Raw genomic sequence first — 56150 nt, 5'->3', positions numbered from 1 at the left:
ATGCGGGGCGTGACCGGCGGCGGACGTCTTGAAGACGCCCGCGCCTTTGGCCGCGGCGGGCCTTAGCCGGCCGCGACTTCGCGCAGCACGGTGCGGCGCTTCTGATGCAGCAGATCTTCGTACGAATTGAGATAGTTCTGCGCCATCACCTTCGACGAGAAGCGGTCTTCGAACGCCTTGCGCACGGTTGCGCGCGGCAGCGAGGACAGGCGCTTGACGGCGGCCACGGCGCTGATTTCGTCTTCGACGACAAAGCCCGACACACCGTTTTCGATCACTTCCGGCACCGAGCCGCGTTTGAACGCGATCACGGGCGTGCCGCAGGCCATTGCTTCGATCATCACGAGACCGAACGGCTCCGGCCAGTCGATCGGGAACAAGAGCGCGTGCGCGTTGCCGAGGAATTCGGTCTTCTCGGCTTCGCTGATTTCACCGATGTACTCGACGTGCGGCAGCGACATCAGCGGCTTGATCACTTCTTCGTAGTAGGCGCGGTCGGCGCGGTCGAGCTTCGCGGCGACCTTGAGCGGCATGCCGGCTTGCTCGGCGATGCGGATTGCCGTGTCGAGACGCTTTTCCGGCGAAATGCGGCCGAGGAACGCGAGGTAGCTCGGCTTCACGTCCGGAATCGGCTTGAGCAGATTTTCCGGCAGGCCGTGGTAGACGGTCGACAGCCAGTTCGCTTGCGGCAGCGGGTTGCGCTGGTTGTCGGAGATCGACACCACCGGCACGTCGTCGAACGTATTGAAGATCGGCTGCAGCTCGGGCAAGTCGAGACGGCCGTGCAGCGTCGTCAGATACGGCACCGGCTGGCGCGAGAACAGCGAGAACGGGTAGTAGTCGATGTGGAAGTGCAGGACGTCGAACTCGTCCGCGCGGCGGCGCACTTCTTCGAGCAGCAGCATGTGCGGAGCCATCGTGTCGCGAATCGTCGGGTCGAGGCGCAGTGCCTGCGGCCAGACCGCTTCGAGCTTCGCCGACGTTTGCGAATCGCCGCTCGCAAAGAGCGTCACGTCGTGCCCCATCTCGACCAATGCTTCGGTCAGGTACGACACCACCCGCTCAGTGCCGCCGTACAGCTTCGGGGGAACCGCTTCGTGCAAAGGAGCGATTTGAGCGATCCGCATAGATGAACTCCTATTAAAAATTCAGGCAAAAATGACTGCTGTCTGTTAAAAGCGAATCGCCTGCTCCGGTGTCAAGCGGCTGGCATCTCGACAACGAGCCGGCCTGTCCTGCATTCGGTTCCATGAGCTTGCGGTGGATCGCTTGGGCAAGTGATGCCCGAACGATGTGAGTTGCACCTACGGCAGGCATGGCCGTATAACGCATTTTTTTCACAATCGTTGACCGGATCAGCACAAATTTCCGGGGGCTAACCCTGAGGCAATTATCGGGGCAGCCAGAAGGTTGCGCCGCACATCATTTCAAAGTCTTTACGTTGTTACAAACGCGAAACACTTTGCAAACCATTGTTTTTTAAGAAAGTTCTAAATTAAACCCGTGCCGGCACCGTGTTCCGGGAACCGTCTCCCCACTCGCGAACGCGGCTCCATCCGATAGACGGACCCCTCGGCCCTGAATGGAATTCGTAATTCTATCTCAGAAAAAATTGGGAACCCTGGGCGCTTGACTTGGCTTTGCCCGGGTCGCGCCACCCACGCAGCGCTTACGCGCGCCCGCCGCCCCGCAAGCCGGCGCCCAGTGAGAGTGCGCTTACAACACCGCGCTCCCGCACCGGCTGTGCATGTTTACAATGTCGCCGTGTAGCGGCTGTTATCTTGATATTGGCTCGCGACGCGTCACCCGCAGACTATTCTTTTCATGACTCAATCCGTTTCGCGTCGATCGCACGAAGAATTGGAACATCTCACCGTCGCCCAGCGTAACGCCCGCAATGCGAAGCTTTCGAGCTATGCGCATCGGCCGCTTGCGTTTCTGCTGATCTATATCCGGAGCCACCCCATCGCCCACGCGATCGTGCTTGCCAGCGTGTTCGCGGCGGTCGGCTGCGCGCTCGGGTCGCAGTACGCGATCAAGCACCTGATCGACGTGCTCGGCGCAGGGCGCCATCACCCGGCGCCGCTGTGGAGCGCGTTTGGGATCCTGGTCGGCCTGATCGCCGCCGATAACCTGCTGTGGCGGATCGGCGGCTGGGTCGCCGCGCACGCGTTCGTCAACGTGACCGGCGACCTGCGGCGCGACCTGTTCCAGTACCTCTCCGGACACTCCCCCACCTATTACGCCGAGAAGCAGCCCGGCATGCTCGCGAGCCGGATCACGGCGACGTCGAATGCCGTCTACACGTCCGAGAACACGATGGCGTGGAACGTACTGCCGCCGTGCATCGCGGTGCTCGGCGCGATCGTGATGATCACCATGGTGAATCCGATCATGGCGGCCGGCCTCCTCTCCTGCTCGGCCGTGCTCGCGATCGTGCTGTTCCGCCTCGCCAAGCGCGGCTCGTCGCGGCACCATCAGTTCGCGACGAAAGCGGCGTCCGTCGACGGCGAGCTCGTCGACGTGATCAGCAACATGAGCCTCGTGCGCGCGTTCGGCATGACGTTTCGCGAGCAGAAGCGCTTCGGCGCGACGGTCAAGGCCGAAATGGACGCGCGTCAGCGCAGCCTGCTGTATCTCGAGAAGCTGCGCCTTCTGCACGCCGTGATCACGGCGATGCTCTCGGCCGGGCTGCTCGGCTGGGCGCTGTGGCTGTGGGACCAGGGCAAGGCGACGTCCGGCGACATCGTCCTCGTCAGCTCGCTCGGCTTCACGATCCTGCACGGCACGCGCGACCTGGCGGTCGCGCTCGTCGACGTGACGCAGCACATCGCGCGCCTCGCCGAAGCCGTCCAGACGCTGCTCGAACCGCACAGCATGCCTGACCGCTCGGACGCGACCGAGCTGAAGGCGCAAGGCGGCCGCGTCGATTTCGAAGGCGTCACGTTCGCGTATCCGCGCCGCCGCGCGATCCTCGATCACTTCGATCTGCACATCGAGCCGGGCCAGCGCGTGGGTTTCGTCGGCAAGTCAGGCGCCGGCAAGTCGACGGTGCTCGCGCTCCTGCAGCGCTTCTACGACGCGCAAGGCGGCTCGATCAAGGTCGACGGGCAGGACATCGCGTCGATCACACAGGACAGCCTGCGCCAGTCGATCGCGCTCGTGCCGCAGGACATCTCGCTCTTTCACCGCACCGTCTACGAGAACATCGCGTACGGCCGGCCCGATGCGAGCCGAGAGGAAGTGCTCGCCGCCGCGCGCGAGGCGCGCTGCACCGACTTCATCGAGGCGATGCCGGAGGGCTTCGATACGATCGTCGGCGACCGCGGCGTGAAGCTGTCGGGCGGCCAGCGCCAGCGCATCGCGATTGCGCGCGCGATCTTGAAGGACGCGCCGATCCTGCTGCTCGACGAAGCGACGTCGGCGCTCGACAGCGCATCCGAGGAAGCGATCCAGAAGGCGCTCGACCGGCTGATGGTGGGCCGCACCGTGATCGCGATCGCGCACCGTCTGTCGACGCTGCAGAACTTCGACCGCATCATCGTGATGAGCGCGGGCAAGGTCATCGACGACGGCTCACCCGAGGAACTGCGCGGCCGGCCGGGCATGTATCGCGATCTGCTCGCGAAGCAATACGGCAAGGGCCCGCAGTTGCATCTGGGCGGCAAGAAGGTCGACGAGCACATTGCCTGATGCCTGCCTGCCATCCAGCGCGTATATGAAAAAACCGCTTCAACCCGAAGCGGCTTTTTCTTTTGTGGTTTCGTCCACGCGGTGAGCCGCGTTCGACGTTCGGCGCGCGGCGCTCAATGCGTCATTCGACAGTCGCCTTCTTGCGCGCGGTTTTGGTCCGCACCGCAGCATGCCTTTCACCGCTGCCCTCGAGATCGCGCAGAAAGTTGTCGCGCCACACCGACACGTTGTTCTCGCGCAACTGCCCGATCATGTCGCGATAGCGCGCGCGGCGCTCCGCCGCCGGCATCGCGAGCGCGGCGGCCAGCGCCTCCGCCATGCCGTCGATATCGATCGGATTCACGATCAACGCGCCCGACAGCTCCTGCGCGGCGCCGGCAAACCGCGACAGCACGAGCACGCCGGGATCGTCGGGGTCCTGCGCCGATACGTATTCCTTCGCGACCAGATTCATCCCGTCGCGCAACGGCGTCACGTAGCCGACCTGCGACTCGCGAAACAGCGCCGCGAGCACCTGACGTTCGTACTGCCGGTGGATATAGCGGATCGGCGTCCAGTCGAGTTCGGCGAAACGCCCGTTGATGCGGCCGGACTCGCCCTCGAGCTGCAGACGGATGTCCTGGTAAGGGTGCATGTCGGCGCGCGTCGGCGGCGCGATCTGCACGAACGACACGTTGTTGCGATATGCGGGCGCCTGGTCCAGCAAGCGCTCGAACGCCCGGAAACGTTCGACGAGCCCCTTCGAGTAGTCGAGGCGATCGACGCTCATGATGAGCTTGCGCCCATGCAGCGTCGCCTTCATCGTGCGCACCGGCTTGCCTCGCGCGCCGGCCTTCGCGAGTTGTGCGATTTCGTCGGGATAGACGCCGATCGGATAGGCCGCCGCGCGCAGCGTGCGGCCGAATGCGCGAATCGTCGAAGGTCCCTTCGCCGGGCGCTCGCATTCGCCGGCCGCTTCGTGCACGACGTAGTCGCCAAACGCGCGCAAATCGGGCTCGGTCTGAAAGCCGAGCAAATCGAACGAACACAGGGCCTCGACAAGCGGTCGATGCGGCGGCACCGCGAGCAGCACTTGCGCGGCCGGAAACGGAATATGCAGGAAGAAGCCGATGCGGTTCTTCACGCCTGCCGCGCGCAGTGCCTGCGCGAACGGGATCAGATGGTAGTCATGGACCCAGATCACGTCGTCGTCACGCAAGAGCGGCACGAGCTGCTGCGCGAGCCACGCGTTGACGCGCGTGTAGCCTTCGAAATCGTGGCGGTCGTACTGGATCAGGTCTGCGCGATAGTGAAACGCGGGCCACAGCGTGGCGTTCGAAAAGCCGCGGTAATACTGATCGTAATCGCGGCGCACGAGCCCGATGGTCGCGAACGTCACCGGTCCGCGCTCTTCGAGCTGGATCTGCGGCTGCCCCGACGACAGCACCTCGCCGCTCCAGCCGAACCACATCCCGCCGGTTTCCTTCAGCGCATCGTAGACGCCGACCGCCAGGCCGCCCGCCGCGGGACCGCCTTCGGAAATCGGCGCGACGCGATTCGAAACGATGATGAGGCGGCTCATGGCGCGCGGGACGCCGCGGCAACGATCGACGACAGCCACTCATACAGCGCACCGACCGATTCGACGCGCGAACGCGCCGCCGTATCCCCCGCGCCGACCTTGATCGACAGCCCGCCCCGCTCGTTGGCGACCGCGAAGCCCTTCTCGTCGGTCAGATCGTCGCCGGCGAAGAGCGGCGTGCGGCCGGCGAACGGCGGCTCGTCGAGGAACGCGCGCAGCGCGCGGCCCTTGTCGACGTCCTTCGGTTTGATCTCGTAGACCATCTTCCCCGGCTGCAGCACATATGCGCCCGGGTAGTCGGCGACGAGCCGCTGCGTCGCTTCGCGCGCAGCCGGCTCGCGCTCCGGCGCGTTCCGGTAATGCAGCGCGAGCGCCGCGCCCTTGATTTCGAGCAGCATGCCGGGGTTCGTCCGCACGACCTCTTCGAGCACGCGCTCCATGCGCAGCAGACGCTGGTCGTTAAAGCCGACGCGCTGCGTATCGCCGTTCGCGTCGCGCCGTTCGGCGCCGTGCAAGCCGGCGATCGGCAGATCGGGCATGCCGAGAAAGGAATCGATGCTTTCGATGCCGCGGCCCGACACGATCGCCACCGCGCCGTTCGTCAGGCGCCGCAGCTCGCCGATCAGGTCGATGACGGCGGGCGGCACGTAGATGCCGTCGGGCGTCGGCGCCAGTTCGACGAGCGTGCCGTCGAAATCGAAGAAAAACGCGGTCTCGTGAAAAGACAGGAATGCCGGTAGTGATCGCATCGGAGTGGTTGCCTTGCGGCGCGGTGCGGCCTGTTGCGGCCGTTCGTGCCGGAAAAGTTTGGGCATCTTACCGCGCGAGCGCCGTTTTTTCGAGAAAGCCATTCACGGCGGCAAACGAACCGCAAAAACAGGGCTTGTATTCAAATCGGAAACGATTACATTACAAATTTCTTTCAATCGCTGCGACATATTGACTCTGCTATGGGTGCATCTTGGCCGCGCGACAGCGGCCAATCGCAAATTGCGCTACATTCGCAGCCGCTGCACACGAAACGGGCGCTTCCGCGGCCGGCCGTGCGCGCCCTTGTCCTGCATTGAATTGAGTTCCGGATGCCGCCTTTCTTCCAAGCTGTCCGTGCGCCGCGCGGCGTGCCGGACCAGCCCGCGCAACGAAACACCACGATGCGCCGGCGCCTTCGCCTTTCGGCGCTTGCCGCCATCGCCTCCTGCTCCGTGCTGCTCGCCGCGTGCTCGCACCAAGAGCTGCCGTGGCAACTGACGAACGTCTCGGGCCACCTGCCCGATCTCGCGTTCTCGCTCACGGGCGACGACGGCAAGCCCGTCGACGCGTCGGCCTTCAAAGGCGACACCACTCTCGTCTATTTCGGCTACACGAATTGCCCGGACGTCTGCCCGGAAACGATGGCGCGGCTGATGCAAGTGCTCGCAAAGCTCGGGCCCGACGCGAAGCAGGTGCGCATCTTGTTCATCACGGTCGATCCCGCGCGGGATACGCCGAAAGCGCTGCACGACTACGTCGGCGCGTTCGACGCCGAGCACGCGCGCGGCCTCACCGGCACAGACAGCCAGATCGAATCGCTCGCGAAGCGCTACCGGGTCGCCTACCAGATGGAAAAACGCGACCCGAGCGGCAACTATGAAGTGACGCACAGCTCGGCCGTCTACGTCTTCGACACCGAAGGCCACGCACGCCTGCTCGCCACCGGCAGCGACTCGCCGGACACGATCGCGCAGGATCTGCGCAGGCTGATCGAGACCGCCTCTTAATACTTCCACCTAGAACCTGGAATTCAGCATGTCCGTGAAATTCAAAGCCGTAACCGTTGCCCTTGCGTCCAGCTTCGTCGTTGCGTTCGGCACCGGCGCGCAGGCCGCCGATGCGCAAGCGATCAGCGTCCAGAACGCCTGGGTCCGCTGGCTGCCGAACAATCTGCCCGCGGCCGGCTACGTGACGCTCACGAATTCGAGCGACAAGCCGATCGATCTCGTCGGCGCGACGAGCCCCGACTACGGCGGCGCGATGCTGCACGAGACGGTGTCGAACGGGTCCACGCAACAGATGGTGCATGTCGACAAGGCGACCGTGCCCGCACACGGCCAACTGACGATCTCGCCGGGCGGCTACCACTTCATGCTGATGGACGCGAAACGCAAGATCGCGCCGGGCGACACCGTGCACCTGCAGCTTAAGTTCTCCGACGGCGAAACCGTCGACGCACCATTTGCCGTCAAACCGCCTTCGCAAACCAACTAAGCCGTCACTTGAACTCCCCTTGGGGGATTGGGGGACGGGAGGCATCATGAATCTGCTGTATTGGCTAGAACCATGGGAACCATCGCCGACGGTCGTCGTCTGCGTGCTCGTCGCCGCCGTGCTGTTCGCACGCGGCGCGCCCAAGGTGCGAATGTCGTTGCGCCGGCAACTGTCGTTCTGGTTCGGGCTCGTTGCGCTCTACATCGCGCTGCATACGCGGCTCGATTACTACTTCGAGCATGAGTTCTTCATGCACCGCGCGCAGCATCTCGTGCTGCATCACCTCGGGCCGTTCTTCATCGCGTGGTCGTATCCGGGCGCGGCGCTGCGCGCGGGGATTCCGTTCAGCTGGCGGCAACGTTTCATGCGTCCCGCGCTGCAAGCCAAGCCGGTGCGTATCGTGCTCGACGTGCTGTTCCATCCGGTGGTCGCCGTGGTGCTGTTCGTCGGGCTCATCTACTTCTGGCTGCTGTCGCCGATTCACTTCAAGGCGATGCTCGACTGGCGGCTCTATCGCGTGATGAACTGGAGCATGGTCGTCGACGGGCTGATGTTCTGGTGGCTCGTGCTCGACCCGCGGCCCGCGCCTCCCGCGCGGCTCGCACCGGGGCGGCGCATCATGATCGTGGTCGCGGCCATTCCGCCGCAAATCGTGCTCGGCGCGCTGATCTTCTTCACGCCGCGCGAGCTCTATCCGATCTATTCGATCTGCGGACGCGCATTCACGTGGATCAGTCCGATTCGCGATCAGCAGATCGGCGGCTTGCTGCTGTGGATCCCCGGCTCGATGATGAGCGTGTTCGGCGCGCTGATCGCGCTGCGTCACTGGATGCGGCTTTCGGCACGCGAGCGGTTGCGCGACGAGCGTGTGCGCGACAGGCGCAGCAACGCGTATGTAACGCCGCAGCGCCCCTTGCACGCGGGCTGAGCGGCGATAGACAAGGGCGGCTTGCAGGCCGCCCTTGTTGTTTTATACCGACCGCATCCAGACATGCGGGATGCCGTCTTCGTCGTGGACATCGGAGATTGGCTCGAAGCCGAATGCGCCATAGAAAGTCTGCAGATGCGCTTGTGCATGCAGACTGATCGCGGCGTCGGGCCATTGCTTGACGATATGCTTGAGCGCCTGTTCGAGAATCGAGCTGCCCAGGCCGATGCCGCGATACGCAGCCGTAGTCAGCACCCGCCCGATGCGAATGTCGGTTTCTATTTCATCGGGCAGCAGCACGCGCAGATAGCCGGCAAGCTGCTTGTCCTGACCGCTGCCGCCATAGGCGAACAGGTGCCACGCATTCGAATCCTGCCCGTCGATGTCGCCGTAGACGCAGTTTTGCTCGACGACGAAGACCGCGCTGCGCGCGGCGAGCATGTCGTAGACCTCGGTGGGGTTGAGTTCGGAGAACGGCTTCCAGCGCCATTCGATTTCGACAGGCGGAGTGGGTTTCGATTCGGTCATGGGATGGGATTGCACGCGATGCACTTACGGAAACGCCAAGTGCGAAGATTATGCCGCTTAGCGGCCGCAAAGGCGACGACGGCAAAGTCCGAGCGTTGACGAATACCGTGGAAACAACGGAGTGCGAAGCGAGCGCGATAATAGAAAGGCGAAGTTGTTTGCGGACAGGTTCACGCAACCGGATCAATGCGGTGCATCGACAAACAAAAAGCCCCGACAAGTCGGGGCTTTTTTTAATCTGGAGGCGCGAGCCGGAGTCGAACCGGCCTACACGGCTTTGCAGGCCGCTGCATAACCGCTTTGCTATCGCGCCGTAAGCGGACTGCCTAACCGTCGCTATCCATCACGCGTTGCAACGATTCGCAGATTGATACGTTTGGCCGACTAGCCAGCCAAACAAAAAGGGAAGCGCTGCTTCCCCGTATGTCTGGAGCGGGAGACGAGTCTCGAACTCGCGACCTCAACCTTGGCAAGGTTGCGCTCTACCAACTGAGCTACTCCCGCATGGCCCTGCATGCGCCACGCATTGTCTTGTTCACATCGGCAACACTTCAACAAAACACTGCGTCAAATCTGGAGCGGGAGACGAGTCTCGAACTCGCGACCTCAACCTTGGCAAGGTTGCGCTCTACCAACTGAGCTACTCCCGCGTTTTGCTGCTTATTTTGCCGCTCACCGATCACTAGCTGCTCGCATCGGAGAAACGAGATTATGTATAAGCCACTGAAACGTGTCAACCCCTTCTAGCGAACAATTTACGGCAATCGCGTTACAAGATGCCGCCGCGGTCGCGGATCTGCGGCCACGCGAGCTTCATGTAGTACAGCATCGACCAGATCGTCAGCACCGTTGCGAGATAGATGAGCCACAGGCCCCACACGCGCGTATCCATCACGAACGCGCCCAGCGGCAGCGGCCCGTAGTAGAGCAGCATCGGGATCGCGACCATCTGGCACGCCGTCTTGAACTTGCCCAACTGGTTCACGGCGACGCTCTTGGACGCGCCGATCTGCGCCATCCATTCACGCAGCGCCGAGATCGCAATTTCGCGGCCGACGATCACGAGCGCGATCGCCGATTCGATCCGCGCCAGCTGCACGAGGATGAGAAGCGCCGCCGTCACCATCAGTTTGTCGGCGACCGGATCGAGGAACGCGCCGAACGCCGACGTCTGATTCCACTTGCGCGCGAGATGGCCATCGAACCAGTCAGTCAGCGCAGCGAGCACGAAGATCGTCGTCGCGGCGATATTGCGGTGCATGGGGCTCATCATGATGTCCGGCAGATAAAACACGCCGACGATGAGCGGGATCAGCACGATTCGCAGCCACGTCAGAAAAATCGGAATGTTGAACGGCATGGGCAAACGCTGCGCAAAAATGGGGGGCAAGGAGATGTCATTGTGCCGTGTCGCCTCAAGCGCCACAAGCCAAGCGGCTCGCGGCCCGGGGCGGATCGGCAGACGGTTTATACACGGCTTCAGTGAAGCTGCCGATAGATCTGTTCGGCAAGCGAGCGTGAAATGCCCTCGACGCTCGCCAGATCGTCGATGCTCGCCGCCACGACGCCGCGCAACCCGCCGAAGCGCGCAAGCAGCCGTTGACGCCGTTTCGCGCCGACGCCCTCGAGCTCTTCGAGACGCGACGTCTGCCGCGTCTTCGCGCGCTTCGCCCGCATCCCGGTGATCGCGAAGCGGTGCGCTTCGTCGCGGATTTGCGCGACGAGCATCAGCGCAGCGCTTTCCTTGCCGAGTTCGAGCGGCGCGCGGCCATCGGCGAAAATCAACGTCTCCAGGCCGACCTTGCGGCCCTCCCCCTTCGCGACGCCGACCAGCATGCCGCAATCGAGACCCAGCTCGGTGAAGACCTGGCGCGCGATTTCGACTTGCCCTTTGCCACCGTCGATCAGCACGATGTTCGGCAGGAGACCGCCGGCCGCGCCGGGCTCGGCGGCTTCAGCGGCCGCGTTCGGGTCGGCGGCGGCGTCCGGTTGCAGCGCTGCCGCTTCGTCGGCCGCATTCTGCGCGGCCTGCGCGACCCTCTTTTCGTAGCGGCGCGTGAGGACTTGGCGCATTGCCGCGTAGTCGTCGCCGGGCGTGATGCCGGTGATGTTGTAGCGGCGGTATTCGCCCGACTGCATCTTGTGATGGTGGTAGACGACGCACGACGCCTGCGTGGCTTCACCCATCGTGTGGCTGATGTCGAAGCACTCGACGCGCAAATGCGCGAGATCTTCGCCTTCGAGTCCGAGCGTATCGGCGAGCGCGCGCGTGCGCGCCTGTTGCGAGCCTTGCTCGGAGAGCAGGCGCGCGAGCGCGAGCCGCGCGTTCTGCTCCGCCATGCCGAGCCACACGCGCTTTTGCCCCTGCGGCTGGCGCAGCACCGTGACCTTGTGCCCCGCCTGCTCCGTAAGCAATTCGACCAGCTCGCGATTCGCGGGCGCGTGGCTCACGACCAGCACCGGCGGCACGCGGTTGCCGAGATAGTGCTGCGCGATGAATGCGTCGAGCACTTCGCTTTCGATGCCGACCTCGCGCGAGCGCGCGGCGGGCTCCGTGCCGCCGTCATCGTCTTCGGAAGGCATCTCTTGCGCAACGGCGAGCGGGTCCGGCACTTCATTCGGATCGCGAGTCGGGTCCGGCGCAGCCGCACGCGTTTCAGCTTTCGCGGCATCGCTTGCAATCGCGGCGGCATCATCCGTCGACGCCGCAATGCCCCCCTCCGCTTCGCCGAGCCCGCCTTCATCAGCGGTCAGCGCGCTCTCGACATGCGCCGGGAAATACGCCTTGTCGCCGAGATGGCGGCCGCCGCGCACCATCGCGAGATTCACGCACACGCGCCCGCCTAGCGCGACGACCGCGAGGATATCGGCATCGCTGTCGCCGCCCACTTCGATCGCCTGCTGATGCAGCACCGTCGACAGCGAACTCATCTGATTGCGCACGGCCGCCGCCTGCTCGAACTTGAGCTCGGCCGCGAACGCGTGCATCTTCTCTTCGAGCTCCTTCATCACTTCGGTCTGCCGCCCCAGCAGAAAACGCGACGCGTTCGATACGTCGCGCGCGTAATCCTCTTCATTGATCGCGCCGACGCACGGTGCCGTGCAGCGGCCGATCTGATGCAGCAGGCACGGCCGCGTGCGATTGTTGAACACGGAGTCTTCGCAGGTGCGCAACTGGAACACGCGCTGCAGGATCTGAATGCTCTCGCGCACGGCCCATGCGCTCGGGAACGGCCCGAAGTACTGGTTCTTCTTGTCGACGCCGCCGCGGTAATAGGCCATGCGAGGAAACGTGTGCGCGGTCAGCTTCAGATACGGATACGACTTGTCGTCGCGAAACAGGATGTTGTAGCGCGGCGTCAGCGCCTTGATCAGGTTGTTCTCGAGCAGCAGCGCCTCGGCTTCGGAACGCGTGACGGTCGTCTCGATGCGCGCAATGCGCGTCACCATCATCGCGATGCGCGGCGACAGTTGCGTCTTCGTGAAATAGCTCGACACGCGCTTTTTCAGGTCGCGTGCCTTGCCGACGTACAGCACGGTGCCTTGCGCGTCGTAGTAGCGGTAAACGCCCGGCATATGCGGCAACTGCGCGAGGAATTGCTTCGGGTCGAAGGCGGGTTCGAGGGCGTCGGTATCGGTCATGCAGAATTCGGACAGTGCGTCGCGTAGGAGAGCGTCATGGGAGATTCGCGAGAGCCCCGCAAGCGCAGAATCGCCGCGCGTATGCTTTAGAATCGCCAGTTTAGAACATTCCGCATGCGACCGAACCGCGCACGCCCGGACGCAATCGCCATGCCCCCTCATCCCCGTTCCTCCCATCCCCGACGCGAGTCCGCGCGCGCTGCGGCGACAGCCGAAGACAGCATCGCGTGCGACATCTTCTGCGCGGTTGTCGACAATTTCGGCGATATCGGCGTGTGCTGGCGTCTCGCGCGACAGCTCGCGGCCGAACATGGCTGGCAGGTGCGCGTGTTCGTCGACGATCTGCATGCCTTCCAGCGGCTGTGCCGCACGATCGACATCGGACTTGCGCGGCAAACCGTAGAGGGCATCGCGATCGAGCATTGGCACGAGCCGGCGCACGCCGGCGATACGCTCGAAGTGGCGGATGTCGTCATCGAGGCGTTCGCCTGCGAACTGCCGCCCGCCTACATCGCCGCAATGGCGCGGCGCGAGCGCGCCCCGATCTGGATCAACCTGGAGTATCTGAGCGGGGAGGACTGGGTCGCGGATTTCCATCTGCGCCCGTCGCCACACCCGCGCTATCCGCTGACCAAGACGTTCTTTTTCCCCGGCCTCGGCAAAGGCACGGGCGGCGTGTCGAAGGAGCGCGGCCTGGATGCGGCGCGGCAGGCGTTCGAATCCTCGCGGGATGCGCGCGACACCTGGTGGCGAAACGCGACGGGTGGTCCGGGACCGGAAGCCGAGGCGACGGTCGTTTCGCTCTTTGCGTACGAAAATCCGGCCGTCGAAGCGCTGCTCGAACAGTGGCGCGACCAGGCAGAATCGACCGTTCTGCTCGTGCCGGAAGGCCGGATCTCCAGCGCGGTCGCGCGTTTCTTCGGCTTGCCGTCGTTCGGCGCGGGCGCTCACGCGGAACGCGGCAGCCTGCGCGCGTACGCGCTCACGTTCACCGAACAGCCAGCGTACGACGCCCTCCTCTGGGCGAGCCACGTCAACTTCGTGCGCGGCGAGGATTCATTCGTGCGCGCGCAATGGGCAGAGCGCCCGTTCGTCTGGCAGATCTATCCGCAAGCGGACAACATACACCTGCAGAAACTGGACGCCGCCGTCGCCCATTGCACCGCCTCGCTCCCCGCAGCCGCGCGCGCCTCGATGGAGCGCTTCTGGCACGCGTGGAACGGCGGCGGCCAGCCGGATTGGTCCGATTATTGGCGGCATCGTGTCGAATTCGAGACGCGGGCGGCCGCATGGGCCCACGAACTGGCTGCCGTAGGCGATCTTGCCGGGAATCTGGCTAAATTCGCAAAAACTCAGTTAAAATAAGCGGTTATGCAACGGCCCGCAGGTCCCGCCTGCAGATCACACTTGCAACTTGCGCGCCCTGCGCATTGATGCCGTTGAGCAACGTTGACTTTAAATTCGCACAGGACAGTTTTATGAAGATCGCTCAGGAACTCCGCACCGGCAACGTCGTGATGATCGGCAACGACGCAATGGTCGTGCAGAAGGCTGAATACAACAAATCGGGCCGTAACTCCGCCGTCGTCAAGATGAAGTTCAAGAACCTGCTGACCGGCGCCGGCATGGAAACGGTGTACAAGGCCGACGACAAGTTCGACGTCGTCGTGCTCGATCGCAAGGAAGTGTCCTACTCGTACTTCGCCGACCCGATGTACGTGTTCATGGACGCCGACTACAACCAATTCGAAGTTGAAAGCGAGATGATGGGCGACGCGCTCCACTATCTCGAAGAAGGCATGGCTTGCGAAGTCGTGTTCTACAACGAGAAGGCAATCTCGGTCGAGCTGCCCACCACGCTCGTGCGCGAAATCATCTACACCGAGCCGGCGGTCAAGGGCGATACGTCGTCGGGCAAGGTGCTCAAGAACGCGAAGATCAACACCGGCTTCGAACTGCAAGTGCCGCTTTTCTGCAACATCGGCGACAAGATCGAAATCGACACGCGCACGCACGAATATCGCAGCCGCGCCTAAGCCGGGCGGTCTATTACAAGCAGTCCGGCCGCGCCTCAAGCGGCCAGTACGAAAAGCGCCCCCGCGAGGGCGCTTTTTCTTTTTAGTGCGAGTCGTGTATGTTCTAAGAAAACTTTACCGGGCCGCGTTCTCAAAATTCCCCATCCGATCGCGTCGAGAGCGTAAGATTCTGACGCAAATCATTGTTCTATATAGTTATATTCTTATGGCACGCTCTATGCTGATGTAAGTTTCGTCGCCCCATTCGTCTCAAAAATAGACGGCCGGCCGCGTTCGCATGCGCCGCACGGCCCTACATGACTCCCGCGAGACGCAACCGGCCGAGGGCCGCGAGCGGGTTTTCGACCATTTGATTGATTGCGCCAGCCATGCCACACGCCCTGATTGTCGAAGACGATCCCAATAGCCTGTCAGGCCTCTCCGCGATCGTTGCCGCCGACGGCTTTTCCGTCGACACCGCAACGTCGCTCGCCGAAGCCAGGGCTGCTTTGACGCGCTTCATTCCCGACGTCGTGCTCGTCGACCTGAATCTGCCCGATGGCGGCGGTCTGGACCTGCTGCAGAACCTGCCATCGCAGCCGCCGGACGGCACCCTGCCCGTCATCGTCATGACAGGTAACGCGACGGTCGAAAGCGCGATCGAGGGCCTGCGCCACGGGATCTGGGACTATTTGCTGAAGCCGGTCAACATTCCGCGCCTGCGCAGCCTGCTCGCGCGCATCCCGCGCCCGTATGAACTGACCGAGGAAGTGCAGACGCTGCGCGCGACGCTGCGCCGGCTCGGCCACTTCGGGCCGATGATCGGGCGCAGCGACGCGATCCAGCACGTCTACGACAGGATCGAGCACACGGCGCCGACCGAGAGCGCCGTGCTGATCTATGGGGAAGCGGGCACGGGCAAGGAAATCGCGGCGCGCACGTTGCATGAGATGAGCCGCCGCCGCAAGGGTCCGTTCGTTTCGTTCGACTGCCGCTCGTTCGCGCACGATGTGAACGGCAGCCGCTCGGCGGACAGCGTGCTGTTCGGCCACGAGCACGGCGCGTTCGCCGGTGCCGAGCGCCGCGAAGCCGGCCTCTTCGAGCAGGCAGGCGGCGGCACCCTCTTCCTCGACGAGATCACCGAGCTGCCGCTCGCGCAGCAAGAAGCGCTGTTGCGCGCACTCGATTCGCAAACGTTCATGCGCGTCGGCGGCACGAATCAGGTGGTGACGGATTTCCGGCTCATCGCGGCAACCCGCCGGCCGGTGCGCGAAGCGGTGGCCGACGGAACGCTGCGCGAGGACCTCTGGCTGCGGCTCGACGCGTCGTCGATTGCACTGCCGCCGCTGCGCGAGCGCGGCGAGGATGCCGTGCTATTCGCCGAAGTCCTTGTCGACGACTTGAATCGCGAGGTCAACTCGAGTGGCTTTGCGACGGTGAACAAGCACATCGGACCGAACCTGATTCGCGAGTGTCTTTCGTATGACTGGCCCGGCAACGTCCGCGAGCTGCACGAGCGCGTGCGTCGTGCGTACAACGCATCGGGCGAGGTGATTGAAACGCTGCGGGCCGACGAGGCCAGCGCCGCGGGCGGCCGCCGCTTGAACGGCGGCAGCGTGCAGGTGACGGTGGGCACGCCGCTCGCGGATGTCGAAGACCTGCTGATTCGCGCGACGCTCGACGCCGTCGGCGGCACACGGCATCGCGCGGCGACGCTGCTCGGGATCAGCCCGAAGACGCTCTACAACAAGCTGCAGCGGATGAAGCTGTCTTGACGCAGAACGCCGGGCCACGCCGCCTGTGCCCCGAGCTGTCCAAACACAGACGTCGCCTCGAAAGGGCGGCGCCCTCGTTTGTGAGCGTCAGGCGAACGACGCGTTACGCAACAGCGCCTGCGCCTGCAGATACTCGGGCTGCGCGACGAGCTTGTCCCAGCTCGCCGCCTTGCCGCGCGGCCGCATGCGTTTCAGGCGACGCAGCGACTCCTTCGACGGCGTGTAACGCAATTCGTTGAGCACCTGCTCTGCCGCGTTCGGCTGATTGCAGACGAGCACCATGTCGCAGCCGGCCGCGAGCGCCGCCGTTGCCGCCTCGGTCAGCGTGCCGCCTTCGCGCGCGGCTTCCATCGATAGATCGTCGCTGAAGATCGCACCCGTGAAGCGCAGCTTGCCGCGCAGGATCTCCTGCAGCCAGACGCGCGAAAAGCCCGCCGGCTTCGCATCGACCTGCGTATAGATCACGTGTGCCGGAATCACCGAGGCGAGCGACATCCCGAGCCAATCGTACGGCGCGACATCGTCGCGCAGGATCGCTTCGAGCGGACGGTCGTCGGTCGGCAGCGCGACGTGCGAATCGGCCGCCGCAAACCCGTGCCCCGGAAAATGCTTGCCGCAATTGGCCATGCCCGCGAGCGCGAGCCCGTGATTCAAGCTCTTCGCCAGCATCGTGACGACGCGCGAATCGCGATGAAACGCCCGGTCGCCGATCACTTTCGAATGACCGTGGTTCAAATCGAGTACCGGCGTGAAGCTCATGTCGATGCCGCACGCGCGCAGTTCCGACGCGAGGATGTAGCCCACGGCTGTCGCCACTTTCGTCGCGTAGAGCACGTCCTTGTCCCACAGCTCGCCGAGCTTGCCCATCGCGGGCAGCACCGTGAATCCGCCCGTGCGGAAGCGTTGGACGCGTCCGCCTTCGTGATCGACGGCGATCAGGATGTCGTCGCGCACGTCGCGAATCGCGTCGGTCAGCGCGACGAGCTGTGCGCGATTCTCGTAGTGGCGCGAAAACAGGATGACGCCGCCCGTCATCGGATGCGCGATGCGCCGCATGTCGTCTGCTGTGAGGCTCGTGCCGAGCACGTCGAGCATCACCGCTCCGAGGGTGTTTTTCATGGGATCAACCTAGGAACAAGAGGAACGGCCCGCGCCGCCGTGGCGCCGACGGCCAAACACAGGGAGAACGCCGAAGGCGTCATTCGGCCGCGGGATCGGTCTGGGCCATTGGATCGGCCTCGGCCATTGGATCGCCCGGGGCCATCTCGGCCGTTTCGGCGATCACGAAGGACACCGCGTAATCGCGCTCGTCGCTGACCGTCACGCGCGCGGTGATGCGGCGCCCGGCGAGCCAGTCCGCCAACTCGCCCGACGCCACGACGACCGGCTTGCCGCTCGGCTCGTTCAGCGTTTGCAACGCGCGCCACGTCATCGGCCAGCGCATGCCGAGGCCGATCGCCTTCGAAAACGCTTCCTTCGCGGAAAAGCGCGTCGCGAGAAACGCGAGGCCGCGCACTTCCGAGCGCGCATTGCGGGCGTGATAGACACGCAATTCGTCGGGGCCGAGCACCTTCTCGGCAAAACGCCCCTGCGTGCGCTTCATCACCGCCGCGACGCGGCTCACCTGGACGACGTCGGTACCGATGCCATAGATCGCCATGTGCACGCCCGTCGTCAGTGCATGGCGGCGAGGCGCGCCGCGACCATGATCGCCTTCATCTCGCGCACCGCGTTGTCCCAGCCCGCGAAGATGGCGTGCGCAACGATCGCGTGACCGATGTTCAGCTCGACGATGCCCTCGATGGCCGCGATCTGCTGCACGTTCGTGTAGTGCAGGCCATGCCCGGCGTTGACCTTGAGCCCTAGCGACGCGCCGAATTCGACGCCGCGCACGATCCGTTCGTATTCGCTCTGCTGCCCGGCCTGGTCGTGTGCTTCGGCGTAGCGGCCCGTATGCAGTTCGATGACAGGTGCGCCCGCTTCATGAGCGGCGCGAATCTGGGCTTCGTCGGGATCGATGAAGAGCGACACACGCGAGCCCGCGTCGGCGAGCTGACGGCAGGCAGCACGCACCGACTCGAAGTGCCCGGCGACATCGAGACCGCCTTCCGTCGTCAGTTCCTGGCGCTTCTCCGGCACTAGGCACACGTCATGCGGACGCACCTCGCACGCGATATCGAGCATCTCCTGCGTGATCGCACACTCGAGGTTCATGCGCGTTTTCAGTTGCGTGCGCAACGACCGCACATCAGCGTCGACGATATGCCGGCGGTCTTCCCGCAGATGCAGCGTGATCGCGTCGGCGCCGGCCTCTTCCGCGAGGAGCGCGGCACGGATCGGATCGGGATACGACGTGCCGCGCGCATTGCGCAGCGTGGCGACGTGATCGATGTTCACGCCGAGGTCGATCACATTGGGCGACGTAAGAAAGAAGCTCATAAGTTCTGCAAGTCGATCAAGATCTGGCGTGTCGCGAGCGGCGTTCCGCCAAGATAGGTGTTGAGCAAAAAGCGCATCAGCGTTTTGCTTTGCGCGACGGTCTGCGCACGATGGTAATCGTCCCGCTCCATGTCGAGCAACGTTTGCCCCGAGATAACCGGCCAATGCGCGGGCCATTGCGACGCCAATTCGCCGGACGCGTCGCGCACGCCGCGCTCCGGGTCGAACACGTACCTCCCGTCGGGATCCACGGCCTTGCGCGCGACCGTGCGATCGAGCGCCATCGCAAAGCCGGTTTCGCGCAAGAGCACGCGCTCGAACGAACGCAGCACCTGCACGGGCGGCTCATCGTGCGCGAGCCGGGTCAGCGTGACGACATAGTGATGGAACAGTTGCGGATGCGGGTCTTCGCGCGCGCAGAATTTGACGAGGAGTTCGTTGACGTAGAAGCCGCACAAGAGCGCATCGCCCGTCAGCGGCAGCATGCCGCCGACCCACTCGGCGCCCGTCAGCGTACGCATCTCCGATTTGCCCGACCACGACATCGCAAGCGGCTGGAACGTCTGCAGCACGCCGCGCAGCGCGGAATGCGGGCGCTTCGCGCCTTTCGCGACGAGCGCGAGCCGGCCGTGATCGCGCGAAAAGACATCGATGATGAGACTCGTCTCGCGATACGGATAGCTGTGCAGCACGAATGCCGGCTGCTCGGAGATGCGGAATTCGGAGGCTCTCGGCGCGCGCTTCGGCTTCGGGCTTGCCGGCTTGGATGGCGCCTCGGCGTCAGTCTCGCCGCCCGTACCGGCCGTACCGTCCGCGTCGTCCGCGTGTTGCGTCATCCACGCGTCATTCGTACCCATAGGCGCGTAGTCCGGCTTCGTTGTCGGCCCAACCGCTCTTCACCTTGATGAAGGTTTCCAGGTACACCGGGCCGTCGAACAGCTTCTCCATGTCGAGACGCGCTTCCGTGCTGATCTGCTTCAGCTTCGCGCCCTTCTGGCCGATGATCATCGCCTTGTGCGTGTCGCGATCGACCAGGATCGTCGCGAACACGCGCCGCAGGCGGCCTTCCTGCTCGAACTTGTCGATCAGCACGGTGCTCGTGTACGGAAGTTCGTCGCCAGTCCAGCGGAATACTTTTTCGCGCAGGATTTCGGCAGCAAGGAAGCGCTCGCTGCGATCGGTCAGGTCGTCCTCGCCGTAGATCGGCTCGCCTTCCGGCAGATACGGCTTGACCGTCTCGAGGAGCCGCTTGATGTCGTCGGGGTTCTTCGCCGACAGCGGCACGATCTCCTTGAATTCCCGCAGCCCGCTCATCTGCTGCATGAAGGGAAAGAGCGTGTCCTTGTCCGACACGCGATCGAGCTTGTTCGCGATCAGGAGCACCGGCGCCGACGGCGGAATCAGGTCGAGCACTTTCTGATCGTCCGGACCGAAGCGGCCCGCTTCGATAACGAAGAGAATCGCGTCGACCGAGGTCAGCGTCGATGTCACCGCACGGTTGAGCGAGCGGTTCAGCGCACCGCTGTGGCGCGTCTGGAAGCCCGGCGTATCGACGAAGATATATTGCGCGTCGTCGAACGTGTGGATGCCGGTGATGCGGTGACGCGTCGTCTGCGCCTTGCGCGACGTGATGCTGACTTTCTGGCCGACGAGCGCGTTCATCAGTGTCGATTTGCCGACGTTCGGGCGGCCGACGATTGCGACCATGCCGCAGCGGAAACGGGTGGAAGAAGATGCGTTCATAGTGAGCTGCGGCAAATTGGGTGAATTGCAGGGCGAGACGGGTGGCCGGCCGATCCGGCAACGGGCGCGCCGGCAGCCGGCGCGGGTCGATTCATGAGTGGCCGGCGTCGGCAGCGCCGGGTTCGACGGCCGCCGCAGCATCGTCTACCAGAGTTTCGCGCGGCTGCGCTGCCTTCTCGGCGGCACCTGCGGCGGGTTCGGCCGCTTCAGGGCCTTTGTCGGTGCCGTTAGCTTGAGCCTTCGGGAGCGCGTCGACGGCGAGCGTATCTATTGGCTTCTCAACGCTTTTCTCGCCGGCCTTTTCAGCGGGCTTGGCGGCGACCTTTTCCAAGGCGGGTTTCTCCGCACGATCGGCCTTGTCGTTTCGATCGACCTTCTCTGCCTTCTCGGCCCGATCCTGAGTGTGCTCGACGTGCGACGCCCGGATCACCGCGACCGGACCGGGCACGGCGCGCTCGAGGGTCTGATCGGGATGAGCTGCCTTCGATTCCGCGCGGGCCGCCCGATCGCGCTTCGGCTCAGGCGAGCGCAAGTCGAGCGCAGTCTGCACGCCGGTCACGCCCGGCACGATTTCCGGCTCCGCATGCTTGGCGGTGCGCGCGCCTTTCGACCGCTTCGGCTTGGCGGTCAAGGCCGGCGCGACGGCCATCACCTCGTCGAGCGCCTTCTTCGCGGCGGCCTGCTCGGCTGCGCGCCGGCTCGCACCCGACCCCGACACCTTGATGTCGAGCTTCGGCACCGTGCATTCGACTTCGAACTGCTGATTGTGCGCCGCACCATGCGTCGCGACGACCGTGTAAGTCGGCAGCGCGATCTTGTGGCCTTGGAGGTATTCCTGGAGCAGCGTCTTGGAATCCTTGCCGAGCGTTCGCGGATCGATATGGTCGAGAATCGGGACATACAGGCGTTTGATCACCGTCTGCGCGGCCTCAAAGCCGCCGTCCAGAAAGATCGCGCCGAGGATTGCCTCGAGCGTATCGGCGAGAATCGACGGGCGCCGGAACCCGCCGCTGCGCAGCTCGCCCTCGCCAAGGCGCAAGCCTTCTGAAATATTCAGGGCCTGAGCAATTTCGTAGAGCGACTGCTGTTTGACCAGATTGGCCCGCACCCGGGACAAATCGCCCTCGTCCAGCTTGCCGAACCGCTGGAACAAAAGGGCGGCCACCGCGCAATTGAGAACGGAATCGCCGAGAAATTCGAGCCGTTCGTTGTGCGTGGCACTGTGACTGCGATGGGTCAAAGCCTGGCGCAACAATTCCGCATTGCGAAATTCGTAGCGCAACCGGCTTTCCAGCGGAGAGAGGGGCATGTGCAAAGTATAACGCGGGCGCCAGACCCGTCGAACTGGTGAGACCGGACACGAAAAAAGTGCGGCGAAACAGTGTTACCGCACTTTCTTAAAGTAGCGTCGCAATCGCGCCGTGCTGAAAATGCGCGGCACGTTTGACATCGAGATCGGCAATCAGTGGAATGAACCGATGCGCTTCAGGTTGCTGAAGTTCATCCAGATGAAGAACGCGCGGCCGACGAGATTCTGATCGGGCACGAAGCCCCAGTAGCGGCTGTCCGCACTGTTGTCTCGGTTGTCGCCCATCATGAAGTAGTTGCCCGGCGGCACTTTGCAGATCACGCCTTCGCTGTTGTATTCGCAATTGTCGCGATAAGGGTAATCGTCGGCGCCGACCACAAACGGCGGCACCGCGGGATTGTTCAGAATGGCGTTCTTGCGGCCGTTGATGTCCTCTTCGAACTGCTTCGCGTAGCCGATGCGCTCTTCATCGAAGTAATCGGGCAGCGGCGTTTCGGGCACTGGCTTGCCGTTGATCGTCAGCTTCTTGTCTTGATACGCGATCACGTCGCCGGGCAAACCGATCACGCGCTTGATGTAGTCGACCGACTCGTCCTTCGGATAGCGGAACACGACGACGTCGCCGCGCTCGAGCGGCCGGCCCTGCGTGATCTTCGTGTTGGTCATCGGCAGACGCAGGCCGTAGTCGAATTTATTGACGAGGATGAAGTCGCCGACGAGCAGCGTCGGCACCATGGAGCCCGACGGAATCTTGAACGGCTCGATGACGAACGAACGCACGGCGAACACCACCAGAATCACCGGAAAGAAGCTCGCCGTGTACTCGAGCCACCACGGCTGGCGCAGCTTGTCGTCGCGGATGCGAGCGCGCGTTTGCGGCGCATTTTCGTCGGCGAAGCGCTCACCGACACGCTGCTGCTGCCGCTCGAACTCGGCAACCGCGGCGTCCGCTGCGCGCCGCCGTTGCGGCTGAAAAACGAGTTTGTCTGCTACCCACGCGATGCCGGTCAAAATGACGAGCACAAAAAGAATCAGCGCAAAATTCATGTTGTTAGAGAGATCCTGTTATTTGTCTTCGACGCGCAAGATTGCGAGGAAAGCCTCCTGCGGGATCTCGACGGACCCGACTTGCTTCATTCGCTTCTTGCCTTCTTTTTGTTTTTCCAACAGCTTCTTTTTCCGCGTGATGTCGCCGCCGTAGCACTTCGCAAGCACGTTCTTGCGCAGCGCCTTGATGTTCTCGCGCGCGATGATGTGCGCGCCGATCGTCGCCTGAATCGCCACGTCGTACATCTGGCGCGGGATGATCTCGCGCATCTTCGACGCGACTTCGCGGCCGCGATACTGCGACTGCGAGCGGTGCACGATCACCGACAGCGCATCGACCTTGTCGCCGTTGATCAGCATGTCGACCTTGACGACGTCCGACGCACGATATTCCTTGAACTCGTAGTCCATCGACGCATAGCCGCGCGACACCGATTTCAATCGGTCGAAGAAGTCGAGCACAATTTCCGCCATCGGGATTTCGTACGTCAACTGCACCTGGCGGCCGTGGTACTGCATGTTGATCTGCGAGCCGCGCTTTTGCGTGCACAGCGTGATGACCGAGCCGACGTAATCCTGCGGCATGTACAGGTTCACGGTGACGATCGGCTCGCGGATTTCCTCGGTCTTCGACGGGTCGGGCATCTTCGCCGGATTTTCGACCATGATGATCGAGCCGTCGCGCTGCACGACTTCGTAGACCACCGTCGGCGCGGTGGTGATGAGGTCCATGTCGAACTCGCGTTCGAGCCGCTCCTGCACGATTTCCATATGCAAGAGACCCAGGAAGCCGCAACGGAAACCGAAGCCGAGGGCCTGCGACACTTCCGGCTCGTACTGCAGCGACGCATCGTTCAGCTTCAGCTTTTCGAGCGATTCGCGCAGCGCGTCGTACTGGTTCGCTTCGACCGGGTAAAGCCCCGCGAACACCTGCGGCTTCACTTCCTTGAAGCCCGGCAGCGGCGCCGGCGCCGGCTTGTTGGCGAGCGTGACCGTATCGCCGACCTTCGCCGCCGTCAACTCCTTGATGCCCGCGATGATGAAGCCCACCTGCCCTGCCGACAGCTCATCGAGATCCCTCGATTTGGGCGTGAACACCCCGACATGCTCGACCGGGTATTGCGCTTCGGTCGCCATCATCTTGATCTTGTCCTTCGGGCGCAGCGTGCCGTTGACGATGCGCACGAGCATCACGACGCCGACGTAGTTGTCGAACCACGAATCGATGATGAGCGCCTGCAGCGGGCCATCGGGATCGCCCTTCGGCGGCGGAACCTTCGCAATCAGCGCTTCGAGCACATCTTCGACGCCCTGCCCGGTCTTCGCGCTGCAGTGCGTGGCGTCGCCCGCATCGATGCCGATCACGTCTTCGATTTCGGCGATCGCGTTGGCCGGATTGGCCGCGGGCAAATCGATCTTGTTGAGGACCGGCACCACTTCGACGCCAAGCTCGATGGCCGTATAGCAGTTCGCGACGGTCTGCGCCTCGACGCCCTGGCTCGCATCGACGACGAGCAGCGCGCCTTCGCACGCCGACAGCGAGCGGCTGACTTCATATGAGAAATCGACGTGTCCCGGGGTGTCGATCAGGTTCAGGTTGTAGACCTTGCCATCGCGTGCGCGATACGACAGCGCTGCCGTCTGCGCCTTGATCGTGATGCCGCGCTCGCGTTCGAGATCCATCGAATCGAGCACCTGCGATTCCATTTCGCGGTCGGACAAGCCGCCGCAAATCTGGATGATGCGATCGGCGAGCGTCGACTTGCCATGGTCGATGTGCGCAATGATCGAAAAGTTACGAATATGATTCATTCAGTGCCGATCAAGCGAAAAAGGCGCGCTCGGACGACCGCGGAGCACGCCTTGTAAGTAAATGAAAAACTTATCTATTTTAGCCGAAAAGGCTTTCCGAGGGCGGATTTTACCGGCCTTGGCGCATAGCCGCTCAAATCCGCGCGGCCCGGATCGCGAGCGCCGCACGCACGCGCGCCGCGTCTAGCCGGTAGTGGCACAACTCGACGCCGTCGCACACCAGCACCGGAACCCGCTCGTTATAGAGCGCCTCGAGCACTGGATCGGAATCGACGTCGACTACGGTCACCTGCGCGCCGAACTCCGCCAGAAGCGGCTCGAGCTCGGCCCGCATGTCATCGCACAGATGGCACCACGCACGCCCGTACAACGTCAGCCGTGGCGCGCGCAATGCATCCATTATTTCTGCGCCGGAGCCCGAGGCCGGATCGGCACGAACTGCGTGTTATCGCCGCGCCGCACGAGCACGGCGACCATCTTTTGCGGATCCAGATGCGCGGTGACATCGTCGAATTGCTTCGCGCTCAAGATGTCGGTATCGCCGACGCGCAGGATGATGTCGCCCTTCTGCAGCCCGACGCGGGCCGCCGGCCCGTCCACGACGTCGACCTGCACGCCGCCGTTGCGCAGCTTCAGCGCCTTCTGCTGATCAGTCGGAATGTCGACCACAGCGATGCCGAGCACGTTGCTCGCGCGCTGCTTCGGTGACGGCGACTTGTTGCGCTGGTCCGCCTTCGCGACCTTGTCCGTCTGCATCTCGGTGACCGTGATCGGGAGATCCCGCACCTGGCCCTTGCGCCACACCGTGATTGTCGCCTTCGAACCGGGTTTCGTATCGCCGACCATGCGCGGCAAGTCGGTGGCCGTATCGACCGGCTGTCCGTTGAACTTGAGAATGATGTCGCCTGGCTGCACGCCGGCCTTGTCCGCCGGGCCGCCCGGCTCGACACTGGAGACAAGCGCGCCCTGCGACTTCGGCAGGCCGAGCGAATCGGCGACGTCCTTCGTCACTTCGCCAATCGCGACCGCAATCCGCCCGCGCGTAACCTTGCCGCTAGCCTTCAACTGGTCAGCAACGCGCATCGCTTCGTCGATCGGAATCGCGAACGAAATGCCCATGAAGCCGCCAGTACGGCTGTAGATCTGCGAGTTGATGCCGATCACTTCGCCCTGCATGTTGATCAGCGGACCGCCCGAGTTGCCGGGGTTCACGGCAACGTCCGTCTGAATGAACGGCAGGTAATCACCGGTATCGCGGCCCTTCGCGCTGACGATGCCCGCCGTCACCGTGTTGTCGAGCCCGAACGGCGAGCCGATCGCGACGACCCATTCGCCGACGCGCACTTTGTTCGAATCGCCGATCGTGACGGTCGGCAGGTTGTTGGCGGTGATCTTGACGACCGCGACGTCCGTCCGGTCGTCGACGCCGATCAGCCTCGCCTTGAATTCGCGCTTGTCGGTCAGCGTGACGTAGATGTTATCGGCATCGTCGATCACGTGGGCGTTCGTCATCACGTAGCCGTCGGCGGACAGGATGAATCCCGAACCCACGCCGCTGTTTTGCTCGGCATCGGAGTTGTCCGGCGAATCCGAACCGCCGCTGCCGCCGTTATTGCCGTTTCCACCGCCATTACCGCCATTACCGCCACCCCGGGGCGTACCCGGCTGCGGCAGCGGAATGCCGAAGAAACGGCGGAAGAACTCCGACATGTCGCCGTCGTCCATGCCCGGCGGAAGCGCACGCGAACTGTTGTTGTCGCTTGTCACGCGCGTCGTCGTGCGGATGTTGACGACGGCCGGCCCTACCTTGTCGACGAGATCGGTGAAATCGGGCAGATTGGCTGCCGGCATCGCCGACGCCGAATGGGGCAGGAGCGGCAGACAGACGGCCACGACCGCGGCCGCGAGGAGTTTGCGCACCGAGAGATTCGTCATAGGGAGGAAAACCGAAGAATTACTTGGGAGCCTTGTATTCTATGGCAGACGCAAACTGCTGCAAGGTTGTTTGCGGAACTTCGCCAAGCAGCGTGATCCAGAAGTCGCCGTACCGCTTGACGAGGACATGCGTGGCGCCGCTGTTGCCGGTCCCTTCTTTGCGTGAGTTCTTTTCGGCGGGCTCGATGAAGATGGAGATTGCCGAGAGGCCGTCGGAGAACACGGCCTGATCGACCGGAATCGGCGGATCGCCGGCGTCGCGCGCGGCCATCGGCCTGCGCAATTCGCGGATCTTTCGGAAGCCCGGCACGTTGGGCGTCATCTGCCAGCCTTGCGCTTCCATGTCGACCGGCTCCACCGGCGGCCGCACAACGGTCCAGCCCGCGGTGTTGCGGATGCCGGCGACAATCGACGCCTTCTCCGCAGGGCCGCCGATGCGCAGTTCCGTAAACGAAATCTGCTCGAGCACCTGCCCGGCCGAATCGAGTGTCTGCGCGCGCAGCAGCAGGCCGGTCTTGGCATCCGCCCAGAGCTTGTAGGCGAAGCGGTAGCTATCCTTGGGATCGAGCTCCATGACGGTGGCATCGATCCCCGCCACGCGGTCGGCGCCGAGCAGCTTCGGATCGTACACGGTCAGGACCTGCTCGGCGTTCGTGCCGAGCAACGCCGGAAACGAATCCTTGTTCTGGCGCTTTTCGACTACGCACAGACGCCGCTCCGGAATGAAGGTGTAAAGCTCATCGTTATGACGCAGCAGCTTGCGCGGCTTGCCGTCGAGGCTTTCGAGCTGCTCGAATTCGCCGTCGTTGCGTGTTGCGTAATGCGAGATGCGTGACGACTGCACGAACGTACCGCGCTGATAGACGAACGTACCTTCGTAATTCTCCTGCTGCGCGGCCTGATGGATTCGATCGAGCCACTCCGCGGCGCTCTTGCGAGCGGCCAGCGCATCGCTGGCTTGCGCGAATACCCGCGGCGTGATGGACAACAATGCGGCAGCACAGAACAGGAATACCGGCAGCCGCCCCCAAGCAATGGTCTTGTTCAACCGCAGGTTTCGCATCAGTCTATTGGCCTTGCGAAGTGACGGCAGCCGCGCGGATCAGCGGCATCGAGCCCGGTACGACCGGCTGCTGAGCAAACTGCTGATGCGCTTCGAGATATTGATCAAGGCTCGCGTCGCGGATGATATTCATCTCCTGCGCCGGACGCGTCGGCCCCGTCGGCGCGGACGCCATCGCGACTCGCTGCACGCTATCCGACCCGACCGACGCCGTTTGCACGCCGCCGGACGCACCGTCCACACGCTGCAATTGCGGCACGACGATCCAGGTCAGCGTTGCGGCCGCGGCGGCGACGGCAAACACCGGCACGACGCGGCGGCGCAGCGCCGACAGCGGTTTCGAAGCCGGCACCGCGGCAGGCGCGAGCACATGCGGCTCGGCTTCCAGGCGCGCGGCGAAGCCCGCGAGAAACGCGCTGCTGGTTGCCGAACTCACCGCCAAGTCATCGGAACGCAGCGCGTCGCCGATCAGGTGGTAGCTCGACCACGCGGCGCGATCCTCGCCGTTCAATTCGGCAAAGAGACTGCCAAAACCCTCGATTTCGCCCAGCGACTCACCGTCGACAAAAGCGGATAGACGCTCGCCTCGCGAGCACGCTTGCGATTGCATCGAGACCGACCCCATGATGCTCCCCATTCTTACGACACCCCGTAGTGACACCACCTAACCCAGTTCATTGCGCCTAGCCCCTGCCAGCCAACCGGTCACAGCCTCGTGCTACCAGCGTTTGCCTTCGGGTGTGTCCAGCAAGGGACGCAACTTCGCCGCAATGGCTTCGCGAGCACGAAAAATACGGGACCTGACCGTGCCGATCGGGCACCCCATCATTTCCGCGATTTCTTCGTAGCTCAGACCTTCAATTTCACGAAGAGTAATGGCGGTGCGCAGCTCTTCCGGTAAAACCGCCATCGCAGCATTGACCGTCTGTGCGATCTGCTTGCTCATCAACATCGACTCGGGCGTGTTGATATCCCTTAGTTGGTCGGCATCCGAGAAAGTTTCAGCTTCCTCGGCGTCCGCCTCAGTCGAAGTGGGCGCCCGCCGCCCTTGGGTTGCAAGGTAATTCTTGGCGGTATTGACCGCAATTCGGTACAACCACGTATAGAACGCCGACTCGCCGCGAAACTGCGGGAGTGCACGGTAAGCCTTGATGAAGGCGTCTTGGGCCACGTCCTCGACCTCGGCGGGGTCCCGCACGAGGCGCGAGATCAGCCGGATGATCTTGCGGTGGTATTTGGTGACCAGCAGTTCGAACGCCGCCTTGTCGCCCTTCTGAACGCGCTCGACCAAGACCTGATCAATTTCTTTTTCGCTCACCTGATAAATCCGTTCACTGAGAAGTGCCCCGCGGAGCGATATTGTAACGTCCCCGTGATCGCCCGACGTTACGCGCGTAACAGCCGTTACAGTCGTTACAGCTCAACGCGCGCCATGGCGGGCCTTCACGGCCAGTTCGCGGAACGAATCGGATGGCAGCGAATCGGCCGGAATCAACAGCGGGCGGATCGCCCCTTTTTCGTCTCGGCCGACAACGGCCAGCACGAGAAGGAGGCCCGTCCACTGCGAAAAGCCGACGATACGGCCGGCAAGCATCACCGCGCCAGCATGGCTCAAGGTCACGATCCCATCCGGCCCGATTTTAAGCACGGCAGGCTGCCGCCGCTCATGAGCGAGCATGCCCAGCGTCATCAGCGAGAGGGTGACCGCGGCGAGCCAGACGGCTTGCCCGATGCCGCAGTGAGGCGCGGCCACGTTATAGACAGCGCAGGAAGCGATCAATGCGAACACCGCCATTGCCGCACGCAGCGCGAGGGAACGCCGCAGCACCACAGGCTGCGGCGTTCCGCTTGAGGACTCAACTTGCAGATCGCTCGTCAAATACTCAGACGCGCTTGAACACCAGCGTGCCGTTCGTGCCGCCGAACCCGAACGAGTTCTTCAGCGCGACGTCGATCTTCATCTCCCGCGCCGTATTGGCGCAGTAGTCGAGATCGCACTCCGGATCTTGATTGAAGATGTTGATGGTCGGCGGCGAGACCTGGTGATGCACGGCCAGCACGGTGAACACCGATTCCAGCCCGCCCGCGCCGCCGAGCAGGTGCCCGGTCATTGATTTCGTCGAGTTCACGACCACCTTCGTCGCGTGATCGCCGAACGCGCGCTTGATGCCGGTCGTCTCAGCCAGATCGCCGAGCGGCGTCGACGTACCATGTGCGTTCAGGTAGTTCACCTGATCGCCGTTGATGCCGGCGTTCTTCAACGCGGCCAGCATGCATCGGCGGGCGCCGTCGCCGTCTTCCAGCGGCGCGGTCATGTGGTAGGCGTCGCCGCTCATCCCGTAGCCCGAGATTTCCGCATAGACCTTCGCGCCACGAGCCTTCGCATGCTCGTACTCCTCGAGCACCATCACGCCGGCGCCTTCGCCGAGCACGAAGCCATCGCGGTCCTTGTCCCACGGACGGCTCGCCGTCGCGGGATCGTCATTGCGCTGCGACAGCGCGCGCGCCGCCGCGAACCCGCCGATGCCGAGCGGCGAGACGGTCGATTCCGCGCCGCCCGCGATCATCACGTCGGCATCGCCGTATTCGATCAGGCGCGATGCTTCGCCGATGCAATGCAGGCCGGTCGTACACGCAGTAACGATCGCCAAGTTCGGGCCTTTGATGCCGAATTTGATCGACAGATGGCCCGAGATCATGTTGATGATCGATGCCGGCACGAAGAACGGCGAAATGCGACGCGGGCCGCGATTGAGCAACTCCGTCTGCGTGACTTCGATCATCGGCAGGCCCCCGATGCCGGAGCCGACGACCACGCCGACACGCTCCGCATTCTCTTCGGTGACTTCGAAGCCGCTGTCCTGCATCGCCTGGATGCCCGCGGCCACGCCATAATGGATGAATGTATCCATATGGCGCGCTTCCTTGGCCGGGATGTAGTCTTCGATGTTGAAGCCCTTGACCTCGCCGGCGAAGCGGGTCGAGAAGTTCGTTGCGTCGAACTTCGTGATGTTGGCAATGCCGGACTTGCCGGCCACCAAATTGGCCCAGCCGTCAGCAACATTATTGCCAACAGGCGAAATCAGCCCGAGGCCTGTAACAACAACACGACGGCGGCTCACGGTAACCCCTTTTCCATAGAATGACAAAAGCAAAAGCCACAGCGGCCACAGGAAATTGCCCTGTGAGCCCTGTGGCTGTTAGTTCGGCACCCGCGCGGCACCTGCGTCAGCATCCAACGTGTCAACGCGTCTAACGCAGCCAACGCGGCAACGAGCGCGTAAATCGTCCTTACGCCTTGACGTTGGCGCGAGCGTAGTCGATCGCTTGCTGGACGGTCGTGATCTTTTCGGCTTCTTCATCCGGAATTTCCATACCGAATTCGTCTTCCAGCGCCATCACGAGCTCGACGGTATCCAGCGAGTCTGCGCCGAGGTCGTCCACGAACGACGATTCGTACTTGATATCAGCTTCGGCAACGCCCAGTTGTTCTGCGACGATCTTCTTGACGCGCTGTTCGATATTGTCCATTACCCCTCCGAGGGAAAGAAGTTCAAAAATACGAGTGCGCGCATTTTATCAGGTTTGCCCAGGCAAAAAAGCGCGCACGAGGTTCGTGGTCAGGCAAGCGCCAAGCGTTCTCGCGAACGTACCAAGGCGCGGATAATAAACGAATTTCGTTACGACATGAACATGCCGCCGTTCACATGCAGCGTCGTGCCGGTGATGTACCCGGCCTGCGGCGAGGCAAGGAACGCGACGGCGTGCGCGATGTCGTCCGGGCTGCCCAGGCGGCCCAGCGGAATTTGCGCCTTCAGCGCGGTTTGCTGCTCTTCCGGCAGAACCTTCGTCATGTCGGTATCGATGAAGCCCGGCGCGACGCAATTCACGGTAATGCCGCGGCTGCCAATTTCGCGCGCGAGCGCACGCGTCATCCCTGCCACGCCGGCCTTCGCGGCCGCATAGTTGGCTTGGCCTGGATTGCCGGCCGAGCCCACTACCGACGTGATGTTGATAATCCGGCCGCCGCGCGCCTTCATCATCGGACGCAGCACCGCGCGCGACAGGCGGAAGACGGCCTTGAGGTTGGTGTCGATCACCGCGTCCCAATCGTCGTCCTTCATGCGCATCGTCAACTGATCCTGCGTGATGCCCGCGTTGTTGACGAGCACGTTCAGAGCGCCGAATTCTTTCACCGTCGAATCGATGAGCGCTTCCACCGCCGCTGCATCGTTGACGTTGAGCACTACGCCACGGCCCGTGAGCCCTTCGCTCGCGAAGGCTTCTCCGATGCCGTTCGCGCCGGCTTCGCTCGTCGCCGTGCCGATCACGGTCGCGCCTTGACGCGCCAGTTCCAGGGCGATCGCGCGGCCGATACCGCGCGACGCACCCGTCACGATCGCGATCTGCTTATCGAGAGTCTTTCCCATGTTTGTCCGAATTGCCTACTTTCGGGCGGATTGGATTCTGGCCGACCGATTGTTAATGTTGCTTGATGCAACTCAAGCGCAACTCAAGCGGTTACGAGCTTGAGCGTTTCGTCGAGCGATGCCGGATCGGTGATTGCGCCCCCAATCAAGTTGCCGTCGATCCGCTTCGTCAACCCCGCGAGCACCTTGCCCGGACCGCATTCGATCACGTGCGTCACGCCCCCTTTGGCGATGGCCTGCACGCATTCGACCCAGCGCACCGCGCCGGCAGCCTGGCGCACCAGCGCGTCCTTGATCGCCGCCGGCTCGGCAACCTGGGCGACGTCGACGTTATTGACGACCGGGATCTGCGGCACGCTGACTTCGACGCCTGCCAGGTATTCGCGCAGTTGATCGGACGCCGGCTTGAGCAGCGACGAATGGAACGGCGCGGAAACCGGCAGCGGCAGCGCGCGTTTGGCGCCCTTTGCCTTGGCGATTTCGCACGCTTTCTCGACCGCGGCCTTATCACCCGCGATCACGACTTGGGCCGGCGCGTTGAAATTGACCGCTTCGACGACGCCTTCGCTCGACGCTTCTGCACAAGCCGCACGAACGGCATCGTCGTCGAGACCGAGAATCGCCGCCATGCCGCCGACGCCGACCGGCACGGCCGTCTGCATCGCCTGTGCGCGAAAGCGCACGAGCGGCACCGCATCTCGAAACTGCAGCGCACCTGCCGCCACGAGCGCCGTATATTCGCCGAGGCTATGCCCCGCGACGATCGACGGCGCCGGACCGCCCGCCTGTTGCCACACGCGATAGCACGCGTAGGCGGCAGTGAGCATGACAGGCTGGGTATTCGTCGTGAGATTCAGATCGTCGGCCGGACCTTCGGCAATCAGTTTGCCGAGATCCTGATTAATTGCGTCGGACGCTTCCTGAACGGTCTCGCGCACGATGGCGTGATCGGCAAATGCGTCGAGCATGCCGACCGACTGCGAGCCTTGCCCAGGAAAAACGAACGCAAATTTCATATCGTCCCCAATTTGGTGAATTCGAATCCGGATGACCGCACGCTGCGGCACCACAGCCGGCGCCCACGCGTAGCCGCGTCAATAGCGAATGACGGACGCACCCCAGGTGAAGCCGCCGCCGACGCCTTCGATCAGCACGTTCTGCCCGCGCTTGATGCGCCCGTCGCGCACGGCGACGTCCAGCGCAAGCGGAATGGACGCCGCCGACGTATTGCCGTGCTCGCCCACCGTGACGACCATCCGCTCCTGCGGCAAACCGAGCTTGCGGCAGGTGCTAGTCATGATACGGATATTGGCCTGGTGCGGAATCAGCCAATCGACCTGTTCCGGAGCCAGGTCCGCCTTGTGCAGCGCTTCGATCGCCACTTTCTCGAGCACGTTGACGGCGAGCTTGAACACCGCCTGCCCGTCCATGTGGAGGAACGCGCTGCCTGCAATGACGCCGCCGTTCACGTGCCCGGGCGTGCAGAGGATGCCCGAGTAGCTGCCGTCGGCGTGCAGCGCACTCGCGAGCACGCCCGGCTCGTCGGACGCTTGCATCAGTACGGCGCCGGCGCCGTCGCCGAACAGCACGCAGGTCGTGCGGTCGGTGAAGTCGAGAATGCGCGAGAACGTCTCCGCGCCCACGACAAGCGCCGTGCGGTGCTGACCGCTGCGGATGAAGTTGTCGGCCGTCGAAAGCGCATAAGCGAAGCCGGAACACACGGCCTGCACGTCGAACGCGGCGCCGTTGTTCTTGATTCCGAGCTTGTTCTGCAGCAGGCACGCCGAACTCGGAAAGACGAAGTCGGGCGTGGACGTGGCGACGATGATGAGATCGATCGATTGCGGGTCGATGTCAGCCGCTTCGATCGCGCGTTGCGAGGCGATCAGCGCGAGATCGCTCGTCGTCACATTGGGTTCGGCAAAATGACGCGCATGGATGCCCGTGCGGGCGACGATCCATTCGTCACTCGTTTCGATGCCGTTGTCGGCGAGACGGTCCGCCAACTCCTGATTCGTGACTCGCCCAGGCGGCAGATAACTGCCCGTGCCGAGCACGCGGGAATAAATTTTCGATTGAGCCATTATGCCTTCGAGGATAGCGCAGCGTAGGGCTCGGCTGGCTGACCGGCGGGGGGGCTTGCGTAACCCGCACCGTTTGCGTCGCGCGCCGCCTGTTCGAGGGGGGACGCGTTCTCTTCCATCGCGCGCACGAGGCGCTCCAGCACGCCGTTTTTGACGGCATCATACCCGCGTTTGATTGCCCACTCAAATGCATAGGCATCCGCCGAACCGTGACTCTTGATCACGAGACCGCGCAGGCCGAGCAGCGCGGCGCCGTTATATTGTCGATGGTCGACGCGCTTCTTGAAGCGCATCAATACCGGCATCGCAAGCACCGCCATCACCTTGGTGAGGAGCGAGCGCCCGAATTCCTCGCGGATGATCTCCGCAAGCATTTGCGCGAGACCTTCCGACGTCTTCAGCGCGACATTGCCGACAAAGCCATCGCAGACTATCACGTCGACCGTGCCTTTATAGATGTCGTTGCCTTCGACGTTGCCGTGAAAGTTGAGCGTGCTCGAGCGCAGCAGTTCGCCTGCGCGCTTGATCGTCTCATTGCCTTTGATGACTTCTTCGCCGATGTTAAGGAGGCCGATGGTCGGCCGCTCCTTGCCTTCAAGCGCAGAGACAAGGGCGTGCCCCATCTCGGCGAATTGCAGCAGATGCTGCGGCTCGCAATCGACGTTGGCGCCCAGATCGAGCATCGTCGTGTAGCCGGTCGGATTCGGCAGAGCAAAAGCGATCGCCGGGCGCTCGATGCCCGGCAGCGTTTTCAGCACATATCGGGAAACGGCCATCAGCGCGCCGGTGTTGCCGGCAGAGATACAGGCCTGCGCTTCTTCTTCCTTGACGCCGTTGAGCGCGACGCGCATCGACGAGTCTTTTTTCTTTCGAAGCGCGACTTCGACAGGGTCGTCCATCGCGACCACTTCCGAGGCGGAGACAACGATCAGCGCAGGATTATCCGGCGCCTTGCATTTCTTGAGTTGGGCACGAATCGCAGTTTCGATGCCGACGAGCCTCAACTGTGCATCGGGATGCGAACGAACGAAATTGACGGCAGCGGGCACGGTCACGGACGGGCCGTGGTCGCCTCCCATGCAATCAATCGTGAGCTTTATAGTCATGGAGTGCGACGAACTTCAGGCACAAAAAAGCGGCAGTTGAATGCCGCCTTTTTGCCGAGCCGGGAAAATGTCAAGCGAACCGATCGCCGCGCGCGAAACCACTGATGAATACAGTATGCGCCGCGCGCAGAAACGATTAGTCGTTCTTCGTCTTGACGACTTTCTTGCCGCGATAGTAGCCGTTCGGGCTGATGTGATGACGCAGATGCGCTTCACCGGTGCTCGGCTCGACGGCCAAAGGCGCGGCGCTCAGGAAATCGTGCGAGCGATGCATGCCGCGTTTCGACGGCGACTTCTTGTTTTGTTGGACTGCCATGGTAACTCCTAAAAATTTTCCGAATTCTAACACAGCCCGATTTGGGCATAGCCACTGGCCGAATGGCCAGGACGCCCAATCGCGCTACTCCTGCAACTGTTCAACGCCTTCAGTGCTTCCGGCCGCCGGGGCCACCGTGCTTTAGCGCTTCGAGCGCCGCAAACGGGTTTGGCTTACCGGATTCGCCGTCCGCCTCACCCTGATCCTCACCGCCTTCGTCGTCTTCGGCGCCGCCTACGCCCGAGACGAGACTCTCGTGCACCTGCGGACACACGTCATGCTTCGGCACGAGCGGAAGAGCAAGCAGCAGCTCCTCTTCGATCAAGTCGACGAGATCGAACTGGCGGGAGCCTACGATCACTTCGACTTCATCGTCGTCGAGCGGGAATTCATCCGCTTCTTCTTCGGTGGCCACCAACCGGTACGTGGCATCGATATCGAACGCCTGCTCATACGGCGCGAGACAGCGCTGACATTCTAGCCATGCGGACCCGTGCACGGCGATCCGCAGGTAAGGCTGCTGCCCTTCGGTGCCGTCGTCCTGCAATTCCGGCTGCGTCGAACCTTCGGCTTGCCAGGTGAACGCGGTGTCGCGATCTGGCACTTCCTCAGGGACTTCGTTTAACATGCGCGGCAGTTGCGACACGCGCACAGCACCCGCAGCCTGCCGCCCGCTTCGCGCAAATTCGAAGACATCGAAATCACGCGGGTTGACGGCGCCAGCAGGTTTGCCAGGATGTTCAGTCATGTGCGCTCCTGCTTCGGCGAGGATTTCTTGGCCGGCCAATTCAGCCTGGCGCCAAGTCGTCCGGTTAGTCCGATTTATTGGCCCGGTTAATCGGCATGCAGACTGCAGACGGGCGTTCAGGGCGAACCGAGAAGGAACCTTCTGCTCACGCGCGTATAGCACACCGATGAAAAGCCCAGCATCATATCTGCTTTACCTTTACGAGTCAAATACTTAAGGGCGCGCCGACCGCGCTGCCCGCACGCCCCTTTTGCCTGCCTATCCAACCGCCTTTCAGACCATGCCGGACTCCCTCGATCGCCCGTTGCGGCTGATTCTTGCCTCCAGTTCCCGCTATCGCCGCGAACTGCTCGAGCGCCTTCGCCTTCCCTACGAGGTGATCGTGCCCGCCATCGACGAAACCCCGCTCGCGGGCGAGGCCCCGGCTGCCACCGCGCTGCGGCTCGCCGAAGCGAAGGCGCGCGCGGCCGCACTCGGCATCGACGCCGGCCACCGCGCACTCGTGATCGGTTCGGACCAGGTCGCGACGTTCGACGGCAACCAGATCGGCAAGCCCGGTACGCACGAAAATGCGCTCGCTCAGCTTCAAGCGATGCGCGGCCGCGAAGTCGAATTCCACAGCGCGCTGTGCCTGCTCGACAGCGGCGATGGCTCGGCCCAAGTCGAAGACGTGATTACGCGGGTACGGTTTCGCGACCTCCCGGACGCCGAACTCGACGCTTACTTACGCGCCGAGGCGCCATACGACTGTGCCGGCAGCGCCAAATCCGAAGGGCTCGGCATCGCGCTGCTCGACGCGATCGACTCCGACGATCCGACCGCGCTCATCGGCCTGCCGCTGATCGCCTTGACGCGCATGCTGCGCGCGGCAGGCTATCCGCTCTTGCGAGGTGCGCGATGAACGGCGTCCTGTATTTGATTCCGAATACGCTCGGCGAAGGCGACGCCGACGCGCTCGCCGCCGTGCTGCCCGCCGCCGTGCAGGCACGCGCCGGCACGCTCGGCTACTACATCGGCGAAAACGCGAAAACGACCCGCGCGTTCTTGAAGAAAGTCGGCACTGAGCGGCCGATTCAGGAAATCGAGATTCGCGAGCTGAACGTCAATACGCCCACTGGCGAAATCGACCGCCTGCTCGCCCCGATCCTGAACGGCGCCGACGCGGGGCTGGTCTCCGAAGCCGGCTGTCCGGCAGTCGCCGACCCCGGAGCGCTGCTGGTGCGGCGGGCGCACGAGCGCGGCGTGAAAGTCGTGCCGCTCGTCGGTCCGAGTTCGATCCTGCTCGCATTGATGGCTTCCGGCCTGAACGGCCAGAGCTTCGCGTTCCACGGCTATTTGCCGGTCGATGCGGCGGAACGCGCGAAGCGCCTGCGCGAACTGGAACAGCAGTCGCGCAAAGCGAAGCAGACGCAGATTTTCATCGAGACGCCCTATCGCAACCGGGCATTGCTCGACACGCTGATCGCGACTTGCGCACCGTCGACGCTGATTTGTGTCGCCGTGGATTTGACGCTCGATACGGAAACAATCGCCAGCCGCGCGGCCGCCGAATGGAAGAAGGCGCCTGCGCTCGATTTGCACAAGCGGCCGGCGATTTTCCTGCTGCTGGCAGTTTGACGGCCCGCGCGACCGCCAAACCGATTCTCTTGCGTCGAGGAAGCTTGCCGCCCTGGCGGATGCGGCAAACCGTAAGCCCCAAAGGCCGACTCGGGCTGCAGAGCGAGGCGAAGTCAAGCCGGGCCGTCATCCAGGCCCGGCATCGGCCCATCAACGCAATTGCATCTTCCCGCTGAGGATCATCGCGTGCATGGCGGCATCGCCCACTGCAGCGCCGAACTTGCGCGCGACGCGGTCGGTAATGCTTTCCTTCACCGTGTAGTCGACGATGTCCGGCGCCTTGATGACTTCGCGCGCGACATAGTCGGTGTCGCCGAAGCCGTCGGCGAGACCCAGATCGACGCTCTTCTCGCCTGTCCAGAACAGTCCCGAAAAAATCTCCGGCGTTTCATGCAAACGCTTGCCGCGCCCTTGGCGCACGGCGTCGATGAATTGCCGGTGAATCTGGTCGAGCATCGCTTGCGCGTGCGTGTCCATGGCCGGCGTATCGGGCGAGAACGGGTCGTAGAAGCCCTTGTTTTCGCCCGACGTGCGCAGGCGCCGCTGGATGCCGAGCTTGTCCATCAACCCCGTGAACCCGAACCCGTCCATCAGAACGCCGATCGAACCGACGATGCTCGCCTTGTCGACATAGATCTTGTCGGCCGCGGCGGCGACGTAATAACAGCCCGAGGCGCACATGTCGCCGACCACCACGTAGAGCGGCTTGCTCGGATACTTGGCGCGCAGCCGGCGGATCTCGCTGTTGACGATGCCCGCCTGCACCGGGCTGCCGCCCGGGCTGTCGCTGCGCAGGATCACGCCGATGGTGCCATCGTCGTCGAAGGCGTTGTCGAGCGCGGTGTCGATGTTTTCGGCGTTCGCGTTGGTATCGGACGAAATCTCGCCGTCGAGCGAGACGAGCGCGGTGTGCCGGCCGCTCGTCGTAACCTTATCGCCGGAGAAATCGAACAGCCCCCATACCACCAGCAGCAATACCGCGAGGAACGCGAAGCGGAAGAATATCTTCCAGCGCCGCGCCGCGCGCTGTTCGTTGATTGCGGCAAGCGCAATGCGCTCGAGCGCCGCACGCTCCCAGTTCGGCTCGCGCTCTTTTGCGCGTGCACTGCCGTTTTCAGGCGGAGAAGCGGCGCGGGAAGGTTCATTGGAATCGGGATTGAGGTTGTCGGCCATGGGTCGTTAATCTGAAAATCAAAGGGTGGCCGGACGCAGGTCGCCGTCGGGCAGCCAGAACACGGCGCGGCCTTCCGGCGTATCCCGCTCGTCGACCTGAACGGGACGCAGCCTGCCGCCACGGCACGGGCCGCCGACACAGCGCCCGGTGTCCGGCGCGTAGATCGCGCCGTGCGTGGCGCACATTAAGTACAAACCCGACGATTCGAAGAACTGGCCTTCCATCCAGTCGAGCTCCATCGGCACGTGCGCGCAGCGGTTCAGGTAGCCGTAGGCGCGGCCGTCGTAGCGGACGAAGAACACGACCGCGTCACCGCCGAGATAGGAGGCCGCCATGCGCACCCCCATTGCGCCGTCGACGAGTTCGTCGGACGCGCAAACGCGCACCGGTTCGAGCGCCGCCTCGCTCATGCGTAGTCCCTCAGCCACTGGGCGAGCGAGGCGACGCTATCGGCGACGAATCGGGGCTCGAGCGCGGCCAGGGCGTCGGCGGGATGGGCGCCGTAGGTCACTGCCACGCTCGCGGTGCCCGCGTTGGTGGCCATCTGCAGATCGTGGGTCGTATCGCCGATCATCACCGTGCGGTCGAGATCCTGCCCCAGTTCGCGCGTCAGCTCCTGCAGCATGGCCGGATGCGGCTTCGAAAACGTTTCGTCCGCGCAGCGGGTGCCGTCGAAGACGCTCGTCAAATGCATCTGGTCGAGCGCACGATTCAGGCCGACGCGGCTCTTGCCGGTGGCGACGCCCAGCAGATAACCGACGTCGCGCAACTCCCGCAGCATTTCGCGCACGCCGGCAAACAGCTCCTGGTGCTCGTCTTTCGCCAGATAGTGGACGCGGTAGCGCTCCACGAGGCGCGGATAGTCGGACGGATCGAGCGTCGGCGCCGCGATTTGCAGCGCGTCGCGCAACCCGAGACCGATCACGTAGCTCGCCGCCTCGTCCGCCGGCACCGGCAAGCCGAGATCGCGGCACGCCGCCTGAATGCTGCGCGTAATGTGCGCTGTCGAATTCATCAGCGTGCCGTCCCAGTCGAAGACGATCAGGTCAAATTGCTGTCGAGCCATGCGGTTGTCGGTCCTCATGCGTGTCAAAGCGCTTCGCGCTGCGTGTTCTGGTCGCGCAGTTCGGTCAGTTGGTCGAGAAAGCTCCGGCATTCGGCGGGCAGCGGCGCGTCGAATTGCAGCGGCTCGCCGGTAATCGGATGCGTGAGGCGCAACCGGTGCGCATGCAGGAACATCCGCTTGAGGCCCGGCCGCGCATTCGCGCGGGCCAGCGCCTTGTTCAGGGCGAAATCGCCATATTTCGCGTCGCCGACGATCGGCAGCCCCAAATGCGCCAAATGGACGCGAATCTGATGCGTGCGCCCCGTTTTCAGTTCCGCTTCGAGCAGCACGTAATCCGCCCAGCGGTCGACCAGATTGAAGACCGTGTGCGACGGCAGGCCGTCGGGCTGCACGCGCACGCGCCGCTCGCCGTCGGGCGTCGAATATTTGTGCAGCGGTTCCTTGACCGCGCGCCGGCGGCCCCAGTCGCTCGCCCATTCGCCGTGGACACACGCGTAATAGCGCTTGTCCATCTTGTTGTCGCGAATCTGCTCATGCAGGCCGACGAGCGCCGCACGCTTCTTGGCGAGCATCAGGACGCCCGACGTCTCGCGGTCGAGCCGGTGCACCAATTCGAGGAATTTCCCCTGCGGCTGCGCTTCGCGCATCTGCTCGATCACGCCGAACGCGACGCCGCTGCCGCCGTGCACGGCGACGCCGGCGGGCTTGTCGATCACGAGCAGGTGTTCATCCTCGAACAGGACATCGAAGTGAGCGGCCGGCACCGGCGCGGCGAAATCTTCCGTGAAACCCTGGGCGACGCGCACCGGCGGCACGCGCACGACGTCGCCATATGCGAGCCGGTACTTTGCATCGACCCGGCCCTTATTGACGCGCACTTCGCCGCTGCGCAAGATGCGGTAAATATGGCTTTTCGGCACACCTTTACAAATGCGCAGCAGAAAATTATCGATCCGCTGCCCCGCCGAACCGTCGTCGATATGTATCATCGAGACTTGGTCGCTTGCGACTGAATTCTGGGATGTTTTGCCTAACTCATTCATTCTGAATATAATTTGCCCAGCAGTCTGCGGAAGACGGCGCATTGGCCGGAAATCGAGCGGATTGCACGAGGTGCAAGCAAGAAATCGATATTTTACTTGCTTACTTGCGCCGAGGGCTGGTTGCTCGCCCTTAAAAACGAGAAGCAACAAGTTGCACGCACGGCAACTGCATCCGGCAGGGACGGCGCCCACAGGCGCGTTCGGTCAGGGTCGGCGCCGACGGTAACGGAATTTTGGTAAAAAAGAATTTATCTGGCGAGCCTCGGAAACAAGCGATATCAAGCAACACGAGGCCCCCATTGCGAAAAAACGGCGTGCGCCCAGAGTCGTCCCGCAGAGAGCGCGGGACTTGGCGACGTCAAAACGAGCGAGACACCCTGCGCGGCTATCGAGCGTTGATCGGGCGTCCCGCGGCACTGCCGCGAACCGCAACCCGGCCGACAATCGCGCAAGCATTGTGCGAAACCAGTCGCGGCGTTTTTTTACGCTGGACGACTCGAAACGCACGGCGTGTCGCCGCCGTCTTTTGAAGCCGTGTTCGCATGCGCCCTTGTGGCCTGCGGTCTTTTTTCGGACCCAGCCCTTTCAGGCAATTCTCCCCGCCATCGTTCCTGCTCCAGCGTGCTCGTGACAACACAATAAGGACGCGGCGTACCGCTCCTGGCCCGCGGCTGGCAACCGCGCGGCACGGACCGGTATCGAGCCGCTCTGGAGCCGTTCAATGAAACGCATGCTGTTCAATGCAACGCAGCAGGAAGAACTGCGCGTTGCCATCGTCGATGGGCAAAAGCTCATCGACATCGATATCGAGACTGCCGGCCGCGAACAACGCAAAGGCAATATCTACAAAGGGATCGTCACTCGCATCGAGCCGTCGCTCGAAGCCTGCTTCGTCAACTACGGCGAAGACCGCCACGGCTTCCTGCCGTTCAAGGAAGTCGCCCGACAGTACTTCAAGGACGGCGTCGACATGCGCTCCGCGCGCATCCAGGACGCCCTGCGCGAAGGTCAGGAACTGATCGTCCAGGTCGAAAAGGAAGAGCGCGGCAACAAGGGCGCGGCGCTCACCACGTTCATCTCGCTCGCCGGGCGCTATCTGGTGCTGATGCCGAACAACCCGCGCGGCGGCGGCGTGTCGCGCCGGATCGAAGGCGACGAGCGCCAGGAGTTGCGCGAAACGATGTCGCAGCTGCAATTGCCGGACGGCATGAGCATCATCGCGCGCACGGCCGGCATCGGCCGTTCCGCCGAGGAGCTGCAGTGGGACCTGAACTACCTGATGCAACTGTGGCGCGCGATCGAAGCTGCATCGCAAAGCGGCACGGCCGGCCAGCCGATGCTGATCTATCTCGAATCGAGCCTCGTCATCCGCGCGATTCGCGACTACTTCCAGCCGGACATCGGCGAAATCCTCATCGACACCACTGAAATCCATGACCAGGCACGCGCCTTCATGGACATCGTGATGCCGGACAACGTCAACAAGGTCAAGCGCTACCACGACGACGTTCCCCTCTTCTCCCGCTTCCAGATCGAGCACCAGATCGAGACCGCGTACTCGCGCACGGTGCCGCTGCCGTCGGGCGGCGCGATCGTGATCGATCACACCGAGGCGCTCGTCGCGATCGACGTGAACTCGGCGCGTGCCACCAAGGGCGCCGACATCGAGGAAACGGCCGCGCGCACGAACCTCGAAGCCGCCGACGAAGTCGCCCGCCAGCTGCGTCTGCGCGACCTCGGCGGCCTGATCGTGATCGACTTCATCGACATGGAATCGGCCAAGAGCCAGCGCGAAGTCGAGCAGCGCCTGAAAGATGCGCTGAAGCACGACCGCGCGCGCGTCCAGATGGGCAAGATTTCCCGCTTCGGCCTGATGGAGCTGTCGCGCCAGCGTCTGCGTCCGGCGCTGTCCGAAGGCAGCCACGTCACCTGCCCGCGCTGCAACGGCACCGGCCACATTCGGGATACGGAATCGTCTGCGCTGCAAGTGCTGCGGATCATCCAAGAAGAAGCGATGAAGGAAAACACCGCGGCAATCCATTGCCAAGTGCCGGTCGAAGTGACCGCCTTCCTGCTCAACGAAAAGCGTCAGGAAATCAACAAGATCGAGTCGCGCTTCAAGGTCAACGTCGTGTTGATTCCGAACAAGCACCTCGATACGCCGCACTACAAGCTCGAACGCCTGCGCCACGACGATGCGCGCCTCGACGATCCGCGCGCGTCGTGGAAGATGGCCGAGGAAGCCGCTCGCGAGCTCGAATCGGAAACGGGCTACAGCAAGCGCATCGAAGAAGTGAAGCCGAAGCAGGAAGCGGCGGTCAAAGGCATCACGCCCGAAAAGCCGGCGCCGAGCGCACCCGTGAAGCCGGCCGCGGCCGCCACGCCGGCGCCCGCCCCGGTGACGCATGCTGGCGGCGGTTTCATCGGCTGGCTCAAGAATCTGTTCGGAATGGCGCCCGCCGCACCGGCTCCGGAACCCGTGGTCGAGCAGTCCGTGCGTCCGGCGCGTGAGCGCGCTGAGCGCACGGGCGAACGCGGCGGCGATCGCAACCGCAACCGCCGGGGCGGCCAAGGCGGCCGCGAAGGCGCTGCCGCGCGGGGCGACAGCGCGATCGGCGGCCGTCAGGCCCAGCCGTCGCAGCGTCGCGAGGAGCAGAAGGAACCACGCGAAGGCCGCGGTGGCCGCGATCAACGCGATCAGCAACGCGAAGGCCGCGAGCCGCGCGAAAGCCGCGAGGGCCGCGACCGTACGCAAGAGCGCACCGAACGTGCCGAGCGCGGCGAGGAAGTGGAAGCCGCGGCGCGCGGCGGCGAGCGTCAGGAGCGTGGCGAGCGCCGTGAGCGTGGCGAGCGTCCGGAGCGCGTGGAACGCGGCGAGCGCCGCAAGCCACAGCAGGAAATCGCCGCCGACGCAGCCGCACGCAGCGAAGCGCTTGCGGCGGAAGCAGCAGCACCGGCTGCGACTGGCGCTGGCGAAGACGGCGGATCGTTCGAGCAAGAAATGGCCGCGCGCGATGGCGAGGAGCGCCGCCGCCGCCGCCGTGGCCGCCGTGGCGGCCGTCGCGAGCGCGAGGAAGAAGGCGTGAACGTGACGCACGCAGCCGATATCGCCGAAGCCGAAGGCGCGGTCGCCGCAGTGCCGGCGATCGTTGTCGAGCATTCGCATGCCGTGGAACCCGTCGCCGCGCCGCACGAAACCGCGGCACCGGCTCCGGTCGAGGCCGTTGCGGCCCCCGAAGTGGTGGTCACGCCCGTCGAGACTCCGGCACCGGTCGCTACCGAACTGACCGAGGCGGTCGCGCAGCATGTCGAGACGGCGGCAACGCCCGCCGCGCACGACGTCGCGGCCGTTGCCGTGCACGCCGAGCCGGTCGTTACCTCATCTCAGGTCGAAACGCAGCAACCCGTAGCCACCGCTCCGGTTTTCGTACCGGCTGCATCGTCAACACCGGTCGAAGAACCCGCGCCGGCGATGGCCGCGGGGGTCGCGGCACCTGCAGCAGAGGTCCAGCCGGTGAGCGTCGCTCAACCGGCCGAGCCGGTCGCCGAGGTGGCGCCGGTCACGCACGTCGCGCCGGTTGAAGCACCGGCATCAGTCCCGGTCGAAACGCACCCCGCGCCGCAAGCCGCCGCCGCACACGCTCCGGCGCCGCGCGCGAACGGACTGTCGTCCGCGGACTTGCAGCCGATGCTCGAATCGGCCGGCCTCGTCTGGGTCAACACCGACGCCGACAAGCTCCGCGCAGCGCAGGAAGCTGCCGCGCTTGCGGTGAAACCGGCCCGCATGCCGCGCGAGCGCAAATCGCTGCCGCCGGTGGACACCACGCCGATGCAGCAAGTGGAAACGATGAAGCACGACTAAGCGTCGCGCTTTCAGCGTACGAAAGCCCGCCCTTCGAGGCGGGCTTTTTTGTCGACCCGAGTTTGCGCTTTAGCTGCCGGTCGAGCGACGCCTCTTCCGCTAAAATGAAGACCTAACGTCCTTCTTACCCATCATGCAGCGACGCATCATCCCTGTTGCCGACTTCAGCACGATCCCCGCCACGCCGGCGGTCACACTGGCGCCGAGCGGCCTGCTCGCCGATACGCTGGCGCGGCCGTTGCGCGATCTGCGCATTTCGGTCACGGACCGCTGCAACTTCCGTTGCGTCTACTGCATGCCCCGCGCGGTCTTCGACAAGGACTACCCGTTCTTGCCGCACGCCGCGCTCTTGAGCTTCGAGGAAATCGAACGACTGGCGCGGCTTTTCATCGCACACGGCGTCGAGAAGATCCGCCTGACGGGCGGCGAGCCGCTCTTGCGCAAGGACATCGAGCACCTGATCGAACGCCTCGCCGCGCTGACGACGCCGGACGGCCGCTCCCTCGACCTGACGCTCACGACCAACGGCTCGCTCCTCGCGCGCAAGGCTCGCGCGCTCAAAGACGCGGGCCTCACTCGCGTCACGGTCAGCCTCGACGCGCTCGACGACGCCCTGTTCCAGCGCATGAACGACGCCGGCTATTCGGCGGCGAACGTGCTCGAAGGCATCGCGGCGGCACAAGCGGCAGGGCTCGCGCCGCTCAAGGTGAACATGGTCGTCAAGCGCGGCACGAACGACAGCGAAATCGTGCCGATGGCGCGGCATTTCAAAGGCTCGGGGGTGGTGCTGCGCTTTATCGAGTACATGGACGTGGGCACGTCGAATGGCTGGAACATGGCGGAAGTGCTGCCGTCGGCCGAGGTCGTCGCGCGCGTCGCCGAGCACTTCCCGCTCGTGCCGCTCGAGGCGCACAGCGCGGCCGAAACCGCGCAGCGCTGGGGCTACGCGGACAGCAGCGGCGAAATCGGCGTCATCTCGAGCGTCACGCGCGCGTTTTGCGGTACCTGCACGCGCGCGCGGCTGTCGACTGAGGGCAAGCTGTACCTGTGCCTGTTCGCCTCTTCCGGGCACGACCTGCGCGCGCTCTTGCGCAACGGCGCCTCCGATGCCGACATCGCGTCCGCCGTCGCCCATATCTGGCAAGCACGCGGCGACCGTTACTCGCAGTTGCGCGGCAGCGCCATGGCCCAAGCGCAAGAGCCGGGCGCGCATCGAGTCGAAATGTCGTATATCGGCGGCTGAGCAAACCCAGGCGACTGCTGCTCAATGGCTCCCATCCCAGACCGCCGCATCACCGGCCTCATCCTCGCGGGCGGGCGCGGGGCGCGCATGGGCGGCGTCGACAAGGGATTGCAAACGCTGCACGGCGAGCCGCTCGCGCTGCACGTCGCGAAGCGCATCGCCCCGCAGACCCGCGCCCTCATTATCAGCGCGAACCGGCATCTCGACGGTTACCGGACACTCGGCGCGCCGTTCGGCGCGGCTGTCATCAGCGATTCATCGAGCGGCTTTCCCGGGCCGCTGGCCGGCATCCTCGCCGGGCTGCGCGCGGCGCGCACCGAGCTCGTGCTTTGCGCCCCGTGCGATTCGCCCTTTCTGGCACTCGATCTCGCCGACCGCCTCGCCGCCGCCCTCGACGCGAACCTCGCCGATATTGCGACCGCGACGACCACCAGCGCCGACGGCCAGCCATCGGCTCATCCTGTGTTCGCGCTGCTGCGCACGTCGCTCGCCGACGACCTTGCGGCCTTTCTGGATGGCGGCGAGCGCAAGGTTCGCGCGTGGTACGCGCGCCACATGACAGCCGAAGTGGGCTTTGCCGACGAGCGTGCGTTTTACAATGTCAACTCTTTGCAAGAACTCGCCGACCTTGAGCGTGCGTGAAGTGTTTGCAGGACGCCACGTTCCTCCGCGCGCCACCCGATCCGATTCGCCCAGCCAGCGCCACGCACGCCCGTGCAGATGGCATGACCGGGACGCGCCTCACCGCCGATGACCACGCTCAACGACCTGACCAGTTGTATTGCCCAGTTCGATCCCAACGCGATGCCGGTTCACGCCGCGCAGGCGATCGTGCGCCAATGGGCGGTGCCGGTCGCGACGGTCGAGCGGGTCGCGCTGCGTGCCGCGCTCAATCGCGTGCTGGCCGAGGACATTGCCTCGCCGATCGATGTTCCTGCACACGACAACTCCGCAATGGACGGCTACGCGTTCGACGGCGCCGCCCTCTCCGGTCACGCGAGTTCCGGCGGCGATACGCTGACGCTGCGCGTCGCGGGCCAGGCGTTCGCCGGGCATCCGTTCGAGCACGCGGCGGCCTCGGGCGAATGTGTCCGCATCATGACGGGCGCGGCGATGCCGGCCGGTTGCGATACGGTCGTCCCGCAGGAATTCGTCACGCGCGCTGAAAACGGCAACATCAGCTTCGATCCGCAGCGCTTGGCGCGCGGCGCCAATTGCCGGCACGCCGGCGAAGACCTCGCGAAAGGACAGTCCGCCTTGCGCGCGGGCCGCATCCTGCGCTCGTCGGATCTCGGCCTGTTGGCATCGCTTGGAATCGGCGAAGTAGCGGTGCGGCGGCGTCTGCGCGTCGCGTTCTTGTCCACCGGCGACGAACTGCGCTCGATCGGCGAGCCGCTTCCCGCCGGCTGCGTGTACGACAGCAACCGCTACACGCTCTTTGCGATGCTCGAGCGTCTGAACGTCGACACGCTCGATCTCGGCGTGGTCCGCGACGAGCCCGCTGCGCTCGAAGCAGCGCTGCGTCAGGCCGCGGAAAGCGCCGATGTCGTGCTGACTTCGGGTGGCGTATCGGTCGGCGAGGCCGACTTCACGCGGAAAATGCTGCAGACGTTCGGCGACGTCGCGTTCTGGAGCATGGCGATGCGCCCCGGCCGGCCGCTCGCGTTCGGCCGCGTCTGGTCCGGCGGACGGCCCGCCGAAGGGCGCCCCGCGCTCTTCTTCGGGTTGCCGGGCAACCCGGTGGCGGTCATGGTCACGTTCTATCAGATCGTGCGCGAGGCGCTCGTCGCGATGTCGGGCGCCGAGCCGCAAGCGCCGCTCTCTTTCGCCGCGACGAGCACGCAGCCGCTCAGGAAACGCGCCGGCCGCACCGAATTCCTGCGCGGCATCGCCACGCGCGACGCCGACGGCCGCTGGCGCGTCGCACCGACCCGCTCGCAGAGCTCCGGCGTCTTAAGCTCGATGAGCGAAGCGAATTGCTTTATCGTGCTGGCACATGATCAAACCGACGTCGGCGCAGGCGAAGCCGTCGACATCATGCCCTTTGACGGGCTCATCTGAATCATCGCTTTTGGAATCACCACTTATACGGGGCTTCACGCAATGAAAAAACAAATCTCGTCGATCGCGGCCGGGCAGACCGCCAAAGCGCTCATCCTGGTCTACCTGACGTTCAGCGTGCCGATCGTGCTGCTCGGTATTCTGGTGGCGTTCATCCGCTACGGCTCGGTGGAGCTGAGCACGATTTTCAGCGCACTGATCCTGAACGCGATTCTCGGTTTCGTGCTGCTGTGGATCGCGTGCCACGCGTACAACTGGGTGGCGTCGCGCTTCGGCGGCATCGAGATCGTGCTCTCCGACGTGCCCGAGGAAGCGTGATGAGCACGGTGATCCGTCAGGCAGCGCCCGCCGACGTCGGCGCGATCTTCGCGCTGATGCTCGAGCTCGCCGAATTCGAAAAGCTCACGCACCTGTTCGTCGCGACCGAAGCCGGCGTGCGCGACGCACTGTTCGGCGAGCAGCGCGCCGCGGAAGCGCTGGTGGCCGAAGCTGGCGGCCGGATCGTCGGCTATGCGCTCTTCTTCCACAATTTTTCGACGTTTCTTGGCCGGCGCGGCTTGTATCTCGAAGATCTGTATGTTCAGCCGCCGCAGCGCGGCAGCGGTCTCGGCAAGGCGATGCTGCGGCGGCTCGCGGCGATTGCCGTCGAGCGGCAGTGCGGCCGCTTCGAGTGGTCGGTGCTCGACTGGAATCAGAACGCGATCGATTTCTACGAGAAGATGGGCGCGACCGTGCTGCCCGATTGGCGCATCGTCCGCATGACGGGCGAGGCGCTCGCGCAACTCGCCGACGGCGGGTCTTGAAGCGGGGTCCGGCGGCGCGAGGCCGCCGGCGGTTCGTTCTACGCTCGCGCCTTTTCTAGGCGCCCGCAAGCACCTTTAGGCACCTCAAACGCCTCACGGCTCCTCGGTTTCCGCGTTCGAATACGCATCGCCCAAGAGGCCGCTGGCCTGTTCCCCGGGCAACGCCTCGACATCGCGCAACTTGCGAGTCATCGCGCGCGTACGCACCTCGGCCTGTTCGATCGAACGCGTGACCGTTTCCAGTTGCGACTTCGTCTTCGCAAGCACGTCGCCGAATTTGCCGAACTCGGTCTTCACCGCGCCGAGCACCTGCCACACCTCGCTCGAGCGCTTCTCAATCGCCAGCGTCCTGAAACCCATTTGCAGGCTGTTGAGCAACGCGGTGAGCGTCGTCGGTCCGGCGATCGTCACGCGGTAGTCGCGCTGCAGCAGGTCCGTCAGGCCGGGGCGGCGCAGGATCTCAGCGTAAAGGCCCTCGGTCGGCAGAAACAGCAGCGCGAAATCGGTCGTGTGCGGCGGCGCGACGTACTTTTCAGCGATCGTGCGTGCCTCGTTGCGCACGCGGGTTTCCAGCGCGCGCGACGCCGCCTCTACCGCTTCCGGATCGGCACGATCCTGCGCCTCGATCAAGCGCTCGTAGTCCTCGCGCGGAAACTTGGCGTCGATCGGCAGCCATACCGGCGTCGCTTCGCCCTGTCCGTCCGCGCTTTCGAGCCGTCCCGGCAGCTTGATCGCAAATTCGACGCGCTCGCCGCTCTTCGGCACCGTCGCGACGTTCTTCGCGTACTGGTCCGGCGTCAGCATCTGTTCGAGCAGCGCTTCGAGCTGCACTTCGCCCCAGGTGCCGCGCGTCTTCACGTTGGTCAGCACCTTCTTCAGATCGCCGACACCCGCGGCGAGCGTCTGCATTTCGCCGAGCCCGCGATGCACCTGCTCGAGCCGGTCCGACACGAGCTTGAACGATTCGCCAAGGCGCTGCTCGAGCGTCGCGTGCAGCTTTTCGTCGACGGTGCGGCGCATCTCTTCGAGCTTCGTCGCGTTGTTCGCTTCGATGTCCTTCAGGCGCTGTTCGATCGTCGCGCGCACTTCGGCAAAGCGCCGGTCGTTCGCTTCGGTCAGTTGCGCGAGCTGCGTGGCGAGCGTTTCACCGAAGCGCTTGAGCGTGAGGCCCTGCTCGTCGCGTGCCTGCTGCGCTTGCAACTGGAGACTTTCGCGCACCGTATCGAGCTGCTTGCCGTTGCTTTCGGTCAGTTGCGCGAGACGCTGCGCAAAGTCTTCGATCTTGTTGTTCTGCACCGTCGCGATGCTGGTGAGCTGCGCGGCGAGCATCTGCTGAACGTGCGTAAAGCCCGCGCCCAGCTCGGTGCGCGATTGACGCGACGTCTCGGCGATCTCGCCGCGCAATTCGCGTTCGAGACGCTCGTAGGCGCGCGCCTGCTTCTCGGCGCCTTCGAGCATCTGCTCGCCGAGTTCCGTGAACGCGTGCTCGTTCGCGCGCCCCGCGCCCTTCATGAGCACCACGAGCGCAATCACCAGCGCCACCGCGAGCAGCGCGACCGCTGCCACGAGAATCGTCGTCATGAGCGCGCCTTGCCGAGCACTTCAGGGTTGATCGGATTCGGCGGACGCCCCGCCTGCGGGCCCTCGCCCAGCGCGGCGATCAGATTGTCGGCGGCGAGGTTCGCCATCGCGCGGCGCGTCGCTTCCGTTGCGCTCGCGATGTGCGGAGTCAGCACGACATTCGACACCGTGAGCAAATCGGGATGCACGCTCGGCTCGCCTTCGAACACGTCGAGACCGGCCGCGCCGATGCGCTTGGCGCGCAGCGCCTCGGCGAGCGCCGCGTCGTCGACGATGCCGCCGCGCGCGATATTGGTGAGCGTCGCGGCCGGCTTCATCAACGCGAGTTCGGCGGCGCCGATCGTGTGATGGCTCTCGGCCGAGTACGGCAGCACGAGGACGACGTGGTCCGCGGTCCGCAGCAGGTGTTCCTTCGACGCGTACTCGGCGTTCAGCTCCGCCTCGATCTGCGGCGCAACGCGCGAACGGTTGTGGTAGATGACGCGCATGTCGAAGCCGCGCGCGCGGCGCGCGAGCGCTTGCCCGATGCGGCCCATGCCGACGATGCCGAGCGTCGAGCCGTAGACATCGGTGCCGAGGAAGCCGTCGTACGCCCACTTCTGCCACTTGCCGGCGCGCAGCCAGTGCTCCGATTCGGTCACGCGGCGCGCGGCGGCCATCATCAGCGCCCAGCCGAAATCGGCGGTCGATTCGTTCAGCACGTCCGGCGTGTTCGTGCCGAGCACGTTCGCGGCGTTGAACGCCGCCATGTCGAAGTTGTTGAAGCCGACCGCCATGTTCGACACGACGCGCAAACGCGGCGCCGCTGCGATCGCCGCCGCGCCGACCGGCTCGCCGGCGGTCAGCGCGCCGTCTTTGTCCGCCAGTCGCGCGGCCAGTTCGGCGGCGGACAGCACGTCGCCCTGATTCCAGTCCACTTCGAAATACTGCTTGAGCCGCTCGACCACGTCCGGAAAAATCGGACGCGCAACCAGGATCTTCTGCATGCTTTGTCTCCGAATCGTGCGCCGCGTCGCAAAGCGCCGCGCGCGCAATGACGTCAAACTGCGAATTCAATCCGCGCCGCCGGACCCGGAGGTCCTAAGCGAGGCGCGCCACCTCAAAAGAAGAGCCACGTCGTCACGAGAAAGACGGGCACCAGCACCGCTCCCGACCACCCCAGGTACGCAAAGAAACTCGGCATGCGCACGCCGCGCGATTCGGCGATCGCCTTCACCATGAAGTTCGGCGCGTTGCCGATGTAGCTGTTCGCGCCCATGAAGACCGCGCCCGCCGAGATGGCGGCGAGCGTGGTCGCGCCGGTGCTCATGAGCGTCTGCGCGTTGCCGCCTGCGAGGTTGAAGAACACGAGATAGGTCGGCGCGTTGTCGAGGAACGACGACAGGATGCCGGTCGCCCAGAAATACATGGCGTCGATCGGCTTGCCGTGTGCGTCGGTGACGAGGCTCGTCACGTGCGCGAACGCGCCGGCCGGCCCGGCGCGCAGGATCATGATGACCGGCGCGATCGTCACGAAGATGCCGGCGAAGAGCTTCGCGACTTCTTCGATCGGCGCCCAGTTGAACGCGTTGCCGGCGCGCGCCGAGCGCGGCGTCACCGCGAGCGACGCGAGCGTCAGCACGATCAGCGCCACATCGCGCACCGCGTTTTGCAGCTCGACGCGCGTGCCGATGACGTCGAAGCCGATGCCCGGCCGCCAGATGCCGCTCATCAGCACGAGACCGGCCACCATCGCGAGCAGCACGAAATTGATCTTGCCGTCGATCGAGATGCCGTGCGTATCGGGCGTCGGGTCGAGAAACCGGGAGCGCTCTTCGCTGCGGCAATGGAAGTAATAGGCGTCGAGCGCGTAGAACGACGCGAGCAGCACGGCGCAGATGAACAGCATCGGCAGCGCGAGATGCTGCGTCGTCCAGAAGAAGCTCACGCCGTTCAGGAAGCCGAGAAAAAGCGGCGGATCGCCGAGCGGCGATAGCGAACCGCCCGCGTTCGCCACGAGAAAGATGAAGAACACGACGACGTGCACGACGTGCTTGCGATTGTCGTTCGCGCGCAGGAGCGGGCGGATCAAGAGCATCGCCGCGCCGGTCGTGCCCATGATGCTCGCGAGCACGGTGCCGAGCGCGAGAATCGCCGTATTGAGCTTTGGCGAGCCGTGCAGATTGCCGCGCACGCAGATGCCGCCGGCGATGGTATAGAGCGCCGTCAGCAGCACGATGAACGGCACGTACTCCTCCAGAAGCGCATGCGCAAGCGTGCCGAGCGCGGCTCCCGCGCCAAATGCGAGCGCGAACGGCACGAGAAACAGCGCGCCCCACGCGGCTGCAATCTTGCCGAAGTGGTCGTGCCAGAAGATCGGGGCGACGAGCGGGAAGATCGCGATCGACAGCAGGATGCCCGCGAACGGGGCAGCCCACAGCGCCGACAGCGGGGCGCCGCCGATCGCCGCGGCCGACGCCGTCACGGGCCACACAGCCGACACAACCGCCAGCGCCATGCACGCCGATGCGGCAAGCCGTTTCATGTTTTGCAGCCCCTTGTTGTCGAGAATGACCTCGGACGCCGGCCGATGGCGCGACGGCTCAAGCGCCGCGCACGATGATCGCGTGCACGCGATATGGCCCGTGCGCGCCGAGGACGATGGTCTGCTCGATGTCGCCGGTGCGCGACGGCCCCGACACAAAATTGACCGCGCGCGGCAGCTCGCCGCGTTCGGCGCGGATGAGCGCGAACGCCTCTTCGTGGCCCGCGACGATGCGCGAAGCGGGCACGATCGCGATGTGCGTTTCAGGCAACAGCCCCGCGGAAGCGTACGTTTGCGGCCCGGACAGCAGCACGAGCGAGCCGGTCTCGGCCGTCGCGCAGAAACAGCCGGTGATGCCGACGAGATCGGCGTTCTGCGGCTTGCGGAACTCGACCGCGAGGCCTGCCTCGCCCCACGGCAATGCCTCGAGCGTTTGCCAGGCGATGGCGGAGGTCGGCAAGCCGTGCTCGGTCAGATAGCGATGCGCGGCAGCGGGCGCTTCGGCGAGCGCCGCGACTTCGTCGACCGTAGTCGACAACTGCTGTGCCTCGGCGACGAAGCGCGCGACGAGATCGTCCGGCATCGGCGGACGCGGCCCTTCGGGATGACGCGCGAGATAGTCGGCCACGGCCTCGTGTTCGGCAGCGTCGGGTTGCGCCGGCCGGCCCTGGGCGGCGCGTATGCGCGCCAGGATATTGCGGCGAGAAGCCGATGTATCCATGTGCGTTCCTCTTGACGATGCCGTTGGTGACAGACGCAATTATACCGGCGCCCCGCAGGACGCCTCCCGTAGGGAGGCGGACAAGGAAGTGCTCTTGGGGCGCGCCGCCCTTTACTTCTCGACGTCTTCGGCCGGCGTCTCGATGCCGAACACCTGACGCAGATACGCGAGGTAGGCCTTGTCGTCGCACATGTTCTTGCCCGGCGAATCGGACAGTTTCGCAACCGGCTGGCCGTTGCAGCGGACCATCTTGATGACGATCTGCAGCGGGTTGTAGCCGAGATCGTTAGTGAGGTTCGTGCCGACGCCGAAAGCGAGCCGGCAGCGCCCGCGAAAGCGTTCGTAGAGCTGCAGCACCTTGGGGATATCGAGCGCGTCGGAGAACACGAGCACCTTCGTGCGCGGATCGCAGCGGTTTTCCTCGTAATGGCGCAGGAGACGCTCGCCCCAATCGAACGGGTCGCCCGAATCGTGGCGCGCACCGTCGAAGAGCTTGCAGAAATACATGTCGAAATCGCGCAGGAACGCCTGCATGCCGTAGACGTCGGACAGCGCGATGCCCAGATCGCCGCGATACTCCTTCGCCCACATCTCGAATCCGTAGATCTGCGAATCGCGCAGACGCGGCCCGAGCGCCTGGCACGCCTGCAGGTATTCGTGCGCCATCGTGCCAAGCGGCGTCAAGCCGTGCTTCTTCGCGTAATACACGTTGCTCGTGCCGGTGAACTGCTCGGAAATGCGCTCCTTCAGCGTCAGGATCACCTCTTCGTGCCAGGCCTTCGAGAAGCGCCGGCGCGTGCCGTAGTCGGCGATCTTGCAGTCCGCGAATTCCGGGCGCGCGCCGAGCAGCGCGATCTTGTCGTGCAGGCGCTCGCGGCCGCTCGCGTAGTCGGGCGCTGTTTGCGTATTGCGGAAGTACACCTCATTGACGATCGCGAGCACGGGGATCTCGAAGAGGATCGTGTGCAGCCACGGCCCCTTGATCTCGATGTCGATCTCGCCGTTACCCTTCTTCGACGCCTCGATCGAGATGTACTTTTCGTTCAGGTGAAAGAGCGCGAGGAAATCGATGAAATCGCTCTTGATGAAACGCATCCGCCGCAGGTAGTCGAGGTCGTCGTCGGCGAAGCGCAGTTCGCAGAGCTTCTTGACCTCGTCGCGAATCTCGTCGATGTACGGCACGAGATTCACCGCCGGCGTGCGGCACTTGAACCGGTATTCGGCGTTGGCGGCGGGAAAATGATGCAGGACGACCTGCATCATCGTGAATTTGTACAGATCGGTGTCGAGCAGCGAAGTAATGATCATGATTTCAACCGGACTGCGAACGTTCGAACCCAATTGCCCGGCTCGGCGCCCGGCGTGTTGCCGCGCCGCCTGCGACCCGGCATTGAGGCCATGTTACCCGAATGCGTGCCGGAACACGGCGCAACCGGACGGACCCGTCCGCCCCATAAACTAATCACCAATCGGTATAAAGATGCCGAAGACCCAATTGCATGCGGTTTTGGACGTTACGCTACAATAGCTCTTTTGGCGTTTCGCCTCCCCCATACCCCTGTGTGCAGGAGCTTGAATGACTCACGTTGTGACCGAAAGCTGCATCAAATGCCGCTACACCGATTGCGTGGACGTATGTCCGGTGGATTGCTTTCGCGAAGGTCCCAACTTCCTCGCGATCGACCCCGATGAATGCATCGACTGCGCCGTCTGCGTCGCCGAATGCCCGGTGAACGCGATCTACGCCGAGGAAGACGTCCCCGGCGATCAGCAGCACTTCACCCCGCTCAACGCGGAGCTCGCGAAGAACTGGCCGAGCATCACGAAGACGAAGGCTCCGCTGCCGGAAGCCGACGAGTGGAAGGACGTGAAGGACAAGCTCAATCTGCTCGAACGCTAAGTCCGTGCCCGGCCGCGGCGTTTGCCCTGCGAGCCTCGCGCGGTGAGGCCCTGCCGGCCCTTCGGCATCAGTGAAATGATCGAAGGGTATTGACAGGGTCGGCAACGGCCAATAAAATCTCCCTTCTCTGCTGTTGT

53 protein-coding genes and 3 tRNA genes are annotated in these 56150 nt (G+C 64.1%); 16 read left to right on the top strand and 40 right to left on the bottom strand.

Annotated features, from left to right (window positions below):
• Positions 1–62: 62 nt before the first annotated feature.
• Positions 63–1127: a glycosyltransferase family 4 protein gene (locus tag J3489_RS16260; RefSeq protein WP_206999671.1), complete on the bottom strand. Its 1065-nt coding sequence runs from the start codon at positions 1125–1127 to the stop codon at positions 63–65.
• A 697-nt stretch (positions 1128–1824) separates the two neighbouring features.
• Between J3489_RS16260 and J3489_RS16255 the strand changes: the two genes are divergently transcribed.
• Positions 1825–3693, top strand: coding sequence for an ABC transporter ATP-binding protein (locus J3489_RS16255; protein WP_206999669.1), 1869 nt, complete (start codon positions 1825–1827; stop codon positions 3691–3693).
• Positions 3694–3814: 121 nt separating this feature from the next.
• Here the strand turns inward: J3489_RS16255 and otsA are convergent, their stop codons facing one another.
• Positions 3815–5254, bottom strand: a complete 1440-nt coding sequence (gene otsA, locus J3489_RS16250; protein WP_206999667.1) for an alpha,alpha-trehalose-phosphate synthase (UDP-forming) — start codon at positions 5252–5254, stop codon at positions 3815–3817.
• A complete protein-coding gene (otsB, locus tag J3489_RS16245) occupies positions 5251–6003 on the bottom strand; it encodes a trehalose-phosphatase (RefSeq protein ID WP_206999665.1) in 753 nt (250 codons plus the stop codon). Before otsB ends, otsA begins: the two co-directional genes overlap by 4 nt.
• A 402-nt stretch (positions 6004–6405) precedes the next feature.
• Here otsB and J3489_RS16240 point away from each other — a divergent pair, with 402 nt between their 5' ends.
• From J3489_RS16240 to J3489_RS16230, 3 genes are read left to right on the top strand one after another with little or no spacing between them, the layout of a single operon-like run.
• Positions 6406–7011 (top strand): SCO family protein, encoded by a 606-nt coding sequence (locus J3489_RS16240; protein ID WP_242540071.1) that lies wholly within the window; start codon positions 6406–6408, stop codon positions 7009–7011.
• Positions 7012–7039: 28 nt separating this feature from the next.
• Positions 7040–7498, top strand: coding sequence for a copper chaperone PCu(A)C (locus J3489_RS16235; protein ID WP_206999662.1), 459 nt, complete (start codon positions 7040–7042; stop codon positions 7496–7498).
• A gap of 46 nt (positions 7499–7544) precedes the next feature.
• A complete protein-coding gene (locus J3489_RS16230) occupies positions 7545–8426 on the top strand; it encodes a cytochrome c oxidase assembly protein (protein WP_206999661.1) in 882 nt (293 codons plus the stop codon).
• A gap of 42 nt (positions 8427–8468) precedes the next feature.
• On the opposite strand, the gene J3489_RS16225 is transcribed toward J3489_RS16230, so the two are convergent.
• From J3489_RS16225 to uvrC, 6 genes are all read right to left on the bottom strand, one after another.
• Positions 8469–8954, bottom strand: a complete 486-nt coding sequence (locus J3489_RS16225; protein ID WP_206999660.1) for a GNAT family N-acetyltransferase — start codon at positions 8952–8954, stop codon at positions 8469–8471.
• A gap of 239 nt (positions 8955–9193) precedes the next feature.
• Positions 9194–9267, bottom strand: a tRNA-Cys gene (locus J3489_RS16220).
• 115 nt (positions 9268–9382) lie between these two features.
• Positions 9383–9458 (bottom strand) — tRNA-Gly (locus tag J3489_RS16215).
• Between the two features lie 70 nt (positions 9459–9528).
• Positions 9529–9604 (bottom strand) — tRNA-Gly (locus J3489_RS16210).
• Between the two features lie 119 nt (positions 9605–9723).
• Positions 9724–10314: a CDP-diacylglycerol--glycerol-3-phosphate 3-phosphatidyltransferase gene (pgsA, locus tag J3489_RS16205; protein WP_206999800.1), complete on the bottom strand. Its 591-nt coding sequence runs from the start codon at positions 10312–10314 to the stop codon at positions 9724–9726.
• 119 nt (positions 10315–10433) lie between these two features.
• A complete protein-coding gene (uvrC, locus tag J3489_RS16200; protein WP_206999659.1) occupies positions 10434–12596 on the bottom strand; it encodes an excinuclease ABC subunit UvrC in 2163 nt (720 codons plus the stop codon).
• Positions 12597–12746: 150 nt separating this feature from the next.
• On the opposite strand from uvrC, the gene earP reads away from it, so the two are divergent.
• The 3 genes from earP to J3489_RS16185 all read left to right on the top strand — a co-directional run bounded on the left by earP (position 12747) and on the right by J3489_RS16185 (position 16386).
• Positions 12747–13961: an elongation factor P maturation arginine rhamnosyltransferase EarP gene (gene earP, locus J3489_RS16195; RefSeq protein ID WP_206999658.1), complete on the top strand. Its 1215-nt coding sequence runs from the start codon at positions 12747–12749 to the stop codon at positions 13959–13961.
• Positions 13962–14074: 113 nt separating this feature from the next.
• Positions 14075–14632, top strand: coding sequence for an elongation factor P (gene efp / locus J3489_RS16190; protein WP_206999657.1), 558 nt, complete (start codon positions 14075–14077; stop codon positions 14630–14632).
• 368 nt (positions 14633–15000) lie between these two features.
• Positions 15001–16386: a sigma-54-dependent transcriptional regulator gene (locus tag J3489_RS16185; protein WP_206999656.1), complete on the top strand. Its 1386-nt coding sequence runs from the start codon at positions 15001–15003 to the stop codon at positions 16384–16386.
• Between the two features lie 87 nt (positions 16387–16473).
• Here the strand turns inward: J3489_RS16185 and nagZ are convergent, their stop codons facing one another.
• The 22 genes from nagZ to J3489_RS16075 form a co-directional block, all read right to left on the bottom strand.
• Positions 16474–17505 carry a beta-N-acetylhexosaminidase gene (gene nagZ / locus J3489_RS16180; protein WP_206999655.1) on the bottom strand — a complete coding sequence of 344 codons (1032 nt, stop codon included), beginning with the start codon at positions 17503–17505 and terminating at the stop codon, positions 16474–16476.
• A gap of 79 nt (positions 17506–17584) precedes the next feature.
• Positions 17585–18046 carry a holo-ACP synthase gene (gene acpS, locus J3489_RS16175; protein WP_206999654.1) on the bottom strand — a complete coding sequence of 154 codons (462 nt, stop codon included), beginning with the start codon at positions 18044–18046 and terminating at the stop codon, positions 17585–17587.
• 14 nt (positions 18047–18060) lie between these two features.
• Positions 18061–18825 carry a pyridoxine 5'-phosphate synthase gene (gene pdxJ, locus J3489_RS16170; protein WP_206999653.1) on the bottom strand — a complete coding sequence of 255 codons (765 nt, stop codon included), beginning with the start codon at positions 18823–18825 and terminating at the stop codon, positions 18061–18063.
• Complete coding sequence (recO, locus tag J3489_RS16165; protein ID WP_206999652.1) at positions 18822–19682, bottom strand: DNA repair protein RecO; 861 nt, start codon at positions 19680–19682, stop codon at positions 18822–18824. The genes pdxJ and recO overlap by 4 nt, the downstream gene beginning before the upstream one ends.
• Positions 19669–20568: a GTPase Era gene (gene era, locus J3489_RS16160; protein ID WP_206999651.1), complete on the bottom strand. Its 900-nt coding sequence runs from the start codon at positions 20566–20568 to the stop codon at positions 19669–19671. Before era ends, recO begins: the two co-directional genes overlap by 14 nt.
• Positions 20569–20659: 91 nt before the next feature.
• Positions 20660–21877 carry a ribonuclease III gene (gene rnc, locus J3489_RS16155; protein WP_206999650.1) on the bottom strand — a complete coding sequence of 406 codons (1218 nt, stop codon included), beginning with the start codon at positions 21875–21877 and terminating at the stop codon, positions 20660–20662.
• A gap of 153 nt (positions 21878–22030) precedes the next feature.
• Entirely contained in the window at positions 22031–22924 is an 894-nt protein-coding gene (gene lepB / locus J3489_RS16150; protein ID WP_206999648.1) for a signal peptidase I, read from the bottom strand.
• A gap of 18 nt (positions 22925–22942) precedes the next feature.
• Complete coding sequence (gene lepA, locus J3489_RS16145; protein ID WP_206999646.1) at positions 22943–24736, bottom strand: translation elongation factor 4; 1794 nt, start codon at positions 24734–24736, stop codon at positions 22943–22945.
• 133 nt (positions 24737–24869) lie between these two features.
• The gene (locus J3489_RS16140; RefSeq protein WP_206999644.1) at positions 24870–25136 is read right to left on the bottom strand and encodes a glutaredoxin family protein; all 267 of its coding nucleotides are present in this window, start codon (positions 25134–25136) and stop codon (positions 24870–24872) included.
• On the bottom strand, positions 25136–26671 hold the full coding sequence (locus J3489_RS16135; RefSeq protein ID WP_206999643.1) for a DegQ family serine endoprotease: 1536 nt from the start codon (positions 26669–26671) through the stop codon (positions 25136–25138). The genes J3489_RS16140 and J3489_RS16135 overlap by 1 nt, the downstream gene beginning before the upstream one ends.
• Before the next feature lie 19 nt (positions 26672–26690).
• A complete protein-coding gene (locus tag J3489_RS16130; protein WP_206999641.1) occupies positions 26691–27734 on the bottom strand; it encodes a MucB/RseB C-terminal domain-containing protein in 1044 nt (347 codons plus the stop codon).
• Between the two features lie 4 nt (positions 27735–27738).
• The gene (locus J3489_RS16125; protein ID WP_206999639.1) at positions 27739–28359 is read right to left on the bottom strand and encodes a sigma-E factor negative regulatory protein; all 621 of its coding nucleotides are present in this window, start codon (positions 28357–28359) and stop codon (positions 27739–27741) included.
• 93 nt (positions 28360–28452) lie between these two features.
• The gene (gene rpoE, locus J3489_RS16120; RefSeq protein ID WP_136897381.1) at positions 28453–29052 is read right to left on the bottom strand and encodes an RNA polymerase sigma factor RpoE; all 600 of its coding nucleotides are present in this window, start codon (positions 29050–29052) and stop codon (positions 28453–28455) included.
• Positions 29053–29154: 102 nt separating this feature from the next.
• Positions 29155–29613: a hypothetical protein gene (locus J3489_RS16115; protein ID WP_206999637.1), complete on the bottom strand. Its 459-nt coding sequence runs from the start codon at positions 29611–29613 to the stop codon at positions 29155–29157.
• A gap of 4 nt (positions 29614–29617) precedes the next feature.
• A complete protein-coding gene (fabF, locus tag J3489_RS16110) occupies positions 29618–30856 on the bottom strand; it encodes a beta-ketoacyl-ACP synthase II (protein ID WP_206999635.1) in 1239 nt (412 codons plus the stop codon).
• A gap of 169 nt (positions 30857–31025) precedes the next feature.
• Positions 31026–31265, bottom strand: a complete 240-nt coding sequence (gene acpP, locus J3489_RS16105; protein ID WP_206999633.1) for an acyl carrier protein — start codon at positions 31263–31265, stop codon at positions 31026–31028.
• 149 nt (positions 31266–31414) lie between these two features.
• Positions 31415–32164 carry a 3-oxoacyl-ACP reductase FabG gene (gene fabG, locus J3489_RS16100; protein ID WP_206999631.1) on the bottom strand — a complete coding sequence of 250 codons (750 nt, stop codon included), beginning with the start codon at positions 32162–32164 and terminating at the stop codon, positions 31415–31417.
• An 83-nt stretch (positions 32165–32247) separates the two neighbouring features.
• A complete protein-coding gene (gene fabD / locus J3489_RS16095; RefSeq protein WP_206999629.1) occupies positions 32248–33180 on the bottom strand; it encodes an ACP S-malonyltransferase in 933 nt (310 codons plus the stop codon).
• Positions 33181–33258: 78 nt separating this feature from the next.
• A complete protein-coding gene (locus J3489_RS16090; protein WP_206999627.1) occupies positions 33259–34248 on the bottom strand; it encodes a beta-ketoacyl-ACP synthase III in 990 nt (329 codons plus the stop codon).
• Positions 34248–35354 carry a phosphate acyltransferase PlsX gene (plsX, locus tag J3489_RS16085; RefSeq protein WP_206999626.1) on the bottom strand — a complete coding sequence of 369 codons (1107 nt, stop codon included), beginning with the start codon at positions 35352–35354 and terminating at the stop codon, positions 34248–34250. The genes J3489_RS16090 and plsX overlap by 1 nt, the downstream gene beginning before the upstream one ends.
• 136 nt (positions 35355–35490) lie before the next feature.
• Positions 35491–35670 (bottom strand): 50S ribosomal protein L32, encoded by a 180-nt coding sequence (gene rpmF, locus J3489_RS16080; RefSeq protein WP_206999623.1) that lies wholly within the window; start codon positions 35668–35670, stop codon positions 35491–35493.
• Between the two features lie 109 nt (positions 35671–35779).
• Complete coding sequence (locus tag J3489_RS16075) at positions 35780–36418, bottom strand: DUF177 domain-containing protein (RefSeq protein ID WP_206999622.1); 639 nt, start codon at positions 36416–36418, stop codon at positions 35780–35782.
• A 280-nt stretch (positions 36419–36698) separates the two neighbouring features.
• Here J3489_RS16075 and J3489_RS16070 point away from each other — a divergent pair, with 280 nt between their 5' ends.
• Positions 36699–37319 (top strand): Maf-like protein, encoded by a 621-nt coding sequence (locus tag J3489_RS16070; RefSeq protein ID WP_206999620.1) that lies wholly within the window; start codon positions 36699–36701, stop codon positions 37317–37319.
• A complete protein-coding gene (locus J3489_RS16065; RefSeq protein WP_206999618.1) occupies positions 37316–38035 on the top strand; it encodes an SAM-dependent methyltransferase in 720 nt (239 codons plus the stop codon). The genes J3489_RS16070 and J3489_RS16065 overlap by 4 nt, the downstream gene beginning before the upstream one ends.
• Before the next feature lie 150 nt (positions 38036–38185).
• Here the strand turns inward: J3489_RS16065 and J3489_RS16060 are convergent, their stop codons facing one another.
• The 4 genes from J3489_RS16060 to J3489_RS16045 are packed head-to-tail and all read right to left on the bottom strand — an operon-like array spanning position 38186 to position 41318.
• Positions 38186–39208 (bottom strand): S49 family peptidase, encoded by a 1023-nt coding sequence (locus tag J3489_RS16060; RefSeq protein WP_206999616.1) that lies wholly within the window; start codon positions 39206–39208, stop codon positions 38186–38188.
• 18 nt (positions 39209–39226) lie between these two features.
• Entirely contained in the window at positions 39227–39619 is a 393-nt protein-coding gene (locus tag J3489_RS16055) for a Rieske (2Fe-2S) protein (RefSeq protein WP_206999614.1), read from the bottom strand.
• The gene (locus J3489_RS16050) at positions 39616–40275 is read right to left on the bottom strand and encodes an HAD family hydrolase (RefSeq protein ID WP_206999613.1); all 660 of its coding nucleotides are present in this window, start codon (positions 40273–40275) and stop codon (positions 39616–39618) included. The genes J3489_RS16055 and J3489_RS16050 overlap by 4 nt, the downstream gene beginning before the upstream one ends.
• Before the next feature lie 23 nt (positions 40276–40298).
• A complete protein-coding gene (locus J3489_RS16045) occupies positions 40299–41318 on the bottom strand; it encodes an RluA family pseudouridine synthase (protein ID WP_206999611.1) in 1020 nt (339 codons plus the stop codon).
• A 721-nt stretch (positions 41319–42039) separates the two neighbouring features.
• Between J3489_RS16045 and J3489_RS16040 the strand changes: the two genes are divergently transcribed.
• The 6 genes from J3489_RS16040 (at position 42040) to J3489_RS16015 (ending at position 49287) form a co-directional block, all read left to right on the top strand.
• Entirely contained in the window at positions 42040–45180 is a 3141-nt protein-coding gene (locus J3489_RS16040) for an Rne/Rng family ribonuclease (RefSeq protein ID WP_206999609.1), read from the top strand.
• A gap of 133 nt (positions 45181–45313) precedes the next feature.
• Positions 45314–46423, top strand: coding sequence for a GTP 3',8-cyclase MoaA (moaA, locus tag J3489_RS16035; protein WP_206999608.1), 1110 nt, complete (start codon positions 45314–45316; stop codon positions 46421–46423).
• A 24-nt stretch (positions 46424–46447) separates the two neighbouring features.
• Complete coding sequence (gene mobA / locus J3489_RS16030; protein WP_206999606.1) at positions 46448–47065, top strand: molybdenum cofactor guanylyltransferase MobA; 618 nt, start codon at positions 46448–46450, stop codon at positions 47063–47065.
• A 108-nt stretch (positions 47066–47173) separates the two neighbouring features.
• Complete coding sequence (gene moeA, locus J3489_RS16025) at positions 47174–48484, top strand: molybdopterin molybdotransferase MoeA (protein WP_206999604.1); 1311 nt, start codon at positions 47174–47176, stop codon at positions 48482–48484.
• Between the two features lie 42 nt (positions 48485–48526).
• Positions 48527–48802: a hypothetical protein gene (locus J3489_RS16020; RefSeq protein ID WP_206999602.1), complete on the top strand. Its 276-nt coding sequence runs from the start codon at positions 48527–48529 to the stop codon at positions 48800–48802.
• Positions 48802–49287 (top strand): GNAT family N-acetyltransferase, encoded by a 486-nt coding sequence (locus J3489_RS16015; protein WP_206999600.1) that lies wholly within the window; start codon positions 48802–48804, stop codon positions 49285–49287. Before J3489_RS16020 ends, J3489_RS16015 begins: the two co-directional genes overlap by 1 nt.
• Before the next feature lie 93 nt (positions 49288–49380).
• Here J3489_RS16015 and J3489_RS16010 read toward each other — a convergent pair whose 3' ends face one another.
• The 5 genes from J3489_RS16010 to pncB form a co-directional block, all read right to left on the bottom strand.
• On the bottom strand, positions 49381–50868 hold the full coding sequence (locus J3489_RS16010; RefSeq protein WP_206999598.1) for a DNA recombination protein RmuC: 1488 nt from the start codon (positions 50866–50868) through the stop codon (positions 49381–49383).
• Positions 50865–51854 carry a 2-hydroxyacid dehydrogenase gene (locus tag J3489_RS16005; protein WP_206999596.1) on the bottom strand — a complete coding sequence of 330 codons (990 nt, stop codon included), beginning with the start codon at positions 51852–51854 and terminating at the stop codon, positions 50865–50867. The genes J3489_RS16010 and J3489_RS16005 overlap by 4 nt, the downstream gene beginning before the upstream one ends.
• 113 nt (positions 51855–51967) lie before the next feature.
• A complete protein-coding gene (locus J3489_RS16000) occupies positions 51968–53392 on the bottom strand; it encodes a sodium:proton antiporter (RefSeq protein ID WP_206999595.1) in 1425 nt (474 codons plus the stop codon).
• Positions 53393–53450: 58 nt separating this feature from the next.
• Positions 53451–54113 (bottom strand): LutC/YkgG family protein, encoded by a 663-nt coding sequence (locus tag J3489_RS15995; protein WP_206999594.1) that lies wholly within the window; start codon positions 54111–54113, stop codon positions 53451–53453.
• A gap of 111 nt (positions 54114–54224) precedes the next feature.
• Positions 54225–55421 (bottom strand): nicotinate phosphoribosyltransferase, encoded by a 1197-nt coding sequence (gene pncB, locus J3489_RS15990; RefSeq protein WP_206999593.1) that lies wholly within the window; start codon positions 55419–55421, stop codon positions 54225–54227.
• A 268-nt stretch (positions 55422–55689) separates the two neighbouring features.
• Between pncB and fdxA the strand changes: the two genes are divergently transcribed.
• A complete protein-coding gene (fdxA, locus tag J3489_RS15985; RefSeq protein ID WP_206999592.1) occupies positions 55690–56013 on the top strand; it encodes a ferredoxin FdxA in 324 nt (107 codons plus the stop codon).
• Positions 56014–56150: the final 137 nt, after the last annotated feature.

It is taken from the genome of Trinickia mobilis, from assembly GCF_017315705.1.
Lineage (GTDB): Bacteria > Pseudomonadota > Gammaproteobacteria > Burkholderiales > Burkholderiaceae > Trinickia_A > Trinickia_A mobilis.
This window is presented reverse-complemented; position numbering and strand designations above follow the sequence as displayed.

What these genes read in the sequence shown, in the direction of transcription:
- J3489_RS16260 (WP_206999671.1), bottom strand. Translation starts at nt 1,127, where the DNA reads ATGCGGATCGCTCAAATCGCTCCTTTGCACGAAGCGGTTCCCCCGAAG.
- J3489_RS16255 (WP_206999669.1), top strand. Translation starts at nt 1,825, where the DNA reads ATGACTCAATCCGTTTCGCGTCGATCGCACGAAGAATTGGAACATCTC.
- otsA (WP_206999667.1), bottom strand. Translation starts at nt 5,254, where the DNA reads ATGAGCCGCCTCATCATCGTTTCGAATCGCGTCGCGCCGATTTCCGAA.
- otsB (WP_206999665.1), bottom strand. Translation starts at nt 6,003, where the DNA reads ATGCGATCACTACCGGCATTCCTGTCTTTTCACGAGACCGCGTTTTTC.
- J3489_RS16240 (WP_242540071.1), top strand. Translation starts at nt 6,406, where the DNA reads ATGCGCCGGCGCCTTCGCCTTTCGGCGCTTGCCGCCATCGCCTCCTGC.
- J3489_RS16235 (WP_206999662.1), top strand. Translation starts at nt 7,040, where the DNA reads ATGTCCGTGAAATTCAAAGCCGTAACCGTTGCCCTTGCGTCCAGCTTC.
- J3489_RS16230 (WP_206999661.1), top strand. Translation starts at nt 7,545, where the DNA reads ATGAATCTGCTGTATTGGCTAGAACCATGGGAACCATCGCCGACGGTC.
- J3489_RS16225 (WP_206999660.1), bottom strand. Translation starts at nt 8,954, where the DNA reads ATGACCGAATCGAAACCCACTCCGCCTGTCGAAATCGAATGGCGCTGG.
- pgsA (WP_206999800.1), bottom strand. Translation starts at nt 10,314, where the DNA reads ATGCCGTTCAACATTCCGATTTTTCTGACGTGGCTGCGAATCGTGCTG.
- uvrC (WP_206999659.1), bottom strand. Translation starts at nt 12,596, where the DNA reads ATGACCGATACCGACGCCCTCGAACCCGCCTTCGACCCGAAGCAATTC.
- earP (WP_206999658.1), top strand. Translation starts at nt 12,747, where the DNA reads ATGCCCCCTCATCCCCGTTCCTCCCATCCCCGACGCGAGTCCGCGCGC.
- efp (WP_206999657.1), top strand. Translation starts at nt 14,075, where the DNA reads ATGAAGATCGCTCAGGAACTCCGCACCGGCAACGTCGTGATGATCGGC.
- J3489_RS16185 (WP_206999656.1), top strand. Translation starts at nt 15,001, where the DNA reads ATGCCACACGCCCTGATTGTCGAAGACGATCCCAATAGCCTGTCAGGC.
- nagZ (WP_206999655.1), bottom strand. Translation starts at nt 17,505, where the DNA reads ATGAAAAACACCCTCGGAGCGGTGATGCTCGACGTGCTCGGCACGAGC.
- acpS (WP_206999654.1), bottom strand. Translation starts at nt 18,046, where the DNA reads ATGGCGATCTATGGCATCGGTACCGACGTCGTCCAGGTGAGCCGCGTC.
- pdxJ (WP_206999653.1), bottom strand. Translation starts at nt 18,825, where the DNA reads ATGAGCTTCTTTCTTACGTCGCCCAATGTGATCGACCTCGGCGTGAAC.
- recO (WP_206999652.1), bottom strand. Translation starts at nt 19,682, where the DNA reads ATGGGTACGAATGACGCGTGGATGACGCAACACGCGGACGACGCGGAC.
- era (WP_206999651.1), bottom strand. Translation starts at nt 20,568, where the DNA reads ATGAACGCATCTTCTTCCACCCGTTTCCGCTGCGGCATGGTCGCAATC.
- rnc (WP_206999650.1), bottom strand. Translation starts at nt 21,877, where the DNA reads ATGCCCCTCTCTCCGCTGGAAAGCCGGTTGCGCTACGAATTTCGCAAT.
- lepB (WP_206999648.1), bottom strand. Translation starts at nt 22,924, where the DNA reads ATGAATTTTGCGCTGATTCTTTTTGTGCTCGTCATTTTGACCGGCATC.
- lepA (WP_206999646.1), bottom strand. Translation starts at nt 24,736, where the DNA reads ATGAATCATATTCGTAACTTTTCGATCATTGCGCACATCGACCATGGC.
- J3489_RS16140 (WP_206999644.1), bottom strand. Translation starts at nt 25,136, where the DNA reads ATGGATGCATTGCGCGCGCCACGGCTGACGTTGTACGGGCGTGCGTGG.
- J3489_RS16135 (WP_206999643.1), bottom strand. Translation starts at nt 26,671, where the DNA reads ATGACGAATCTCTCGGTGCGCAAACTCCTCGCGGCCGCGGTCGTGGCC.
- J3489_RS16130 (WP_206999641.1), bottom strand. Translation starts at nt 27,734, where the DNA reads ATGCGAAACCTGCGGTTGAACAAGACCATTGCTTGGGGGCGGCTGCCG.
- J3489_RS16125 (WP_206999639.1), bottom strand. Translation starts at nt 28,359, where the DNA reads ATGGGGTCGGTCTCGATGCAATCGCAAGCGTGCTCGCGAGGCGAGCGT.
- acpP (WP_206999633.1), bottom strand. Translation starts at nt 31,265, where the DNA reads ATGGACAATATCGAACAGCGCGTCAAGAAGATCGTCGCAGAACAACTG.
- fabG (WP_206999631.1), bottom strand. Translation starts at nt 32,164, where the DNA reads ATGGGAAAGACTCTCGATAAGCAGATCGCGATCGTGACGGGTGCGTCG.
- fabD (WP_206999629.1), bottom strand. Translation starts at nt 33,180, where the DNA reads ATGAAATTTGCGTTCGTTTTTCCTGGGCAAGGCTCGCAGTCGGTCGGC.
- J3489_RS16090 (WP_206999627.1), bottom strand. Translation starts at nt 34,248, where the DNA reads ATGGCTCAATCGAAAATTTATTCCCGCGTGCTCGGCACGGGCAGTTAT.
- plsX (WP_206999626.1), bottom strand. Translation starts at nt 35,354, where the DNA reads ATGACTATAAAGCTCACGATTGATTGCATGGGAGGCGACCACGGCCCG.
- rpmF (WP_206999623.1), bottom strand. Translation starts at nt 35,670, where the DNA reads ATGGCAGTCCAACAAAACAAGAAGTCGCCGTCGAAACGCGGCATGCAT.
- J3489_RS16075 (WP_206999622.1), bottom strand. Translation starts at nt 36,418, where the DNA reads ATGACTGAACATCCTGGCAAACCTGCTGGCGCCGTCAACCCGCGTGAT.
- J3489_RS16070 (WP_206999620.1), top strand. Translation starts at nt 36,699, where the DNA reads ATGCCGGACTCCCTCGATCGCCCGTTGCGGCTGATTCTTGCCTCCAGT.
- J3489_RS16065 (WP_206999618.1), top strand. Translation starts at nt 37,316, where the DNA reads ATGAACGGCGTCCTGTATTTGATTCCGAATACGCTCGGCGAAGGCGAC.
- J3489_RS16060 (WP_206999616.1), bottom strand. Translation starts at nt 39,208, where the DNA reads ATGGCCGACAACCTCAATCCCGATTCCAATGAACCTTCCCGCGCCGCT.
- J3489_RS16055 (WP_206999614.1), bottom strand. Translation starts at nt 39,619, where the DNA reads ATGAGCGAGGCGGCGCTCGAACCGGTGCGCGTTTGCGCGTCCGACGAA.
- J3489_RS16050 (WP_206999613.1), bottom strand. Translation starts at nt 40,275, where the DNA reads ATGGCTCGACAGCAATTTGACCTGATCGTCTTCGACTGGGACGGCACG.
- J3489_RS16045 (WP_206999611.1), bottom strand. Translation starts at nt 41,318, where the DNA reads ATGAATGAGTTAGGCAAAACATCCCAGAATTCAGTCGCAAGCGACCAA.
- J3489_RS16040 (WP_206999609.1), top strand. Translation starts at nt 42,040, where the DNA reads ATGAAACGCATGCTGTTCAATGCAACGCAGCAGGAAGAACTGCGCGTT.
- moaA (WP_206999608.1), top strand. Translation starts at nt 45,314, where the DNA reads ATGCAGCGACGCATCATCCCTGTTGCCGACTTCAGCACGATCCCCGCC.
- mobA (WP_206999606.1), top strand. Translation starts at nt 46,448, where the DNA reads ATGGCTCCCATCCCAGACCGCCGCATCACCGGCCTCATCCTCGCGGGC.
- moeA (WP_206999604.1), top strand. Translation starts at nt 47,174, where the DNA reads ATGACCACGCTCAACGACCTGACCAGTTGTATTGCCCAGTTCGATCCC.
- J3489_RS16020 (WP_206999602.1), top strand. Translation starts at nt 48,527, where the DNA reads ATGAAAAAACAAATCTCGTCGATCGCGGCCGGGCAGACCGCCAAAGCG.
- J3489_RS16015 (WP_206999600.1), top strand. Translation starts at nt 48,802, where the DNA reads ATGAGCACGGTGATCCGTCAGGCAGCGCCCGCCGACGTCGGCGCGATC.
- J3489_RS16010 (WP_206999598.1), bottom strand. Translation starts at nt 50,868, where the DNA reads ATGACGACGATTCTCGTGGCAGCGGTCGCGCTGCTCGCGGTGGCGCTG.
- J3489_RS16005 (WP_206999596.1), bottom strand. Translation starts at nt 51,854, where the DNA reads ATGCAGAAGATCCTGGTTGCGCGTCCGATTTTTCCGGACGTGGTCGAG.
- J3489_RS16000 (WP_206999595.1), bottom strand. Translation starts at nt 53,392, where the DNA reads ATGAAACGGCTTGCCGCATCGGCGTGCATGGCGCTGGCGGTTGTGTCG.
- J3489_RS15995 (WP_206999594.1), bottom strand. Translation starts at nt 54,113, where the DNA reads ATGGATACATCGGCTTCTCGCCGCAATATCCTGGCGCGCATACGCGCC.
- pncB (WP_206999593.1), bottom strand. Translation starts at nt 55,421, where the DNA reads ATGATCATTACTTCGCTGCTCGACACCGATCTGTACAAATTCACGATG.
- fdxA (WP_206999592.1), top strand. Translation starts at nt 55,690, where the DNA reads ATGACTCACGTTGTGACCGAAAGCTGCATCAAATGCCGCTACACCGAT.